General features: G+C 61.2%; 51 protein-coding genes and 3 pseudogenes (2 of these 54 running past the window's edge). 29 read left to right on the forward strand and 25 right to left on the reverse strand.

Annotated features, from left to right (window positions below; genetic code table 11):
* The 15 genes from IG616_RS13525 to IG616_RS13595 form a co-directional block, all read right to left on the reverse strand.
* Positions 1–1,756: the 5' portion of a glycoside hydrolase family 2 protein gene (locus IG616_RS13525; RefSeq protein ID WP_192148696.1), read on the reverse strand. 476 nt of this gene lie to the left of the window's left edge; 1,756 of the gene's 2,232 nt are visible here — the first part of the coding sequence; the start codon lies at positions 1,754–1,756; the stop codon falls past the left edge of the window.
* Positions 1,757–1,764: 8 nt separating this feature from the next.
* Positions 1,765–2,583, reverse strand: coding sequence for a carbohydrate ABC transporter permease (locus IG616_RS13530; RefSeq protein ID WP_192148697.1), 819 nt, complete (start codon positions 2,581–2,583; stop codon positions 1,765–1,767).
* A complete protein-coding gene (locus tag IG616_RS13535) occupies positions 2,583–3,488 on the reverse strand; it encodes a carbohydrate ABC transporter permease (protein ID WP_192148698.1) in 906 nt (301 codons plus the stop codon). Before IG616_RS13535 ends, IG616_RS13530 begins: the two co-directional genes overlap by 1 nt.
* 106 nt (positions 3,489–3,594) lie before the next feature.
* Positions 3,595–4,863, reverse strand: coding sequence for an ABC transporter substrate-binding protein (locus tag IG616_RS13540; protein ID WP_192148699.1), 1,269 nt, complete (start codon positions 4,861–4,863; stop codon positions 3,595–3,597).
* Between the two features lie 94 nt (positions 4,864–4,957).
* Positions 4,958–6,076, reverse strand: coding sequence for a LacI family DNA-binding transcriptional regulator (locus tag IG616_RS13545; protein ID WP_192148700.1), 1,119 nt, complete (start codon positions 6,074–6,076; stop codon positions 4,958–4,960).
* Positions 6,077–6,301: 225 nt separating this feature from the next.
* Positions 6,302–7,138: a phosphodiesterase gene (locus IG616_RS13550; protein ID WP_192148701.1), complete on the reverse strand. Its 837-nt coding sequence runs from the start codon at positions 7,136–7,138 to the stop codon at positions 6,302–6,304.
* Positions 7,139–8,176 (reverse strand): ABC transporter ATP-binding protein, encoded by a 1,038-nt coding sequence (locus IG616_RS13555; RefSeq protein ID WP_192148702.1) that lies wholly within the window; start codon positions 8,174–8,176, stop codon positions 7,139–7,141.
* A gap of 10 nt (positions 8,177–8,186) precedes the next feature.
* The gene (locus IG616_RS13560) at positions 8,187–8,990 is read right to left on the reverse strand and encodes an ABC transporter permease (protein WP_192148703.1); all 804 of its coding nucleotides are present in this window, start codon (positions 8,988–8,990) and stop codon (positions 8,187–8,189) included.
* Between the two features lies 1 nt (position 8,991).
* Positions 8,992–9,795, reverse strand: coding sequence for an ABC transporter permease subunit (locus tag IG616_RS13565; RefSeq protein ID WP_192148704.1), 804 nt, complete (start codon positions 9,793–9,795; stop codon positions 8,992–8,994).
* Between the two features lie 59 nt (positions 9,796–9,854).
* On the reverse strand, positions 9,855–10,850 hold the full coding sequence (locus tag IG616_RS13570; protein WP_192148705.1) for an ABC transporter substrate-binding protein: 996 nt from the start codon (positions 10,848–10,850) through the stop codon (positions 9,855–9,857).
* 4 nt (positions 10,851–10,854) lie between these two features.
* Entirely contained in the window at positions 10,855–11,943 is a 1,089-nt protein-coding gene (locus IG616_RS13575; RefSeq protein ID WP_192148706.1) for a LacI family DNA-binding transcriptional regulator, read from the reverse strand.
* 197 nt (positions 11,944–12,140) lie between these two features.
* Entirely contained in the window at positions 12,141–12,941 is an 801-nt protein-coding gene (locus IG616_RS13580) for an inositol monophosphatase family protein (RefSeq protein ID WP_192148707.1), read from the reverse strand.
* A complete protein-coding gene (locus IG616_RS13585; protein ID WP_192148708.1) occupies positions 12,941–13,999 on the reverse strand; it encodes an ABC transporter ATP-binding protein in 1,059 nt (352 codons plus the stop codon). The genes IG616_RS13580 and IG616_RS13585 overlap by 1 nt, the downstream gene beginning before the upstream one ends.
* On the reverse strand, positions 13,992–16,004 hold the full coding sequence (locus tag IG616_RS13590) for an ABC transporter permease (protein ID WP_192148709.1): 2,013 nt from the start codon (positions 16,002–16,004) through the stop codon (positions 13,992–13,994). The genes IG616_RS13585 and IG616_RS13590 overlap by 8 nt, the downstream gene beginning before the upstream one ends.
* The gene (locus IG616_RS13595; protein WP_192148710.1) at positions 16,001–16,957 is read right to left on the reverse strand and encodes an extracellular solute-binding protein; all 957 of its coding nucleotides are present in this window, start codon (positions 16,955–16,957) and stop codon (positions 16,001–16,003) included. Before IG616_RS13595 ends, IG616_RS13590 begins: the two co-directional genes overlap by 4 nt.
* 175 nt (positions 16,958–17,132) lie before the next feature.
* Between IG616_RS13595 and IG616_RS13600 the strand changes: the two genes are divergently transcribed.
* From IG616_RS13600 to IG616_RS13610, 3 genes are read left to right on the forward strand one after another with little or no spacing between them, the layout of a single operon-like run.
* A complete protein-coding gene (locus tag IG616_RS13600) occupies positions 17,133–18,356 on the forward strand; it encodes an ROK family protein (RefSeq protein WP_192148711.1) in 1,224 nt (407 codons plus the stop codon).
* Between the two features lie 48 nt (positions 18,357–18,404).
* A complete protein-coding gene (locus tag IG616_RS13605; RefSeq protein ID WP_192148712.1) occupies positions 18,405–19,565 on the forward strand; it encodes a Gfo/Idh/MocA family protein in 1,161 nt (386 codons plus the stop codon).
* 17 nt (positions 19,566–19,582) lie between these two features.
* A complete protein-coding gene (locus IG616_RS13610) occupies positions 19,583–20,179 on the forward strand; it encodes a GNAT family N-acetyltransferase (protein WP_192148713.1) in 597 nt (198 codons plus the stop codon).
* A gap of 227 nt (positions 20,180–20,406) precedes the next feature.
* Here IG616_RS13610 and IG616_RS13615 read toward each other — a convergent pair whose 3' ends face one another.
* Genes IG616_RS13615 through IG616_RS13635 form a run of 5 tightly spaced genes read right to left on the reverse strand, consistent with a single transcriptional unit; the run spans position 20,407 to position 25,211 of the window.
* Positions 20,407–21,177, reverse strand: coding sequence for an SDR family NAD(P)-dependent oxidoreductase (locus tag IG616_RS13615; RefSeq protein ID WP_192148714.1), 771 nt, complete (start codon positions 21,175–21,177; stop codon positions 20,407–20,409).
* Positions 21,174–22,169, reverse strand: a complete 996-nt coding sequence (locus tag IG616_RS13620) for an ABC transporter permease (RefSeq protein WP_192148715.1) — start codon at positions 22,167–22,169, stop codon at positions 21,174–21,176. The genes IG616_RS13615 and IG616_RS13620 overlap by 4 nt, the downstream gene beginning before the upstream one ends.
* 59 nt (positions 22,170–22,228) lie before the next feature.
* A complete protein-coding gene (locus IG616_RS13625; RefSeq protein ID WP_192148716.1) occupies positions 22,229–23,269 on the reverse strand; it encodes a sugar ABC transporter substrate-binding protein in 1,041 nt (346 codons plus the stop codon).
* A 38-nt stretch (positions 23,270–23,307) separates the two neighbouring features.
* Positions 23,308–24,075, reverse strand: coding sequence for an ATP-binding cassette domain-containing protein (locus tag IG616_RS13630; RefSeq protein WP_192148717.1), 768 nt, complete (start codon positions 24,073–24,075; stop codon positions 23,308–23,310).
* Positions 24,075–25,211: an ROK family transcriptional regulator gene (locus tag IG616_RS13635; RefSeq protein ID WP_192148718.1), complete on the reverse strand. Its 1,137-nt coding sequence runs from the start codon at positions 25,209–25,211 to the stop codon at positions 24,075–24,077. Before IG616_RS13635 ends, IG616_RS13630 begins: the two co-directional genes overlap by 1 nt.
* A 230-nt stretch (positions 25,212–25,441) precedes the next feature.
* On the opposite strand from IG616_RS13635, the gene IG616_RS13640 reads away from it, so the two are divergent.
* The 15 genes from IG616_RS13640 (at position 25,442) to kce (ending at position 41,597) form a co-directional block, all read left to right on the forward strand.
* Entirely contained in the window at positions 25,442–26,515 is a 1,074-nt protein-coding gene (locus IG616_RS13640; protein ID WP_192148719.1) for a LacI family DNA-binding transcriptional regulator, read from the forward strand.
* Positions 26,512–27,537: a polyamine ABC transporter substrate-binding protein gene (locus IG616_RS13645; protein ID WP_192148720.1), complete on the forward strand. Its 1,026-nt coding sequence runs from the start codon at positions 26,512–26,514 to the stop codon at positions 27,535–27,537. The genes IG616_RS13640 and IG616_RS13645 overlap by 4 nt, the downstream gene beginning before the upstream one ends.
* 220 nt (positions 27,538–27,757) lie before the next feature.
* Positions 27,758–28,585 carry an ABC transporter permease gene (locus tag IG616_RS13650; RefSeq protein WP_192148721.1) on the forward strand — a complete coding sequence of 276 codons (828 nt, stop codon included), beginning with the start codon at positions 27,758–27,760 and terminating at the stop codon, positions 28,583–28,585.
* A complete protein-coding gene (locus tag IG616_RS13655; RefSeq protein WP_192148722.1) occupies positions 28,582–29,361 on the forward strand; it encodes an ABC transporter permease in 780 nt (259 codons plus the stop codon). Before IG616_RS13650 ends, IG616_RS13655 begins: the two co-directional genes overlap by 4 nt.
* The gene (locus IG616_RS13660) at positions 29,354–30,379 is read left to right on the forward strand and encodes an ABC transporter ATP-binding protein (protein WP_192148723.1); all 1,026 of its coding nucleotides are present in this window, start codon (positions 29,354–29,356) and stop codon (positions 30,377–30,379) included. The genes IG616_RS13655 and IG616_RS13660 overlap by 8 nt, the downstream gene beginning before the upstream one ends.
* Before the next feature lie 6 nt (positions 30,380–30,385).
* Positions 30,386–31,324: a nucleoside hydrolase gene (locus tag IG616_RS13665; protein ID WP_192148724.1), complete on the forward strand. Its 939-nt coding sequence runs from the start codon at positions 30,386–30,388 to the stop codon at positions 31,322–31,324.
* A complete protein-coding gene (locus tag IG616_RS13670) occupies positions 31,321–33,108 on the forward strand; it encodes an adenine deaminase (RefSeq protein ID WP_192148725.1) in 1,788 nt (595 codons plus the stop codon). The genes IG616_RS13665 and IG616_RS13670 overlap by 4 nt, the downstream gene beginning before the upstream one ends.
* Before the next feature lie 255 nt (positions 33,109–33,363).
* Positions 33,364–34,527 carry a M20 aminoacylase family protein gene (locus IG616_RS13675; RefSeq protein ID WP_192148726.1) on the forward strand — a complete coding sequence of 388 codons (1,164 nt, stop codon included), beginning with the start codon at positions 33,364–33,366 and terminating at the stop codon, positions 34,525–34,527.
* The gene (locus tag IG616_RS13680; protein WP_192148727.1) at positions 34,524–35,213 is read left to right on the forward strand and encodes a phosphoribosyltransferase; all 690 of its coding nucleotides are present in this window, start codon (positions 34,524–34,526) and stop codon (positions 35,211–35,213) included. Before IG616_RS13675 ends, IG616_RS13680 begins: the two co-directional genes overlap by 4 nt.
* 162 nt (positions 35,214–35,375) lie before the next feature.
* Complete coding sequence (locus IG616_RS23360; RefSeq protein WP_192148728.1) at positions 35,376–36,311, forward strand: helix-turn-helix domain-containing protein; 936 nt, start codon at positions 35,376–35,378, stop codon at positions 36,309–36,311.
* 298 nt (positions 36,312–36,609) lie between these two features.
* The gene (locus tag IG616_RS13690; RefSeq protein WP_192148729.1) at positions 36,610–37,716 is read left to right on the forward strand and encodes a C4-dicarboxylate TRAP transporter substrate-binding protein; all 1,107 of its coding nucleotides are present in this window, start codon (positions 36,610–36,612) and stop codon (positions 37,714–37,716) included.
* Positions 37,717–37,802: 86 nt separating this feature from the next.
* Positions 37,803–38,300 (forward strand): TRAP transporter small permease, encoded by a 498-nt coding sequence (locus tag IG616_RS13695; protein ID WP_192148730.1) that lies wholly within the window; start codon positions 37,803–37,805, stop codon positions 38,298–38,300.
* Between the two features lie 3 nt (positions 38,301–38,303).
* Positions 38,304–39,599 (forward strand): TRAP transporter large permease, encoded by a 1,296-nt coding sequence (locus tag IG616_RS13700; protein WP_192148731.1) that lies wholly within the window; start codon positions 38,304–38,306, stop codon positions 39,597–39,599.
* Positions 39,600–39,616: 17 nt separating this feature from the next.
* Positions 39,617–40,567, forward strand: a complete 951-nt coding sequence (locus IG616_RS13705) for a 3-hydroxyacyl-CoA dehydrogenase NAD-binding domain-containing protein (protein WP_192148732.1) — start codon at positions 39,617–39,619, stop codon at positions 40,565–40,567.
* Positions 40,568–40,667: 100 nt separating this feature from the next.
* Entirely contained in the window at positions 40,668–41,597 is a 930-nt protein-coding gene (kce, locus tag IG616_RS13710) for a 3,5-dioxohexanoate:acetyl-CoA acetone transferase (protein ID WP_192148733.1), read from the forward strand.
* A 108-nt stretch (positions 41,598–41,705) separates the two neighbouring features.
* Here the strand turns inward: kce and IG616_RS13715 are convergent, their stop codons facing one another.
* The 5 genes from IG616_RS13715 to IG616_RS13735 all read right to left on the reverse strand — a co-directional run bounded on the left by IG616_RS13715 (position 41,706) and on the right by IG616_RS13735 (position 47,435).
* On the reverse strand, positions 41,706–42,989 hold the full coding sequence (locus tag IG616_RS13715) for a type II toxin-antitoxin system HipA family toxin (protein ID WP_192148734.1): 1,284 nt from the start codon (positions 42,987–42,989) through the stop codon (positions 41,706–41,708).
* The gene (locus IG616_RS13720; protein WP_192148735.1) at positions 42,979–43,314 is read right to left on the reverse strand and encodes a helix-turn-helix domain-containing protein; all 336 of its coding nucleotides are present in this window, start codon (positions 43,312–43,314) and stop codon (positions 42,979–42,981) included. Before IG616_RS13720 ends, IG616_RS13715 begins: the two co-directional genes overlap by 11 nt.
* Before the next feature lie 436 nt (positions 43,315–43,750).
* A complete protein-coding gene (locus tag IG616_RS13725) occupies positions 43,751–44,776 on the reverse strand; it encodes a substrate-binding domain-containing protein (protein ID WP_425504189.1) in 1,026 nt (341 codons plus the stop codon).
* A 56-nt stretch (positions 44,777–44,832) separates the two neighbouring features.
* Positions 44,833–45,846 carry an ABC transporter permease gene (locus IG616_RS13730; protein ID WP_192148737.1) on the reverse strand — a complete coding sequence of 338 codons (1,014 nt, stop codon included), beginning with the start codon at positions 45,844–45,846 and terminating at the stop codon, positions 44,833–44,835.
* 11 nt (positions 45,847–45,857) lie between these two features.
* Complete coding sequence (locus tag IG616_RS13735) at positions 45,858–47,435, reverse strand: sugar ABC transporter ATP-binding protein (RefSeq protein ID WP_192148738.1); 1,578 nt, start codon at positions 47,433–47,435, stop codon at positions 45,858–45,860.
* Between the two features lie 120 nt (positions 47,436–47,555).
* On the opposite strand from IG616_RS13735, the gene mtnK reads away from it, so the two are divergent.
* From mtnK to IG616_RS13790, 11 genes and pseudogenes are all read left to right on the forward strand, one after another.
* Positions 47,556–48,830 (forward strand): S-methyl-5-thioribose kinase, encoded by a 1,275-nt coding sequence (mtnK, locus tag IG616_RS13740; protein ID WP_192148739.1) that lies wholly within the window; start codon positions 47,556–47,558, stop codon positions 48,828–48,830.
* Positions 48,827–49,936 carry an S-methyl-5-thioribose-1-phosphate isomerase gene (gene mtnA, locus IG616_RS13745; protein ID WP_192148740.1) on the forward strand — a complete coding sequence of 370 codons (1,110 nt, stop codon included), beginning with the start codon at positions 48,827–48,829 and terminating at the stop codon, positions 49,934–49,936. The genes mtnK and mtnA overlap by 4 nt, the downstream gene beginning before the upstream one ends.
* Entirely contained in the window at positions 49,933–50,937 is a 1,005-nt protein-coding gene (locus IG616_RS13750) for a sugar-binding transcriptional regulator (RefSeq protein ID WP_192148741.1), read from the forward strand. The genes mtnA and IG616_RS13750 overlap by 4 nt, the downstream gene beginning before the upstream one ends.
* Positions 50,931–51,596: a class II aldolase/adducin family protein gene (locus IG616_RS13755; RefSeq protein WP_192148742.1), complete on the forward strand. Its 666-nt coding sequence runs from the start codon at positions 50,931–50,933 to the stop codon at positions 51,594–51,596. Before IG616_RS13750 ends, IG616_RS13755 begins: the two co-directional genes overlap by 7 nt.
* Positions 51,597–51,705: 109 nt before the next feature.
* Positions 51,706–52,520: pseudogene (locus IG616_RS13760) on the forward strand (IS3 family transposase); the annotation flags it as partial.
* Positions 52,521–52,823: 303 nt separating this feature from the next.
* A pseudogene (locus IG616_RS13765) lies at positions 52,824–53,531 on the forward strand (IS110 family transposase); the annotation flags it as partial.
* A gap of 186 nt (positions 53,532–53,717) precedes the next feature.
* A complete protein-coding gene (locus IG616_RS13770; protein WP_192148743.1) occupies positions 53,718–55,334 on the forward strand; it encodes a Mu transposase C-terminal domain-containing protein in 1,617 nt (538 codons plus the stop codon).
* A gap of 12 nt (positions 55,335–55,346) precedes the next feature.
* Positions 55,347–56,229, forward strand: a pseudogene (locus IG616_RS13775) (TniB family NTP-binding protein).
* On the forward strand, positions 56,226–57,089 hold the full coding sequence (locus IG616_RS13780) for a TniQ family protein (protein WP_192148744.1): 864 nt from the start codon (positions 56,226–56,228) through the stop codon (positions 57,087–57,089). The pseudogene IG616_RS13775 and the gene IG616_RS13780 overlap by 4 nt, the downstream one beginning before the upstream one ends.
* Positions 57,090–57,199: 110 nt before the next feature.
* Positions 57,200–57,520, forward strand: coding sequence for a hypothetical protein (locus IG616_RS13785; protein ID WP_246476228.1), 321 nt, complete (start codon positions 57,200–57,202; stop codon positions 57,518–57,520).
* A 50-nt stretch (positions 57,521–57,570) separates the two neighbouring features.
* Positions 57,571–57,671 carry the beginning of a MalY/PatB family protein gene (locus tag IG616_RS13790; protein WP_192148745.1) on the forward strand. 1,072 nt of this gene lie beyond the right edge of the window, so the window shows 101 of its 1,173 coding nt (coding positions 1–101); its start codon is at positions 57,571–57,573; the stop codon falls past the right edge of the window.

Genomic DNA, 57,671 nt, shown 5'->3' on the forward strand with positions numbered 1-57,671 from the left:
TGACGACATTGTCTCCGTAGGCGATCTCCACCTCGTCGCAGTTTGTCAGCACGATTAGAGGTAGAATGCCGCCGATGTTGCGCTCACCTCGCGCCCAGAAGGTCACAGGCTTCAGGATGAGCTCGTCTGACGGATCGCACTGGCTGGCGTAGACATGCGCTGCAAATTTCGGCTCACGGAACACATCCAGCACGCCATGATGGCAAATCCTGTCGCCGGAGCCGAAGTCCTTGTGGGTGTTGTAGTCGAACATGCACCAGCCGATGGAGCCGGAAATCGACGGGTCGCCATAGCTGGCGTTCAACACCTGCAGGTGGCGCGTCACATGCTCGGCCTGACGCTGCTCCTGATCATGACGCTTAGTCGGATACATATGCCCGCCATATTCGGTGATCATGTAGGGTACCTTGCGCGGCAGGCCGGTGCATTCCTGCTGATCCCGAAGCGCGATACGGCCCCGGTTGCGGCCAGGCAACTCCTCGTCGCCGAGGATGAAGTCGTTCATCGTGTAGACGTCTTCGAGGAATTCGCTGTCGGTGATATAGCGCACACCGCCGGTCTGGCGGGTCGGGTCGAGCGCGCGGGCGACCCGGTTGGTTTCCAGATAGAAGTCGTGATTGTCCTGGGACTCGTTGATACGAACACCCCAGAGAATGATGGAAGGATGGTTCCAGTCCCGCTCGATCATGCGCTCCACATTAAGCACCGACTCGGTCTGCCATTCCTCGCCGCCGATATGCTGCCAGCCAGGGATCTCCTCAAACACCAGCAGTCCGATCCGGTCGCAATGATCCAGGAACCAGGGCGACTGCGGATAATGCGAGGTGCGCACCAGATTGCACTTGAGATCGTCTTTCAGGATCTCCGCATCCCGCTCCTGCGCCCGCTTGCCCATGGCATAGCCGGAATAGGGCCAGGCCTGATGCCGGTTCAGGCCGCGGATCTTCAAAGGCTTGCCATTGAGCAGGAAGCCTTCCGGTGTGAACTCGGCGGTTCGGAAGCCGAACGTGGAGGACAGATCATCCGTTCCAGTGGACGATGTCAGCACAGCCTCGGCGGTATAAAGGACCGGATTGCCCGGCTCCCAGAGCGAAAGACCGGTCAGGCCGGTGAAGGAAAGCGTTTCGCTGTCCGCCTTAACCTGCTTTTCTGCACTGGCCAGCACCTTGCCCGAGGCATCCTTGAGCTGAACATTCAGCAGACCTTCGGCCTCAGCCATATCAACGCGCACAGTCACCGTCTTCTCATGAGACAGCGCATCGGGCGTTTCGATCTTGAGCCGGCGGATATGGGCGGGCTCGGTCACCTTCAGCCAGGCGTCGCGATAGATGCCTGCATAGGTGAGATAATCGATCCGGCCGCCGAAGGGCGGGATTTCGGGATTTTCCGATCCGTCGATCTTCACGGTGATCAGGTTTCCGCCGGGCTTCAGGTGCTTGCTGAGCCGCGCCTCGAAGGGGGTATAGCCATCCTTGTGGGCCGCCACTTCCACGCCGTTCACCCAGACAACCGAATTGGCCATGGCGCCATCGAACCGGATCGAGACTTCCTTGCCTTCGAATTCCGGCAGCCAGTCCAGCTGCTTCTGATAGGTGAAGACGCACTGATAGCTGGTCTCATCGAAGTAGTTCAGCGGCAGATCCACGGCATTGTGCGGCAGGCGCACCTTGCCCCCCGCCTGCATTTGTGTCTTCATCTCCTCGGAAAAGCCGTCGTGGAACGTCCAGCCATCGTTGAAAAGGGTGGTCTTGCGCATGGAAAGTCCTATTTGACGGAGCCGAGCATGCCCTGCACGAACTGCCGCTGCATGAGAAAGAAAACGATAAGGGTTGGGAGCGTGGCGAGAATGGCACTCACCATCACCGCCCCATAGTCGGGGTAGTAGGCGGAGGCGATCGAGGAGACGACGAGCGTGATCGTCTTCGTGTCGTTGGACTGAAGCACGATCAGCGGCCAGAGATAATTGTTCCAGGCTGTCATGAAGACGATGACGAAAGCCGCCGCATAGGTGGACCGCATCACCGGCACATAGATCAGCAGGAAGATTTGCCATTCCTTCAGTCCGTCCACCCGGGCCGCGTCACGCAGCTCAAACGGGAAGGCTTTGGTCGATTGGCGGAAATAGAAGATGATGAACGCCGAGCCGATGCTGGGCAGGATCACTGCCCAATGCGTGTTGATGAGATGCAGCTTGCCCATCATGATGAAGAGCGGGATCATCAACGCTGCGAAGGGGATCATCAGGGTCAGCAGCAGGAACCGGTAGATCCGATCGCGCAGGCGGGAGCGGAAGATTTCGAAGCCATATCCGGCGATCGATGCGACGGCCAGCGTGAACAACGTCGTCAGAAGTGCGATCTTCAGCGAGTTCCACAGGATCAGCGGTACATCGGCAAATTCCAGGAAGCTGGCGATATTCGCGATCAAGGCACCACCAAGACCGATCTTGCCGCGGCTGATGTCGGCGCTGGTATTCGTCGCCCCGAGCACCATCCAGAGAAAGGGGAAGATCGACAGGAAAGCCGCTGTGATCAGAAAGAGATAGACGAGACCGACGCGCAGCCGTTGCACCAAAAGATCCATCAGTTCCGCTCCCGCAAGGCATAGAACTGGAGCAGCGACAGCAATGCGACGGCAATCACGATGACATAGGAAACCGTGGCGGCATAGCCGAAGTTCGGCATGAACTTGAAGGTCAGGTTGTAGATATAGACCGACAGGGTCAGTGCTGAATTCGAGGGTCCGGCTGCGCCACCTGCATCGCTGGTCATGATGTTCCGCACCTCATCGAAGAGCTGCAAGGTGCCGATGGTCGAGGTGACGGTGGTGAACAGGATGACCGGCTTCAGCATCGGAACGGTCAGGAAGAAGAACCGCCCATAAGCAGGCACCCCGTCGATGCGGGCTGCCTCGTGGATTGACTTGTCGATGTTTTGCAAGGCCGCCAGATAGAAGATCATGTTGTAGCCGGTCCAGCGCCAGGTGATGGCGATGATGATCAGGACACGGGCCCAGAACGGATCGGTCATCCAGAGAATGGGCGAAGAGATCAGCCCCAGATCCAGCAGTGTTGTGTTGACCAGCCCGTCCTGCACGAACATGCTTTTGAACAGCACCGAATAGGCAACCAGAGAGGACACGCAGGGCAGAAAGATCGCCGTGCGGATCAGGCCGCGGAACCGGATCCTCCTGTCGTCAAGCATCGTGGCAAGAAGCAAGGCCAGGATCAGCATCACCGGTACCTGCACGATGAAGAAGATCATGGTGTTGTAGAGCGCCAGCTTCAGCATCGGATCGGAAAAGAGCCGGACGATATTCGCGGTCAGGTCGAAATGCATCATCATCCCGCGCCCGGTCTGAAACGACATCCAGAGCGAATAGAGGATGGGATAGACCATGAAAACCGCGATCAGCAGCACGGCGGGCGCAACGAACAGCCAGCCGTTCACATCGAAGTAGCGGTTCAATCTTGGCGATGCTTTGTCCATGGAATGCCTTGTCCGCATGGCAAGCTCCGCCCAGGGGTTGCCGGTTGGTGCAGGGGAAAAAACCAGGAGGGAACAGGGGAGAAAAGTCTCCCCTGCCCTGTTGCGGTCACTGGATCGCCGAGCGGGCCTGTTCCTCGATCGCAGCCAGTGCGTCATCCACAGATCCGCCCTTGCCGAGGCCCGGCAATTGGGAGGCGACCGCGGCATCAACCTCATTGGTGAAGATGCCGTAGTTGAGGGACGGAACCTTGGCGAGCCAGTCGGCGAACTTCTGCCAGATCTTCTCGCCGCCGAAGAAGGGATCGGCGACGGCATAGGCCGGGCCATCGCGGGCCTCCAGCAACGAGCCGACGGCGCCCTGACCGGTGAGGATCTTCTGGTAGAAATCCACGTCCTTGCCGTAGATCTCATTAAGGAAGTCAACCGCTTCAGATTTTACCCCGGAGCTGGCCAGAACGTACCAGCTCGATCCGCCGAGATTGGACGCGTCGACGGCACCGGGAATGTCCAGCGTCGGGATCGGGGCGACGCCCCACTTGTTTTCCTGGTCTGGAGTGGCCTTCACCGTGCCGGTGATCCATACGCCGGTGATAACCGAGGCAACATCGCCGGAGGTGAAGGTTCCGACCCAGTTCGACCAGCCGGCCGCCGGCTTGGCGATGCCCGATTGCAGGATCTTGGCTTCGGTTTCAAGCGCCGCCTTCAACGCGGCATTGCCGGAAATGTTGAGATCGCCCTCCTCGGTGAAATACCATTCACCACCCGACTGCATCATGATGCGGATCAGGCCTGCATCATTCGGATCCAGCCCCATCATCGGATGGCCGGTCTTCTCCAGAACGGTCTTGCCGATCTTGATATACCGGTCCCAGGTGAGGTTCTGCATGTCCGCCGGGGTGAAGCCAGCCGCCTCGATATAGTCCTTGCGGTAATAGAGGCCGGTCACACCGGAATCGAAGGGCATGGAATAGGTCTGGCCATCGACGGTAGCGAGCTTGACCTTGTAGGGCGCGAATTTGGAATAATCGACCGTGCCGCTCATCGGCTCGAAAGCGCCTGGGAAGGATTGCAGATATTTCTGCGCGCCATAATCCTCGATCAGAACGATATCCGGCAGGCTGTCAGTGACCCCGGAAACCAGCCCGGTCTGAAGCTTGGCTTCCACATCGGCCTTGGCGAAGTCGACCACATTGAAGGTCACATCCGGGTGGGTCTTCGAATAGATCGCCCCGGCTTCCTTCATGATCGCGACGTTAAAATTGGGGTCCCAGCACCAGATGGTGATTTCCTTGGCCGAAGCCGCCGAAATGGCAAAGAGACTGGCCGAACCCAGCGCGAGCGCAGCAAGCGCACGCGGCAAAATCGCTTTCTTCATTCGTTCCTCCCACGGAGTGGATGCGGAGCTCCCTCTCCGCAACGAGGAGTTAAGCTGAAAGCGCAGCGCTCTGCAAGTAAAGTTTACTAAAAATTTATTCCGCTGATGTGGGGACTTGGCCTTCCGGCGCGCGGCTGCTTTGCCGCCAGATCATCCGGGTCGGAATGATGACCTTCTTGTTGAAGTCCCGGCCTGCGATCTGCTCCAGCAGAAGGTCGACCGCGGCCTCTCCGACATGCTCGCCGCCGATGCGCACGGTCGAGAGCGGCGGGTTCATAAACTGCGCCACGGGGATATCGTTGAAGGACACAACGGCAATGTCCTCTGGAATCGACAGGCCAGCTTCCTGAATGGCCCGGTAGGCGCCGATGGCCATGTTGTCATTGGCGGTCACGATCGCATCGGGCAAAGGTGCCACCGCAAGCAGCTTTTGCGCCAACATATAGCCGGTTTCGAGCCGCAGGTTCTGGCCACTATCACAGATGTTCCCAAGGACCAGAAGGTCCTCATCAAACCGGCCCTTTTCCCGGCACCAGTCGATATAGGAGCGGCAGCGCTGCTCGCCGTAGGGCTCCGCATGGCCATCAATATTCTCGAAGCTGCCAATGAAGCCGATACGCTGGTAGCCAGTGGCATCCAGATTATCGAGCAGACCCCGGGTCGCAGCCCCAAGGTCGCAGAAGACACAATCGATGTCGTCGCGCCGGGGATTGAAATCGGCAAAGACCAGATGACGGCTGTTCGGCTTCAGCCAATCAATTTCGCGCGCGGAATGCTTGCCGACAACGATGACGCCGGTGGCCCCTTGCAGAAGGGCTGGAGAGGGCAGATCGTCGGAATGATAGACCTTGATGATTTCCGTCTTCAGGTCCTTGCAGCGGTTCTCAATACCGAGCCGGACACCGATGTAATAGGGATCGCTCAGCTCCTCCGATGGTTCCAGAAAATGCACCAGCGCAAGCCGTGGCAACCGGTTATCGTCCGGATGGCTGCCAGGGGCTTGACCGCCTCTTGCACCGGAAGCACGCGCGCCTCCGTTTTTTGCTCCCCGGTTCCGGTTGCGCGGTGTCTCGTAATTCAGAGCTTCAGCCGTCTCGATCACCGCCTGCCGCTTCGCGGGCGAAATCGACAGTGCCGGATCGTAATTCAGAACACGGGAAACGGTCGCCGAGGATACGCCGACAGCCTTGGCGATTTGCTTGATGGTGACCATGTATCGTCATTTCCCGCGAGCAACGCCCGGATCGTGCCCCATTGCGCGCCATAATTTAGTAAATTTTAGCAGCGATTTTCGCTTAAGGAATAGCCCAATTCCCCGAAGAGTCAAAACAGGTGCTTTTGGGCAGGGTCGCTGGACAGGGTACACGCCTTTCCCCGGCCGGCCAGAACCTCCCCTTCCAAAAGCGCCCCCGGAATGAGTCAGACCTATCCGCCCCGGCTAGGTGCTGGGCTCATCCAGCATGCCCGCAAAAGGCCAGGGGCCTGCGAAGGAGCCGATGGGCAGTTGGTTGGAGACAAGGGCGGGCTGCGGGGTCTCGTGCCAGGTGTAGAGCGTTGCACCGCCAGGCTCCATGATCAGCGAGTTGACCGCATTCACCCGCTGGTCGAGATGCACCGCATGGCAGGGCGCAGGCGCGATCTGGCAGGTCACCTTGCCGAGTTGGGCGGTCAGCGCCCTATGGACATGACCGGAGATCATCCGCACTGGACCGCTGTAAGCTTCCAGCCGCTCCATCAGCGCCGCGCCGTTGCGCAGATTGTCGGCGTCCATGGCGGCGATGCCTGAATGCATCCAAGGGTGATGGGTGGCGATAACAACGGGCTTGCCGCCAGCTTCCGTCAGGGCCTGGTCGAGAAACGCAAACCCCTCCTCTGACAGATGGCCATAATGGGCGGTCTCCAGAAGCGTATCGAGACCGATCACCGTGAAGGGACCAAAGTCGCGGGCCCACTGCACGGGACCGGTCTTTGGCATCCAGTCTTCACTGGCAAAGGCCGCCCGCATTGCCTCCCGGCCATCATGATTACCGGGGATGGCGAGATAGGGCAGCTTAAGCCGCGCTATGATCGCCTTGAAGCGCTCATATTCCTGCGCTGTGCCGTAATCGGTGAGGTCACCTGTGACGATGGCGCAGTCGACGGGGCCGATCAGCGCCAGTTTTTCGTTGAGGGACGTGACCGCGGCCTCCAGGGCGGCGGCTGTGTCGGAGCGGCCATAGGCCAGTTCGCCCTCGGGCAAGATGTGGGTATCAGTGATCTGGATAAAGGCTGGCATTTAGGCTGCTTTTTCGTCTTCTGCTGAAAGTGTGAGGATGGCTTCGGGGGCAATGGAGACCTTGACGGTCTCACCCGTCTTGGGGGCGCTCAGCCCGCTGTGGAGGGCGTGGAGCGGGTCCTTGGTTATGCCGGAAAGCACGATGCGGTAATGGGTGCCGAGAAAGGTGACGGTTTCCACTCTGGCTGTCAGCGGCCCTTCCGGGTCGATGCGCACGTCTTCGGCCCGGACGAAGGCCTGTTTGCCATCGGCGGGAGCGGCAAGGGCCAGAACCCCGCCTGGAAGATAAAGCCGGTCTTTCCCGATCCGGCCACCGAGCGGCATGGCGTTGCCGACGAACCGGGCGACAAAGGCTGTTTCCGGTTTGCGGTAGAGCGCCTCGGGCGTGCCGATCTGTGCGACCCGGCCATGGGACATCACTGCCACCCGGTCAGCGATGGCCATCGCCTCGTCCTGATCATGGGTGACGAAAATCGCGGTGATGCCGAACTGCCGCAACAGCGCGGCCAGTTCGCCGCGCAGTTCGGTTCTGAGTGCGGCATCCAGCGCGGACAGCGGCTCGTCGAGCAGCAGGATGCGCGGGCGCGGGGCAAAGGCCCGGGCGAGTGCAACACGCTGGCGCTGGCCGCCCGAAAGCGCCCCGATGGGCCGGTCCGCATAGGCCTCCAGGCGGCACAGAGCGATGACTTCGTCCACCCGCGCGGCAATTTCCGCCTTCGGCAGACGCTGCATCTTCAGCCCGTAGCCAATGTTGCCGCGCACCGGCATGTTGGGAAACAGCGCGTAGGACTGGAAGACCATACCCACCTTGCGCTTTTCCACTGGCAAGGCGGCAACGTCCTCGCCATCGAAGCGGATTTCGGCGCCGGGGTCGGGCGTCTGCAATCCGGCAATGATCCTGAGCAATGTTGTCTTGCCGCAACCCGAGGGGCCGAGCAGGGAGACGATCTCGCCCCCGGCAATCTCCAGGCTGGTGGGTAGCAAGGCGCGGGTGCCGCCGGGAAAGGTCTTGGCGATGTTCTTGAGAATAAGCGTCATGATGTTGATCTCATTGGGCGGCTTTGCTGGCCTTTGCACTTGCTCGGGCGCTGGCCCATTGCATGGCCATCAGCAGCGGCACGATCATGAGGAAGAAGACCAGCGTATAGGCCGAGGCGATCTCCAGCCGCATGGAGGCATAGGAATCGGCAAGGCCGACCGGCAGGGTCTTGGTCAGCGGCGTGTGCAGCATCCAGGTCAGGTTGAATTCGCCGATGGACAGGGTGACGACGGTGAGCGCCCCGGCCAGAATGCCCGGCATGGCATTGGGCACGACAATGTCGATAAAGCGGCGCACGGGACCGGCCCCCAGGGTGGCTGCCCCCTCCTCCAGCGTCTTGAGGTCCATGGCCATCAGCACCGACAGAACCGAGCGGACCATGAAGGGCAGCGTGTAGAGAACGTGTCCCGTCAGTATGAAGGCAGGGCTGGCGCGGAAACCCTTGAAGGAGCCGTAAAGCTGCAGCAGGGCCAGAGCCAGGGCGAGACCGGGAATGGCAAGCGGCAGGGAGATGAACTCTTCCAGGATGCGCGACACCCGTCCCGGATTGCGTGCCAGCCCATAGGCCGCCGGAACCCCGATGACGAGCGTAACGGCAAGACAGGCCAGCGCCAGCCAGACCGACAGGAAGATGCTGTCCGCATAAAGCTCCCAGACCTCGGTGATCCATTTGAGCGTCAACCCGGAGGACAGGCCGCGGAAATAGTTGGCGGTCACGCCCGCCAGAACGGATTGCAGTGTCGGCACGAACAGAAAGGCGCAGGTCACGAGCGTCACGAACAGCTGCAGGAGCTTTGCAGGGGATCTGAGCATGTCAGCCTCCCGCCGCAACGGTGGTGCCGGAGAAGGACCGGGCAATCAGCAGCATTGCCCAGGTGACCAGACCAAGAAGAACCGACAGGGCCGAAGCCATGGCGAAATTCGCCGAGAGAGTAAACTCGGTGTAGATGACCATCGGCAGCACATCGATGTCGGTCGCCAGCGTGAAGGCCGTGCCGAAGGCGCCCATGGCGGTGGCGAAGGCAATGGCACCTGCTGCGATCAGCGACGGGGCAAGCGCGGGCAGCAGCACGTCGAGAATGATCCGGTGGGCCGGTGCGCCAAGGGTCCGCGCGGCTTCCTCAAGCGAGGGGTCAATCTTTTCCGCAGCCGCCATCACGGTCAAAAGCACGCGCGGGATCGAGAAATAGAGATAGCCGAGAAACAGCCCGAACATGGAATAGGCAAAGACCAGATGGCCAGGCAGCAGCTGGTTGAACAGGCCCTGACGCCCGCCGAGCAGAATGATCATGAAACCGACGACAACCCCCGGAAAAGCCAGCGGCAATGTCAGCATGGACAGGATCACATTGCGTCCGGGAAAGCGGTTGCGCACCAGAAATAGCCCTGCGGTGGTCGAAACCGCCAGAGCCGCGGCGGTGACCGCCAGGGAGACGAGCACGGTCTGCCCCAGCGCAGAGAGATAGCGCGGGGTCTTAAGGATTTGCAGATAGATGCCCCAGCCTGCATCTCCCTCCGCCGATCCCAGGATCAGCCGGACCAGCGGCAGCGCCAGAAAGGCGAATGTGAAAACCGCCAGCGGCACAAGGCACAGGCCGGCGAATTGACGGGATGTCACGGTGGCACTCCGTTGGAGGGGAAAGACCGGACGGGGCATTCGCCCCGCCCGGCTTTGCGTTACTTGACTTCCGAGAGATAGCGCTCGCCGAAGGGGCCTTGCGCCTTTTCCATTTCGGCATAGTCAACCGCCTTGGCGCGGGCGTAGTCGCTGGCCGGCAGGAACTTGGCCGCGATTTCCTCCGGCAGTTCCACCGGGCGGGACGGCTGCAGATAGGCGTTGGTCCAGATTGCCTGGCCTTCATCGGAGAGGATGAAGTCGAGCGCCTTCTTTGCCGCTTCCGGATGCGGGTCGTTCGCAACCATGCTCATGACGTAAGGCACGCGCACGGAGCCTTCGCAGGGCAGCACGAATTCGAAATTGCCGTCTTCCTCATACTTGGCGCGGTAGGCGTTGAAATCGTAATCGAACAGGATCGGAATTTCGCCGGAGACGACGCGGGCGAAGGAGGTCTGCTTGGGGACGATCGGATCGTTCTTGGCCAGATCCTTGAAATAGGAGATGGCCGGGTCGAAGTTGGTGAGGTCGCCGCCCTTGGCCAGGTTCACCGCCACGGCGCCGGCATAGCCGACAAAGGCGGAAGACGGATCGAGATAGCCAACCATGCCCTTGTAGTCAGGCTTGGTCAGGTCGGCAAAGCACTGCGGCACCGGCTTGCCGTCCAGCGCGTCGACATTCACGAAAAAGCCGATGGTGCCGTAGTGAACCGCGAACCACTTGCCTTCCGGATCCTTCAGGCCTTCGGGGATCTCGTCAAAGCCCTTGGGCTTATAGGCCTGAACGAGGCCTTCCTTGGCCGCCTTGATGCCGGTGGTCACGCCATAATAGGCAACGTCAGCGACCGGGTTGTCCTTCTCGGCAACGAGCTGGGCATAGGTCTGGCCGGAATTCTTGTTGTCCTGCGGCATCTTCACGCCGGTCTTGTCCTCGATGGCCTTCAGCATCGAGCCCCAGTCCGCCCATTGCGGCGGGCAGTTGTAGCAAATGGCGTCTTCGGCTGTGGCCGGAGTGACGATGGCGGTTGCGGCAAGCGCAGCCAAAACGATATGTTTCATCGGTTCATCCTTGTTTGAGAGCATACTTGAGCGAGGGAACGGACGGTGGCTGGGGCGCAATCCCGGCCGCCGTCGGGCTTTCCGGACGCGGAGCGGCGAGCGTCGCTCCGGCGCGGAACTGGAAGGGCAGCGCTGGCCGCTGCTCGAATGGGCCGCCCTGAAGGGCGCAAAGCAGGGTTTCCGCGGCCTGACGGCCCATTGCCGCAGGCCGGGTCTCAATCGTCGCAAGCGGAATGTCCAGCATCCTGCCGATTTCAATGCCGTCGAACCCGGCAACGGACAGATCCTCCGGCACGCGCCAGCCCGAAAGGCGCGCCGCCTTCTGCACCGCAATGGCAAGAAAGTCGTTGGACGCAAAGACCGCGGTCAGCCCGCTGTGCTCCCGCAGAATATCCGCCAGCTTTTCGGGGGTCTTGGCCTCGGCTTCGCTGATTTCGATCAAGGCAGGATCCGGCAGGCCCCGCGCCCGGCACTCGGCCAGAAACCCGGCATAGCGGTTGCGGGACCGGTCGGACGTTGCAAAGCGCAGCGCCAGAAAGCCCGTGCGCCGGTGGCCGAGGGCGGCAAACTGCCGGGCAATTTCGCGCGCAGCCTCGAAATTATCCACATAGGCCGAGCAGAAGCCGTCGAGCGGATCGTGAAACATCAGCGAAACGGGGATGTTGCGCTCCCGGGCCTGCTTCAGCTCGCGGCTTTTCTCCGGCGCGGTCATCGTGACGATCAGGCCATCGACATCATTGGACAGCAGCGTGGCGATGGCCTCGTTGTCGATGGCGCCATCATAGTTCGAGCTGGAGATCAGCAGCTGGTATCCGGACCCCAGCAGCACCTCCTGCGCGCCCTGCACTGCCTCGGCGAAAACCGGATTGGCCAGCGAGGGCACCAGGCAGCCGATGGTCATGGAGCGCTTGCTTTGGAGCGCGCGCCCGGTGGCGCTGAAAGAAAAGCCCAGGCTCCGGGCCGCCTTTTCCACCCTCTTGCGGACATCGGCGCTGGCCGGTCCCGAATTGTTCAGAACCCGGCTCGCCGTCGCAACCCCGCAGCCCGCCTCACGGGCGACATCCTTGATGGTGATCCTGGTTTTCGAAGGCATTGCCGCCGCCGTCTGATGGTCAAAGTGGAAACGTTTCCATCATCAGATATCCCGGCTTCATTGCAGGCATGTGACAGGTTGGCTGGCCTATGGCGTATCGAGCCCGCAGCGGGGCGGAGCAGTGAGATTGAAAGCCTGGTTTTCTACCGTTCCACGCCCGCTCGATTGTTGCCGGGCTGCCCCCGTTCCAGAAGCCTTCACACCCCAAAACGCTCCATCAGCCAGCGGTGCATGTCGGGATGGCCGGCAAAGACGGAGCCTTCGCGGGCGGGCACACCGTTGATATCTGTCACCAGGGCGCCAGCCTCCTGTGCGATTAGTTTCCCGGCGGCCAGGTCATAATAGCTGAGGCCGTCCTCGAAATAGCCGTCCAGCCGCCCGCATCCCACATAGGCAAGATCCAGCGCCGCGGAGCCGAGCCGGCGGATGCCGGCGGTCTGGTCCATCGCGGCCTGCAGGCCGCTGAAGAAGCGGTCCTTGCCGATCACCTTCAACTGGCCCGGAACCGGCATGGAGACGGAGACCATGGCTTCCGAGGCGGGCTTGGCCGCAAGCTGCGGCAAGGGGGTGCCGTTCAGCCAGACGCCCTGCCCGCGGATCGCGCTGAACATCTCGCCGCGCACCGGATCATAGACCACGCCGAGAATTTCCCCTTCCCCGTCGCAGAGCGCGATGCTGACGGCGAAATAGGGAATGCCCCAGACGAAATTGCTGGTGCCGTCGAGCGGATCCACGACCCACATTTCCGGACGGGTTCCGGCGCTGAAACCGGTCTCCTCGCCCAGAAAGCCGAAGCTGGCGCCATCTGCCCTCAAAACTTCGGCAATCGCGGCTTCCGCAGCAGTATCGGCCTCGGAGACATAGTCCGCCTGCCCCTTCTTGCTGACCTCGCCTTCCTTGAGCGCATGAAAGCGGGACATCAGCGCCTCGCCCCCGGCGCGGGCTGCGGCTTCGGCAAGGGTGAGAAGGGAGGCCGTGTTCAGGTCCATGGTCGTCATCAAGCAGCTCTGAGAAGGGTTGCGGCTTCAAATCCGAGCCCGAAGGTCTCGCCGATGTTCAGTTTGACCGGCGCTTCGGCCCAGACATGAAGGGCTTCGCCCAATGCAAGCTTGTGCACCCACGACCGGCCGACATAGCGGATGTCGGAGACCGTGGCGTCAAGCTGGCCCTGGCCCGCCTCGACCAGCCGGAGCCGCTCGGGGCGGATGAAGAGGGTTGCGGGACCGGCTTCGCCCGGTTCGGCAAGCTGCAGGGACCTGCCATCTTCCAGATGGAACCGGCCCTCGGCAACCCGGCCTTCCAGGAAATTCGCGTCCCCCACGAATTCGGCGACGAAGCGGGTTTGCGGACGGGCGTAGATGTCTTCCGGCCGGGACAGCTGTTCCACCACACCGCCATGCATGACGGCGATCCGGTCTGACAGTTCCAGAGCCTCTTCCTGATCATGGGTGACATAGATCGCCGTCACCCCGATGCGCTGCTGCAGGTCGCGCAGCTCCTGACGCAGCGAAACGCGCAGGCGGGCGTCCAGATTGGACATGGGTTCATCGAGAAGCAGCAGGGGCGGATCGATGACCAGCGCCCGGGCCATGGCAATGCGCTGCTGCATGCCGCCGCTCATCTCGGAAGGATAGCGGTCCTCGACATTCTTGAGCTGCACCTGCTGCAGGACATTGCGCACGCGCTTGGCGATATCTGCCTTCGGCACTTTGCGGAGCTTCAGGCCATAGGCGACATTGTCGAAGATCGTCTTGTTCGGCCAGAGCGCATAGTTCTGGAAAACGAAGCCGATGTTGCGGTCCCAGGGGGCGAGCCTGGACACGTCCTTGCCGTCGAAGGCGATCTTGCCGCTGTTGATCGGATGAAAGCCTGCGATGGCACGCAGCAAGGTGGTCTTGCCGCAGCCCGAGGGCCCGAGCAGCGTGAAGAACTCACCCGGCTGGATGGTCATGGTCACGTCGCGCAGGACCGTGAGCGGACCATAGGCTTTCGACACCGATTCAATGGCCACTTCACATCCTTGCGGGCGGCCGGGGTTTGTCAGGATGTCAGGCATTCTCGATCCTTCTCGACTGGCCATAACGCACGACCAGGTAAAGCGGCACATAGATGATCATCATCAAGAGGATGGTCTGGGCGGCCGAGACGCCGAAATCGGCATCGACGAGCGTGTTCTCGAAGATCACGGCGGTCATCGGCTTCCAGGGCGGACGGTACAGGACGATGGTCGAGGACAGTTCCGTCACGATGTGCAGGAAGGTCAGGGTCGCGCCCGTGACGGCGCCGGCAAGCATCAGGGGCGCGGTCACAGTCAGGAACACGCGCAAGGGGCGTGCGCCGAGACTGATGGCGGCCTCGTCAAGGGCCGGGTGCACCTGCCGCAGGGCCGCTTCCGAAGCCTTCACCGTGAAGGGCAGGTTCCGGATCACATAGGCAAGGGCCAGGATGAACCAGGTTCCCGTCAGCTGCAGCGGCGCCTCGTTGAACATCATGATCAGGCCGATGCCGAGCACGGTGCCGGGGATGACATAGGGCATCATCACCGTGACGCTGAGGACCGGCGCAAGCACCGCATAGCGCTTTCTGACCAGCACGAAGGCGATGCCGAGGCCGAGGGCAAAGGCGACCGCCGTTCCGGCGACACCGAGGGACAGGGTCACCCAGGCCGGCGTCAGGCCGCTTTCCAGCATGTTGGTGTAGTTGGACAGGGTGAAGGCAAAGCGGGGCAGGCCGACACGCCATTCCATGAAGCTCGTGACCAGAACGGTCATGTGGGGCACGAAGGCGAAGAACAGCACCAGGCCCGCAAAGCCAAGGGCGCAGATCTGGCCGGTCGTGCTGAGCGGCCGGCGGTCGATCGCCCGCGAGGAGACGACGGAAAAGCCGCGCTTTGCGAGATAGATCTGCTGCGCCATCAGGAAGAGGCTGGAGATCGCCACGAGAACGACGGAGCCGGTTGCCGCCAGCGCCGGGTTGCGGCCTGCCTCGCTCAGGAACGAGGTGTAGATCAGTACCGGCAGGACATTCAGGTCCAGCCCGATGATCCGCGGGGTTCCGAAGTCGGACAGGGCCGCCATGGTCGCCAGATAGAGGCCCGTGATGATGCCGGGCATGGCAAGGGGGATCTCGACGGAGAACCGGGCCTTGGCCGGATTGGCGCCGAGGCTTTCGGCCGCTTCCACGTGAGAGGCGTCAAGGCCGCGGAAGGCGCTGTAGCTGAGCAGGAAGATGACCGGGAACACCAGCCAGGCGATGACCCAGATGACGCCGTGAATGCCGACGATGGAAAAATCGACGCCGAGCCCGTTGGTGATGACCCCGTTGCGGCCAAGCAGAAGGCGCCAGGAATAGGCGCCCAGGAAGGGCGGCGAAACCGAAGCCATGGTGGCGAAGAACACGATGCCATTCGTGCCCATGACATCAAACCGGGCGACCACATAGGCCAGCGACACCCCGATCAATGCCGCAATCAGCGTGGCGGACAGGGAGATGAACAGGCTGTTGAGCGTGGCCTGCACCGTCTCATTGCCGGTGACGAAATCGACGTAGTTCGAAATCGTCAGGCGGCGGCCCGCGTCGTTGAAGGTCAGATAGGCGTTGGCCGCATGTTTCAGGACGACGCTGCCATCCGGCTCTTGCGCCGCGGTCAGAGGATCCGGGGCAGTGCGGTTGAAAAGCCCGCGTGGGGCCTGCTGGGAAACGGCAAGGCTGTTGCCGCCAAGTTCGAGCGACAGGTTGCCGCTCTCATCCATGGTGGTCCCGATCTTCTGTTCTGCCGCCAGCCGGAGCGTTTGCCGGTCCATGCGGGAGATATCGAGCGCAAACCCGCTGCCTCTGGTGACCTTCAGGGCGTTGCCCTTGCCGGCCGTTTCGGTCTGGAACTGGTCGGACATTTCCGGAACCGGTTCCAGGCCGGAGCCTCGATGCACCACGGAGAAACTTCCGCCATCGCCGATGACGGAAGCACTCAGAAGGCGCAGCTGCGGCAGAAGGATTGTCGCAGCGCAAAGGATCAGCGCGACAATCGTGAACAACAGCCAATTATCGCGCCAGACCCTCATTTGTTCAGGAATTCCTGGAAGCGGGCGACCACGACCGGGCGCGGATCAACCGGAGACACGATGTTCAGGCTGCCAAGTGCCGGCAGAACCGCCGGCGGCGTCACATCCGTGCGGGCAGAGCGGCGGATGGTGGCATCGCGCACGACTTCATGAGACGCCTTGGAGCCGAGGAAATCGATGAACGCCTTGGCTTCGTCCAGGTGCGGGGCACCGGCAACGATGGCCTGGGCGTCGACCTGGCCGGTCACGGCGTCAGACGGATAGATGACTTCGATCGGCAGGCCCTCGGCCTTCCACTTTGCGCCCAGATCCTCGTTGATCCAGCCCACAGCCGCCTCGCCGTCACGCACGGCGTTGAAGGCATCGTCGGAGCCAGGAGCGATCCGGGCGTCCTTGGCAAGGCTGCCGACAAAATCCCAGCCCTTGTCGCCGGAAAGCGCGGACAGGATCGTATAGCCGGTGCCGGACTTTGCAGGATCCGGAATGATCAGCGAGCCGAGCTCTTTCCACTTCGGGGAAACCAGGTCGTCCTGGGTCTTCGGCATGTCTTCAGCGCTGACACGCTTGGTGCTGACGATGATCGGCTGCAGTAGCACGGTGTAAGGATGCCAGATGTGGTTCGGGTCAGCCGTCACCATGTCAGCGTCGGTCGCGCTTTCATAAGCCTGGAAGAGAGCGGCGTTCTCTTCGAAGGTCTGGGTCGGGCCACCCCACAGAACGTCTGCGGTCGGATTGCCCGCTTCGGCGCGCAGGCGCTCGACCACTTCACCGGTTCCGCCGCGCACAATCGTCACGTTGATGTCAGGATGGGCCTGCTTGAAGGCGTCCAGGATCGGGCTGGAAGTGGTTTCGCCATGCGACGTGTAGACGACGAGATCGGCGGCCGAGGCGGTTGCCGGGACAAGCATGGCTGCCCCCATTGCTGTGGCTGCTAGTGCTAGATATCTGCTCATTGACTGCTCCCCTTTGTCGGGTGGAAGGACAATAAATCTATTAAATGGGAAAAATGACAGTTTCGCAACAGAGCATTTTTCAGCCAAAAATTGACACCCGCGCGCAAGCTGAGAGACTGGACAGGATTCGTATGCCTCTATATAGTCCACTAAATAGAATAAATAGGAAACAACCGTGTCGGTAACCGGGAACAACCACGCCTATTCCGGCCGTTACAATCGCCGGCTGGTCTTCGATCTCGTGCGCTCGAAAGGCGCAACGAGCCGGGGCGAGCTCGTGGCGGCGACCGGTCTTCAGACCCAGACCATCTCCAACATCACGCGGGATCTTCTCGACCGCGGGCTCTTGCGCGAAGAAAGCCGCCCCGACGGCAGCCGCGGCGCACCGCAGAAGATCCTGACCCTGGAAAGCAATGCCGGCTGCTCTATTGGCCTGCATGCCGACCGGGACATCGTGGTGGGTGTGGCCTGCGACCTCTCCGCCCGGGAAATCACCCGCAGCACCAAACAGCTCAACTGGCGCGACCCGCAGGCCAGCGTGGAAAGCATGGCCTCCATCGTCTCCGAGCTTGCCGCCGCCGGGAAAGGCGCGCCAGCCTGGGGCGTTGGCATTGCGATGCCGACCCTGCAGGAAGCGGATTATGAGCAATATGTCGGCGCTCCCGGATGGCAGGAATGGAGCGGCATCGATGTGGCGGATGCGCTTGAGGACGCGTGCGGATTGCCGGTCATTGTTGAAAATGACGCGACCGCTGCTGCCATCGCGGAACTGCAGGCGGGCGAGGCCACCGGCCTCTCGCATTTTGTCTATATCTTCGTTGGCCACGGCCTTGGCGCGGGCATCATCATCGACGGTCTTCCCTTCCAGGGAGCTTTCAACAATGCCGGGGAAATCGGTCTCCTGAGCTGGCCGGCAGAGCTGAAGCCAGACGAAACCGGCGCGGCGACGCCTTTCTCGCTGGAAGAAGTCGCGATCATGATCGGTTGCGATCCCCTGCAGCTTGAAGAGCCGGCGGCGCTGGAAAAGCTCTACCAGGCGCGCAATGCAGGCTTGATGCGCTGGCTGGAACTGAGCAGTGCCCGGCTCCGCCAGCTCGTTGCCATGATCGAGAACATGTTTGATCCGCAGGCGGTTTTCGTCGGCGGCACCTTCCCGGCCGCCATCCTGTCGTCGCTGGTTGACCGGGCCTATCCGCTGCTTCCCTCCGTTGCAGCCCGCAAGGACCGGGACGGCCCCCGCCTGCGCCTGGCGCACCTGGGGTCCAGCGCCTCCGCGATCGGTGCGGCCATGTTGCCGATCATCGCCCATGGCAGTCCGGATTTCCGCCGCCTGTCGCTCATGCGCGGACGGAAAGGACCAGTGGATCCTGAAACGAGATTTGACCGGGTGGCAGGATAGTCCGGCGCCTGAAAGCCAGTTCAACGAAGTTCGAAAGTGTCGCTTCCCATGAAAGTTGCAGTCGCCGGCCTGGGCTACAGGATGGCCAACGTGTTGAAGTCCTTCCACAAGGCCAACCCGGATCTTGCCGTGACCGGCCTTGCCGATCCCGCGCCGGCGGGCCTTGAAGACCTTCAGAAAGCCGGACTTGATGTGGGCCCGCGGTTCGACGACGTGGACGAGATGGTGCAGACGGTCCGCCCGGACCTGCTGATGGTCGGCTCTCCCAACGCCTTTCATCTGGAGCATGTGCGAAGCGGGCTGCGCAACGGGGTGAAGGTCTTCACCGAAAAGCCGGTGGTAATCGACGAGCAGCAGTCCATGGAAATGGCGCAGCTCCTTGGAGAATACGGCGCAGACCAGGTGCTGGTGGGTCTGGTGCTGCGCTATTCCGATCTCTACCAGGATCTCAGGAAGGCCCAGGCCGACGGCCAGATCGGCGACGTGGTCTCCATCGAGGCGTGTGAGCATATCGCGCCCTATCACGGCGCCTTCTTCATGCGGGACTGGCGCCGGTACCAGCAATATGCCGGCCCCTATATCCTGGAAAAATGCTGCCACGACATCGACCTCTACGCGAGCGTCGTGGGCGCGCGGGCAAGCGCCGTTTCCAGCTTCGGCGGCCGCAAGTCCTTCGTCCCGGACAATGCGCCTGAGGTTCTCTCGAACGCCGAGCGCGAGCAGTATTACTGCAAGCCGAGCGGCTGGAACGCCACGGACAAGGTCTTCGACAGCGACGCGGATATCATCGATTATCAGACGGCCCTGATCGAATATGAGAACGGGGCAACCATGGCCTTTCACGCCAATCTGAACGTGCCCAACCAGTTCCGCCGCTTCTGCGTGATCGGCTCCAAGGGCATGGCGGAAGGGGATTTCGTCCGCAACAATTTCTCCGTCCACGCCGCCTCTTCCGGCGAGAAGCTGGTCGAGAAGCGTTATGAGGGTGTCGAAACCGACCACTATGGCGCCGATGACCAGATGGCCGCCGATATCACGCGCAATCTTCTGGAAGGCGAGCCCCTCCCCGTCGGCATCATCGACGCGCTTGAGGCCGGACTGACGGCGATCAAGATCGATGAGGCCCGGCGCGAGCGCCGCCTGATCGACATGGGCAGCACGTGGGCGCGTTTCGATGAAGCGCTCCGCACAGCGCCGCGCCAGTCATGAGGACAGATCTTGCAACCATGACCGGATATGCCATCCGGCCCGCCCGCGCCGGTGACCGGGATGCTGTCGCCGCCATTTGCCTGCGGACCGCCAACAACGGCCAGGATGCCAGCACCTGCTACAGCGATCCGGACTATCCCGGGTTTGTCTGGGCCCTGCCCTATCTTGCGCTGGACGGCGGGATTGCCTTTGTCCTGACCCGGGACGAGGAGGTCATGGGTTATGCGGCCGGAACGGCGGACACTCGCGCCTTCGAGCAGGAGCAGGAAAAGAGCTGGTGGCCGGAGCTGCGGTCGCGTCTCGCAAGGGCAAAGGCCGCAACGGACGACGACCGCTATGTCCTGGACTATGTCCGCACACCGGAATCCCTGCCTGACAGCATCGTGCAGCCCTACCCGGCTCATCTGCACATCAATCTCCTGCCGGAGGCGCAAGGCGGTGGCAACGGACGGCGTCTTCTCAGCCAGTTGCTCGAGGCTCTGAAGGCGGCAGGAGCGCCGGGCGTTCATCTCGGCGTCAACCACCTGAACGAGCCGGTCACCGCCTTCTACGGCAAGCTCGGATTCACCGAGATCGCCCGCCTGCCCTCGATCATCATGGCAAGGCCGCTGTGAATCCGGACAGAGCGGCGGTACCTCAATCGGGCGCCGCCACTTGAATGCACTGAGCGGCAGACTGCCGCCGGGCGGTGGAAATCTGGCCCCAGGTCACACCGTTGCGGGGACCTTCCGCGCCCAGGCTGGATCACACGAGTACGACATTGGCCCTACGGGCGTCCACATCCACATTTGGGGGGAGACGCCCGCTGGGAAATGAGATGCAGGTTCAGGAGAGGGTGCCCTCAGGGTGGGAGCAGCTTGAAGTCGGCGCCTTCCGGCAGAAGTTGACCACCGTCCACGATGATGGTGGTCCCGGTGACGTAGTTGGCATCTTCAGAGGCGAGAAACAGGAAGGCATTGGCAACATCCCTGGGGGACCCAAGGCGGTTCAGGGGAATTGCCGCTTCCATGTTCTTGATAAAGGCTTCGCTGCGATGGAGCTGGATTGCCTCTGTCAGAATGTTGCCCGGCTCGACACCATTGACGTTGATACCATAGGAAGAAAACTCCAGCGCTGCCGAACGGATAAAGCCGTTGATCCCGGCTTTGCTCGCCGCATAGTGACCATGACCGGGGCTGGTGACATGCGGCCCGGTAATGGAGGACGTGAAGAGAATCCGTCCCGAGCCCTGCTTCTTCATAGGGGGCAGAGCTGCGCGGGCGGCATTAAAGCAACCACGCAGATTGACAGCCATTACACGGTCCCAGTTTTCCGGGCTGGTGTTTTCGATCAGCTGCCAGGGATAAATGCCTGCGTTCTGCACAATGATGTCGAGGCGCCCGTGGCGTTCTAAGGTGAAGGCGACGGCGGCTTCCGCATCTGTCATGCTGGATATGTCGGTGGCGATAAAGCCCGCACCAAGTTCATCTGCCGTTGCCTTGCCCTCACCGGCATCAAAATCGGCAAGCACCAGATCAGCGCCCTCCTCCTTGAACCGGAGAGCTATTGCCTTGCCTATTCCGCGGGAGGCGCCGACAATCAGTGCCACCTTGTCTTTCAGTCTTCCGGTCATGCAAGCCTCGCTCGGAGCCGTTGTTTGAACATGTCGAGGAGAACTGCCGCGAGCACAAGGAGGCCATGAATGACCTGGGTGTAGTTCGCGGGCAGCCCCATCAGGTTGATGGCTGTATTGATTGAGGAAAGTAGAAGTACCCCCGCATAGACGCCCGGGAGCCCACCTACACCGCCCTTCAGGCTGATCCCTCCGATCACAACAGCAGCAAAGGCATTGAACAGGAGCCCGACACCCAGATTTGCGGTTGCCCCGGACGTCCGGATTGCAAGCAGCCAGCCAGCAAGACCGGCAATAGCTCCCGCCATCACAAATGCCAGGATGAGATTGCGGTTGACCGGGATACCAGCACGGAAAGTGGCCGTTTCGTTGCCCCCAATCATGACCAGATGCCGTCCAAAAGGGGTTTTCGCCATCATGACCGAAAAGAGCAGAAAGCAGGCGATTGCGATCCAGGCCGATAGCGGAATGCCGAGGAGCCGTTCGATGGCAAACCAGCGGATGGCGGGGGCAAGGTCCTGAGCTGAGCGGCCACCGGAGATGGCAAGCACGATGCCGCGCACCCAGATAAAGGAGGCGAGTGTGATGATGAAGGCGCTCATCTTCAGCTTCACAACAAGGAATCCGTTGAAAAAGCCGATCAGCGCGCCAATTGCGCAGGCTACCAGCAGGGAAACGGGAACCATCAGCCATTCGGGAGAAAGTTTGATCCCAATTCCAATGCCTGCCGAGCAGAACAGGATGCCCACCGCCATGGCCGACAAGGCGGCCACGGATTCGACCGAAAGGTCCATGTGACCTGTGATGATCACCAGAGCAAGGCCGATTGACATGACACCGAGCACGCTCGATGCCTCGATAATGTTGGTGAAGATGCCGGTCTGAAAATAGTTCGGAATGAGGGCTGAGAAGACTGCGAGCACAAAGGCGAGCATGAACCAGACGAGATTGTCTAGAACGAATTCAAGAATTTTGCGGGTTTGGGACGTCATGCGGCAAATCCGGATTGGAGAGGGGGAACCCGGGGCCTTCCAGCCCCGGGAGGGCCAATTCACTCGACAGACTTAACCGCCACCGCAGGCGGCTTCAGATTGCCCCAGAAGGACGGGTCGTCGACGTTCTCCTTGGTGATTGCCGCACCAGGGATCTTGATGTTCGGACCCCATGGCTCGATCGTCAAAACGCTCTTGAGGCCAAGCACGTCATATTCTCCAGGCTTGATTTCCTGCTTGCCGACGATCTTGTCCATGAACATCGCAACCGCTGCCGCCTGGGCATATAGCGGCTGCTCGACTTCCACATTGAGCCAGCCCTTGCGGATCAGATCCAGGCCAACGGGTGCGCCGTTCGAGCTCATCATCATCACTTCGCCCGGCTTCTTGCCCGCGGATTCAAGAGATGCGGCCGCCGCGACGGAGAGGTGAGCAGCATGCAAGAAGATCAAGTCAATGTCAGGATTCGCGAGCATCTGATCGGAGACAATCGTCCCGGCATTGCTCGCCTCCCACTGCATGGCAGGCACAGAGATGATCTTGACGTCCGGGAATGCCTTCATTCTTTCCTCGAACCCTTTCTGGATATCGAGGGTGTAAGGGTCACCCGGATCTCCGAGAACCTGAAGGATTTTGCCTTTCACCTCGCCGTATTTGTTCTTGAGCAAGGCAATCGCGTGGTCGCTTGCGATGTGACCAATCTCAACCGTTCCGGCAACGGAGGTAAAATCCGATGGTGTTGAGGTAATCTGCCGGTCGAACTCGGCAACGGGGATGCCTGCCGCCCGGGCGGCCTCGATGGAGGGCTTGAGCGCGTTGAAGTCCACTGCTGCGAGAATGATTGCCGATGGCTTGAGCGCAATCACGTCGTTCATCTGTGATTGCTGAACTTCCGTTTTGTTGTCGGCGTTGAGGGTTTTCATTTCGTAGCCGGTCTGCTTCAAAAACATTTCCAGAGCGCTGACCGAGCCGGTTTGGAATTCATCGAGTAACGTCGGCACGAGATAATAGACGGTGCCTTTTGTCTCTGCGGTAGCAGGGCTGAACATAGCAAGGCTGACTGCCATGATGCCCAGTAAGATCTGCAATAGTCGCTTCATGATCGTTCACTCCTGTTTTGCCGGACCCCTCTTTCGTTTTAGCCGCTTGCCGGTCCAGCTCCGGCAAGGGTTTGCCCTGTGATCATCTCAATCACTGCATCCGGGCTCGTTTTGCTTCGCTCGACATCTCCCGCAACGACACCGTGACGGATGACGACGATCCGGTCAGCAACCTGAAAGGCCTGCTGCATGATGTGAGTGATGATGACGACACCAATTCCCTGATTTGCGACGTGCCGGATCATGTCCAGCCCGCGCCGCGTCTGTTCGACGCCAAGTGCGGCAAAGGGCTCATCCAGAAGAACCAGCTTGCCGCCCCAATGCACAAAGCGGTTGAGTTCGATGGCTTGCCGCTGACCGCCAGAAAGATGCTCGACCTTGGTGCGAAGGGAGGGAATGCGGGTACCCGCATCGGTCAGCGCCTTCCTGGTGATTGTTTCCATGGCCCGCTCATCGAGAATGGGTATGCCTGCCACCTTGCGGGTGATCTCGCGGCCCATGAAGAAATTGCCAACCACATCAACGTTCGTGCAAAGCGACAAGTCCTGATAGACGGTCTCAATGCCGGCGTCTTTGGCTTGGGCTGGTGACTTTGCCTGATACTCCTCACCTTCAAAAAGCATGCGGCCTGAGGTCGGCTGAAGGCCGCCGGAGATGATCTTCACCAAGGTCGATTTGCCCGCTCCGTTGTCTCCCAGCAAAGCGACAACCTCCCCCTTCCCAATTGAGAAGCTGATACCTTTAAGAGCTTCAATCGCGCCAAAGTTCTTGCGGATATTGTCCAGGACGAGCAGTTTTCCGGTCATTAGGCTGTTCCTTTCTCTGACGTCTCAAACATTTGACCGAAGCGCGGCGAGAGAACGCCAAATACGGCGAGCGCGGCTGCGCCGCGCAGGGCCGAACGCTGGCAATCGCTTGCCACCATGACGCGAGGCGCAGTACGGTCGTTACGGGCGGAAATCGAGTTGTTGAGACCATCGGCAAGGGTCGCGAGCTGTTCGATCAAAGACTGAGGGGCCAGGCCGCCGAGCACGATTGTTTCAGGATCAAAAAGGTTCTCGATTGTACGCACCGCGTTCCTGAAGATTGGTGCAATCCTTGTTACCCAGTCGGCCTCGGACAGACCGCACCGCTTGAAGGCATCAAGAGACAGGTAGCGTTCCAGACAGCCGCGGTTTCCGCAGTGGCACGGCTCGCCATCTGGTACGGCAGCGATATGCCCAATTTCTCCCGCGTTGCCCCAGGCTCCGCGCATCACAACGCCTTCATGCATCATGGCGCCGCCGAGACCGACGCTAAAGAACAGGTAATAGTAGTCGGAGAACCGCTGCCCGAGACCATAAAGCTGCTCGCCTAAGGCCGCTGCGGCCATGTCGTTTTCGATGAAGGCGGGCAAGCCAGTCGAGTCCGCAAGACGCTGGCGTATGTCGACATTCTTCCAGCCGGTCATGGTTGTCGGTCCCACGAAGCTCATGGAAGCCACATCGAAGGGTCCTGGCAGTGCCATGCCTGCGCCAAGCAGCCGCCCCTTTAAGGGGCTTGCCTTGAGGTCCCTGACCATTTCCCCAATGAGAGCGAAGGCTTCGTCCGGGGTCGCATTCAAGGCTGGATGCTGGCGGCTCTCGACCACATCGCCGCGAAGATTGATCAGCGCAGCCTCGATACCGATCGGAGTGAGGTGAATCCCGACGGAAAGCCCTCCCTCGGGATTGATGGTCAGTGCTGAGGGAGGGATTCCGCGCCCTTTCGGTTTCGCGCGGACGGACAGAACAAGACCATGATCCTCAAGCTCCCGGACGATTGTGGACACCGTTTGGACGGTGAGGCCAACGCGGTCCGCGATCTCCCCGCGTGTTGTCGGGCCGTGCAGGCGTATCGACTCCAGGACGATACGTCTGTTGAACGGCCTGCCGGATTCCTGATTGGTGCCGCGCAAAGTCATGCCAAAGATCTCCAACTGCACAAAGATTGGCACTGCCTAATTATTTAGTCAAACCATTTTCAAAAAACATTTTGCGGCGGCCGGACTAGCGGATTTGCCTTTTCTGTCTGCCTCAGTCCGGAAGGTCAGGGTGGCTCAACGCTCCGGCCACACAGAGAAAGGAGAGTCGACAGACGCGCTTTTTTGCTTTATCGCTTAGATTAATCGTTTAATCAGCGCTTGCGAGCCTCATGACCACAAGCCGGACCAGACCCAACCTGAGCCAGATCGCGACGCTGCTGGATGTTTCCGCGGCGACGGTCTCCAATGCTCTGTCGGGAAAAGGGCGCGTGTCGGAAGAACTGGCCGAACGCATCCGCGCCAAGGCGGCGGAACTCGGCTACATGCCGAGCCAGGCCGGGCGGGCGCTGAGAACAGGCCGAAGCCAGGTGCTTGGACTGGTCCTGCCGGATATCGCCAATCCGCTCTTTCCCCAGATCGCCCAGGCCATCGAGCATGCCGCCTCGAATGCGGGCTATGGTGTGCTGATTGCCGACTCCCGCGGCGATGTGGCCATGCAGACAAAAGCCATTCAGCAGTTGCAGGACCGGGGCGTGGACGGCATCGTCATCATTCCCCGGCGGGGAACCCGCGTCGCGGATATCGGCAGTCCCGTGGCCGTCATCGACAGCCCGTCTACGCCGGGCAACACCGTCTCTGCCGATCACTGGCAGGGCGGCCAGCTCGTCGCCCGGCATCTTCTGGACCTCGGCCACCGCGACTTTCTCCTGATCGGCAACAATCCGGCCTCCAACGTTCAGAACGACCGCATCGGCGGCATCAAGTCCTGCCTGCCGGCTTCCATCAGCGCCCAGATCTTGTGGGTCGAAACGCACGAAAGCCGTCACGGCAATGGCTGCCATCTCGGCTTGGCGGAAAAGGTTCGTGACGGCGTCACCGCCTTTGCTGCCGTTTCGGACCTGCAAGCCCTGAGAGCCCTCACCGAATTGCAGGGCGCAGGCGTGCGCGTCCCGGATGACGCCAGCGTAACCGGGTTCGATGACCTGATCTGGTCCTCCGCCATTACCCCCGCGCTGACCACCGTGCGCATGGATATGGCGGCCATCGCCGAGCAAGCCATTTCCGCCCTTTCGGCGGTCATCGAAGCCCAGAACCCGGCGGATCAGGTTGGCTCCGTCATGCGGGCCAGCATGGTTGCCAAGGCAGAACAACCAAGCGTGCCGATGGATCTGGTCATCCGCCAAACCACCGGCCCGGCCCCATCCCAAGCGTCAAAAACACCACCAGCAGGAGACATGGAATGACCCTCAAGACCCTTCTTTGCGCGGCAACCGCGCTGACGCTGAGCGCAGGCTTTGCCCAGGCTCAGGACAAGACCCTGACCATCTCTGCTTACGCCTTCGCCCAGGACGAATTCAGCGAGATCCTCTACAAGCCGTTTGAAGCAAAATGCGGCTGCAAGGTTGTCGTGGAGACCGGCAACAGCGTCGAACGCCTCGCCAAGATGGAAGCCAACAAAGACAATCCGGTGATCGACATGGCCGTCATGTCCATGGCCGACGCTCTGGCAGCCTCCCGCAGCGGCCTGACCGACAAGATCGACACGTCCAAGCTGACCAACTACGGCAAGCTCTACGACATCGCCAAGGACCCGAACGGCGACGGCATGAGCGTTGGCTATACGTTCTATGCAACCTCGATCGTCTACCGCACCGACAAGATGAAGATCGAGTCCTGGGCGGATCTGCTCAAGGATGACATTGCGCCCCATATCGCTTTCCCGAACATCACCACCAACCAGGGCGCGCCCGCGCTTTATATGGTCGGCAAGGCGCTCGGCTCGGACAGCGCGGATCTTCAGGTGCCGATCGAGGCCGTCGGTAAAAAGGCCAGCGAGATTGTGACCTTCTACGTGAAGTCGTCCCAGCTCGTGCAGCTGATGCAGCAGGAAGAAATCTGGGCAGCTCCCATTGGCCGTTTTTCCTGGGCCCCCTTCACCAAGCTTGACCTGCCGCTGGCATGGGCAACGCCGAAGGAAGGCCAGACCGGCGGCATGAACGTCATGGTCGTCACCAAGGGCTCCAAGAACCGTGACCTTGCGCTTGAGTTCATGGACTATTGGCTCTCCACCGAAGTCCAGACCAAGCTGGCCAACGCCCTGGTCGACAGCCCGGCCAACTCCGAGGTTGAGGTCTCCGAAGAGGTTGCCAACAACATCACCTACGGTGCCGAAACCGCCAAGACCCTGACGCTGCTGCCTTCCGCCGTCTCTCTCGACAACCGCGACACGTGGCTGGCGGAGTGGAACGCAAAGGTCAGCCAGTAAGATCCTGCCGGAAAAGCCCGTCAACAAGGCCTGTCAGCAAGCTTTGGCGGGCAATCCGGGTGACCGTTTGCCCGCCGGAAAGGACAGGTTCCAGTCCGGCGTGCCAGGTGCTGCGGAAGGGGTGAGACCCACCTTTTGACCCTTCCGCAGCAAGCCTTGCCTCATCAGCGGCTGCCTTCTGGCCTTGCCGCTAAAAAGAACCTCTTAAAGGCAGAACGACATGTTCCAGAACCGGACAGAAGCCCTTGCGCTGGCGTTGCCCGCAGCGGTGTTCGCCGCCGTCGTCTTTCTCGTGCCGGTCGTCCTGCTGCTGTCGGAAGGCTTCAAGAGCGCCGACGGCTGGTCGCTTCAGGCCTATCTCGACTTCTTCTCCATGCCGCTGAACCAGACGGTTTTCCTGCGGACGCTGAAGCTCGGCCTGACCGTGACCCTTGCGGCCGCCGTCATCGGCTATGCGGCAGCCTATGCCATCGTCACGCTTCCAGCTGGCAGCAAGGGCAAGATGATTGGCCTTGTCGTGCTGCCCCTGATGATTTCCCCTGTGGCCCGGACCTATGCGTGGATCGTCATTCTCGGGCGCACCGGTATCGTCAATCAGGCCCTGACCGCTGTCGGCCTGACGGACGGGCCGGTCCGCATCCTCTTTACCGAGACTGCCGTCTTCATTGGCCTCTTGCAGCTGTTCCTGCCGCTGATGATCATTTCGCTCATCAGCGCCCTTGAGAACCTGCCGCGCGATGCGGTTCCCGCCGCGCGGGTTCTGGGGGCGAACTGGTTCCAGGTGTTCTGGAAGGTGATCCTGCCGCTGACCCGTGAAGGTCTCATCGTCGGCGGCACACTGGTCTTCACCGGCTCGCTGACCGCGTATATCACCCCGGCCATTCTCGGCGGCTCTAAGGTCCTGATGCTGGAAACCTTGCTTTACCAGCAGGTGACCGTGGCAAATAACTTCGTCTCTGCCAGCATCATCGCCCTGATCCTGATCGCCATGAGTTTCGCTGCCAATATTCTGTTGCGCCGCATCGCCAGCGCAAGGAGCGCGAAATGACCCAGAAGCTCTACACCTGGTCCATCCTGTCGCTGGTGCTGGTCTTCCTGATCGGCCCCTTCTTCATCATTGTTGCCGCATCCTTTTCCGCTGGCGACACCCTGGCCTTTCCGCCGCAGGGCTTCTCGGTCAAGTGGATCCTGAAGGTCTTCACGGTTGAGAGCTTCCAGCAGAGCTTCGTGACCTCAATGATCCTGGCCATCGGCGGCACGCTGACGGCGCTCATCCTCGGCATCCCGGCGGCCTATGCCATGTCCCGCTACAAGCTGCCGGGCGCGGAAGCTGTGCGGTTCATGGTCTCCATGCCGATCATCGTTCCCGGCATCATTGTCGGTCTGGCCCTGCTGCGCTATTTCGTCATTCCGCTTGGTATTTCCATCAGCCTGGCGCTGTTCACCGCGCACACGGCGCTGGTGCTGCCCTATGCGGTGCGGGTCGTCTCGGCGAGCCTTAACAACCTGCGCTCGGATATGGAGGAGGCTGCTGTCCTGCTCGGCTCGTCCCGCGCCGGGGCCTTTTTCCGTGTGGTCCTGCCCAACATCCGCGGCGGTATCCTCGCGGCCTTCATTCTGGGCTTCGTGACCAGCTTCAACCAGGTGCCGGTGTCCCTGTTCCTGTCCGGCCCGGGCGTGCGCACCTTGCCCATTGATATGCTGGGCTACATGGAGATTGTCTTCGATCCCTCCATCGCCGCCCTGTCGTCGCTTCTCGCCTTCCTGTCCATCGGCATCGTCTTTGCCGCCGAACGTTTCCTGGGGTTCTCCCGCTATGTCTGATGCCACTTATCTCACGCTGGAAAAGCTGACCCTCGCCTATGGCAAGACGGTTGCGGTTGGAAACCTCGACCTTTCCATCCGCCGGGGCGAACTTCTGGCCCTGCTCGGCCCGTCTGGCTGCGGCAAGACCACGACCATGCGCTCCATTGCCGGCTTAATGCCCGTACGCAGCGGCAAGATCGTGTTGGACGGACGCGACATCACCCGTGTTTCCGCCAACAAGCGCGAGATCGGCCTGGTGTTCCAGTCCTATGCGCTGTTCCCGCATCTGACCGTCTTCGAAAACGTCGCCTTCGGCCTGCGCCTTCAGGGCATGTCCGGCGCGGCCCTGACTGAAAAGGTCGAAGCCGGTCTCAAGACCGTCGGCCTGTCCGACTTTGCCGCGCGCAAGACGCCGGATCTTTCCGGCGGACAGCAGCAGCGTGTCGCCCTGGCGCGCTCGCTGGTCATGCAGCCCAAGGTCCTGATGCTGGACGAGCCGCTCTCCAATCTGGACGCCCGGCTGCGGCTGGAAATGCGCACGGAACTGCAGCGGGTGCAGAAGGAAAGCGGCGTGACGATGATCTTCGTCACCCACGACCAGGTGGAAGCGCTTGCGCTCGCCGATCGCATCGTCGTCATGCGCGATGGCGCGATTGAGCAGATCGGTACGCCGGAAGAAATCTACAACCAGCCCGCCTCCAGTTTTGTGGCGGATTTCGTTGGCTTCGAGAACATCACCGCCGTGAAGGACGGCATGCTCGTTGGCACCGCCGGTGAGGTGAGAGCGTCCGGCCCCTTGCCCAAAGCTGCCGGTCTCGCCTGGCGCCCGCGCTCTATTCCGCTTGGTTCGGGCCCTTACAAGGGCACCGTCCGTGGTGTCTCCTATGCGGGCAGCAGCCGGGAGTATGTGCTGGAAACCGCCCTCGGACCGGTCAAGGCCGAAGTGGACGCCGCCTTGCCCGCCTATGCGCTCGGCACGGAACTGGCCTTCGATTTGCCGCCGGAAGCAGCGGCTCCCTTGCAGAAGATGGACTGAGCCGCGATGGGTGTCTGGATCGATACGGACCTGGGGTTCGACGACATCGCGGCCATCTTGACGGTCCTCGATGCCGGATTGACCGTGGATGGACTCTCGCTTGTCTTTGGCAACACACCTCTGGAACAAGTGCGCCGGAACGCGGCGGGCGCGGCCTCCGTCTTTGGCTGGCAGATGCCAATTCACGCAGGCCGCGCGCGGCCAGTCATGGGCGTGCTGGAAACAGCGGAACGGATTCTTGGGCAGACGGGCATACCGACCATCGGCCTGACCGTGCCCCAGGACAAGCTGGCCGACCTGCCGGGACCGGAAGGCGACGCCTTCCTCGCGCTCTGTGCCTGGCTGGAAAGTGCCCCAGAACCACGCCGGATCCTCGCGCTTGGCCCCTTGACCAACATTGCGGCCCTGGCCCTGGCACGGCCAGATCTTACAGAAAATATTGGTGAGATTGTCTGGATGGGCGGGGGGCTGACCAAGGGCAACCACACGGCCTCTGCCGAATTCAACGCCTTTGCCGACCCGGAAGCCGCGGCCATCGTCTTCGCGCAGAACCTGCCGGTGAAGATGATCGACCTCGACTTCTGCCGTCAGATCCTCGCGTCGCCGGAAGATACCGTACCCATTCGAGAAGCGGGAGGCCGGAACGCTGCCCTGATCGCCGACATGCTGGACGGATTTATCGGGATAGCGACCAGCCGGGGCCGCCCGGCCATGGCTCTTTACGATCCTGCCGCCGCAGTGGCCTTTGTGCGTCCGGACCTCGTCCGGTTTGAACCTGCGCATATCGCCGTTGAAACTGCGGGTTCCTTGACCCGTGGCCGGACCGTGGTGGAAACCCGCGCCACCCATGCCAGATTCAATGCCGCCTATGCAGCCTCCTGTGACACAGACGCGGTGAAGGCCCTCATTCTGGGCGCCCTTGAACGGGAGGCAGCCAAGCCATGACTCATTCTGTCCAGGAACCTTTCGATCTTGCCGATCGCACCCTGCGCCTGAGGGCCGCTGCCGCCGCGCGCGGAGATGCGCCGTTTGACCGGCTGATCGTCAACGGCACCATCGTGGACATGGTAACCGGGGAACGGCGCCCGGCGGACATCGGGCTCACCGGGCCGCTGATCGCGTCCGTACACACAACCGGTAGCCGGACCGATGCCACTGAGATCATTGACGCCACCGGAAGCTTCGTCACGCCTGGCCTGATCGACACACACATGCATGTGGAAAGCTCGATGGTCACCCCGGCAACCTATGCAGATGCTGTCGTACCGCGCGGTGTCACCACCATCGTCTGGGACCCGCATGAGTTCGGCAATGTTCACGGAGTTGCCGGGGTCGATTACGCCCTTGCGGCGACGCGGAACCTGAAGCTGCGCGTCATCACGCTGGCACCCTCCTGCGTGCCATCGGCGCCCGGTCTGGAACAGGCCGGAGCGGATTTCGATGCCCCGGTAATCGCAGATCTGCTGGCAAAGCCGGAAATCGGCGGGATTGCCGAAGTCATGAACATGCGCGGCGTCATTTCCGGCGATCCGCGCATGAGCGCCATCGTGCAGGCCGGTCTTGCCGCCGGAAAACCTGTCTGCGGCCATGCCCGCAGCCTCAAGGGACCGGACCTTGCCGCCTTCATGGCCGCTGGCGTCACCTCCGACCATGAGCTGACCTCGGGCGAAGACCTGATGGACAAGCTGCGGGCGGGCCTGACCATCGAGTTGCGCGGATCTCACGACCATCTGCTGCCGGAATTCGTTGAGGCGCTCAATCAGCTCGGCCATCTGCCCCAGACCGTCACCCTTTGCACCGACGACGTATTTCCTGATGACCTCGCCCGCGATGGCGGTCTGGACGATGTTGTCCGCCGTCTGGTGCGCTATGGCTTGAAGCCGGAATGGGCACTGCAGGCCGCCACGTTGAACGGTGCCCGCCGCCTTGGCCGCGAAGACCTTGGCCTTGTTGCCGCGGGACGGCGGGCGGATCTGGTCATCTTCCGCGACCTTGTGGCCTTTCAGGCCCGCGCCGTGATCGTCAACGGCATGCCCGTTGCCAGGAATGGCGTTTTGGCTGAGCCTTCGCATAAGACCGATCCGGGCGATTTCCGGGCTTCGGTCAAGCTCCAGCCGCTCCAGCCAGACGACTTCCGCATTCGCAGCACTGGCCAGCGGCTGCGCGTTGCCACCATCGACCGGCCCCGTTTCACCCGCTGGGGCGAGGCGGAAACAACGGCGGAAAACGGCTTTGTCCTGCCGCCCGAAGGCGCAACGCTGATTGCCGTCTGCAACCGTCATGGGTTTGGTGATGGCAAGCCCAAGGTCGGGTACCTGCGCGAATGGGGCAGCTGGAACGGCGCTTTTGCGACGACCGTTTCCCATGACAGCCACAACCTGACCGTCTTCGGCGGGTCGCCGGAAGACCTAGCCCTGGCTGCCAATACGGTGATCGAGGCAGGCGGCGGCATGGCCGTCGTCTCTGAAGGCAAGGTGCTGGCAAAGCTGCCGCTGGTGGTGTCGGGCATCGTCTCCGATGAACCGCTCGATGTGGTCGCCGGGCAATTCACCGCCCTGCGGGATGCGATGGATCAGGTTGTCGGTTGGCAACCGCCCTATCTGGTGTTCAAGGCCTGTTTCGGCGCCACACTCGCCTGCAACGCTGGCCCGCACCAGACGGATCTTGGCATTGCCGATGTGGCAACCGGCCAAGTCCTCACTTCACCTATTCTGGAAATTCTGAGCTGATGCGATCTTTGAAGACTGTCCCCCCTCGACTGTCACCCCGGACGCAGGCGAAGCCGGAGATCCGGGGCCTACTCATTCGCAGAGCGCATATGTTCTGCAAGGATACGGACGGTTGTCAGGGTCGAACAGGACCAAGCCCATCCTTCTCTTGCAAAGGATTTGCGAGTAGGCCCCGGGTCTCACGATGTTCGCCCGGGGTGACCGCGACGGAAATTGGTATCAGCCCATTAGAAGCTCTTTTCTAAGGATCTACGCATGAGCAAGATCGACGACGACCTGCCGTTCCTGCGCGACTTGCGCCACGACCTGCATGCCCATCCGGAGCTCGGTTTCGAGGAAGAGCGCACCAGCGCGATCGTCGCAAGACTGCTGGAGGAGGCAGGGCTGAAGGTCTACCGGGGGCTTGGCGGCACTGGCGTTGTGGGCACGCTTCAGGTCGGCAATGGCACGCGCACCATCGGGCTCAGAGCTGACATGGATGCACTCGCCATGCCCGAAACCGCAGAGCGGCCATACAAGTCGACGGTGCCCGGAAAGATGCATGCCTGCGGCCATGATGGCCACACGGTCATGCTGCTGGGCGCAGCCCGGGCACTTGCCCGGAGCCGGGATTTTTCCGGCACGGTGCATTTCATCTTTCAGCCAGCGGAAGAGGGCCGGGGCGGCGCCAAGCGCATGGTGGAAGACGGTCTGTTCGACCTCTTCCCCTGCGATGCGGTCTATGGTCTTCACAACATGCCGGGCATGGACCCGGACGAAATGGCTGTTGTCGCCGGACCCCAGCTTGCCTCCTCCGACGGCTGGACCGTCACCTTCCGCGGCACGGGCACCCATGGCGCAAAACCGCATCTTGGCCGGGACCCGGTGACCGCCGCAGGTGTGTTCCTCGCTTCGCTTCAGACCATTCCGGGCCGGGTTGTTGATCCGCTGCAGCCTTCCGTGGTCAGCGCCTGCTCGGTTCAGGCTGGCGATCCGAAGGCGCTCAACGTCATTCCGGATTTCGTCGAGATTGGCGGCACCGCCCGGGCCTATTCACCCCATGTGCGCGACCAGCTCGAAACGGAAATCCGCCGCCTTGCCGAAGGCACAGCCGCCATGTTCGGCATCAAGGCCGAGTATCACTTCAAGCGCCGCATTCCGCCCGTGGTCAATGATCCGGATACAACGGCCCGCGCCCTTGGCGCCGCTAAGGATGTCTTCGGCAGCAAGGTGCGCACGGAGTTTCCGCCGTCCACTGCCGGGGATGACTTCGCCTTTTTCGGCGCTGAAGCTCCGGGATGCTACGTCTGGCTCGGCAACGGCCCAGCCGTTGACGGCGCGCTTCATCACAACACCGCCTATGACTTCTGCGATGAGGCCATCGGCTCGGGTGTCCGGTTCTGGACCCGGCTCGTGGAACGGGAGCTGAGCTGCCAATGACCGGAACTCAACCTCCCTCCGCCCCGCATGAATTCTGGCAGGCACTTTATCCTCCCGAGACGTTCGGCACGGATGCCGGGCATGACCGTTTCTTTCCAGTCACTCTGGAGGATGGACGCCAGATCTGCCTGCCAATCCGCCCCCTCTCCGACGGCCAGCATGCTCTGGCTTCGATCATCATCAATCAGGCCAGCTTCGAAGTCCTGGACACGCTTGCGGAAAATCTGGCGCAGAAGCTGAAACCGTCTGAGCCGGAGGTGGTGGTCGGGCTGCCGACCCTTGGCCTGACGCTGGCTGCGGAAGTTGCCCGCAAGCTGGGCCACAGCCGCTATGTGCCCCTCGGCACCTCGCGCAAGTTCTGGTATGAGGAGGAACTGTCGGTTCCCCTGTCGTCCGTCACCACGCCGGACCAGATCAAGCGGCTCTATGTGGACCCGCGCATGCTGCCGCTGCTGGAAGGGCGCCGGATTGCCCTGGTGGATGACGTGATTTCCAGCGGCACGTCCATCGCCGCTGGCCTGCAGCTGCTCACGGCGCAGAGCTTTGAGCCAACCGTTATCGGCACCGTGATGCTGCAATCGGACCGCTGGCGCACCCATCCGGCCCTCATTCCCCACCTGGAACGCATCCGCAGCTGTTTTTCCACGCCGCTGCTTATCAAAGACAGCGCCGGACTTTGGACATGAAGCTAGTCCGTCCGGCGTTGCCCGCTCAGGGCTGGACAGGCAGGTGGATTTCCGCAATCCTTGTTTGCGGAACAAAAAGAATTGCCGCTGCAGCGCTCAAGCATCAAGCCGGTACAAAATACCGTTCCAAATTTGATAGCTCGCTGATCTGGGAGGGGCAGGGTGAGTTTCGTCATAGACGGCAATCCGGATGGAGCAAGGCTCACCTGCTCCAGCAGCATTGAGCCAAGCCTGCGCAAGAGCCGGTTCTGGGACGAGAAGATAACCCCCGGCCTGATGCTGCGGCTTGTCGACCTGACCATCGAGGCGCCCGGCTGGATGAAAGTCGAGCAGTCGGGTATCAACATTTCCTGCATGCATCACGGCAATTTCGCCAGTTCCTATTTCCGGCGCGGGGACGCGGATGCACGCGGTGAAAGCCTCCGCATCTTCTCGCTGGAGGGCCGTCATCACCAGCTTGTCACCTTCACCCGGCCTACCCGCCACCGGGTGATTCAAATCTGGCTGGAGCCAGAAAAGCTGTCGGACCTTGCCTCGGATCTGGACGAAAGCCCGGACGAGCTTTTGCAGACGTTCCACCGCTCCTGCCATGTGCAGCACCGGTTTTCAGTCGCAAACCACCCGCTGCCGATGGCTGTCGGACGGCTCACCGCCTCGCTGCTGGAAGGACGCCAATCCGGCTTTCTCCGGCGGCTCAGTCTTTATGGTCAGTCGCTGGAAATCCTTGCCCAGACCTATGACCTGCTGGCGGGCAGAGCACCGCAACAGGCCGTGACAAGCAATGATGTGAGTGTAGCACTAACTGCCGCAGAAATGATGAGGATGGAGTATGCGGGCCAGGTCAAGCTGCCGGACATCGCACGGCGCAACGGTATCAGCGAAGACAGCCTGCTCAAGGCCTTCCGTCACCATTACGGCGTCACTCCATCTGAGTACCTGACCTCCATACGCATGGCCGCCGCCGAAGACCTGCTGCAGAGCATGGATCTTCCGGTCAGCGAAATCGGACGCCGGGCGGGCTATTCCAACCCCACCGCCTTCAGCCGCGCCTTCCGCCGTCATTTCGGGCACAGCCCGTCGGAACACGGCAGAGTCTGATCTTCCGCCGGCGCCGGAATTTCCGCATGCCGGCACATCATTGCGGTTTGCGCTTCTCGCCTGAGGCCGGGTATTCGCACAGATACGGCCAGTTCCGGCGCTGCAAAGGCCTATACCCGCCGTGTCAGGCGCCTTTTTGCGCAGGCACAATCCTAAGCAGAAGTACGGTTGTTTGCGCGGGCGGCACGGAAACCGGCACAGCCCGCGTGAAACGGCACATCAGCTGCGCTTGCTGGCCCGGTAGAGGTTTGCAATCGTCACCGCATCGTCCAGACAGAACTTCGGGAGGAGGTTTCTGATGCGTAAATCGCTGATCGGCGCGCTCATACTTGCAGGGCTCACCGCAATGCCGGCCTTAGCGGCCACAGAACTTCGCACAAGCAGCGGCTTCGGCCCCAATCACGTGAATGCAGAAGGCTACAAGGTCTTCCTGAACAAACTCGAGGAACTGTCGGGTGGTAACTTCACCGGCAAGGACTTTCCTTCCGGCCTTGTCAGCCCGGCGGAAATGGTCTCTGGTCTGCAGTCGGGTATGGTGGATCTGGGCTCGGTGCTGATGCCCTATTTCCCTGCGGAGTTCGTGGAGGCCAACCTGCCTTCGGAACTCGCCCTGATCGGCACCAATGGCCGCGCTTCTTCGGCGGCCTCGCTGGAATACATCCTCACCTGCCAGGAATGCCTTGCCGAATTCGAGCGCTCGGGTGAGGTATATCTGGCAGGCTCCGCCACCCCCGCCTATCAGCTTCTGACGCTGAAGCCGGTCCGGGACACCGCAGACCTGACGGGCCTCAGGGTACGCACCGGCGGGGCCGCCTTCACCCGCTGGGCCGAGGCGATGGGTGCCATTCCGGTGCAGTTGCCCGCGCCGGAAATCTTCGAGGCCATGAGCCAGGGCGTGGTGCAGGCGCATTACAACACGCCGCAGGATCTGAAGTCCTACAACCTGTTCGAGATCGTGAAGTCCATCACCCTGATCAATCAGGGCACCTTCAACGGCGTCAGTCCCTTCAGCATCCGCGCTGACCTATGGGCCAGCCTTTCGCCTGAGGAACGCAAGCAGTTCATAGAAGCCGCTCAATATGGTTCGGCAGCCATCCTCTACCGCTTCGAGGACTCGGTGAAAACTTCGCTGGAAAAGGCGAAAGCGGATGGCATCGAGATCATCGAACCATCGGACAAACTGGTGGAGGCCAACAAGGCCTTTGTTGAAAAGGACCTGAAGGAACTGCCCAAACGGCTAGCAGACAAGGGCATCAAGGATGCGGAAGCCAAGATCGCCCGCTACCGTGCCCTCGTTCAAAAGTGGAAGGGCCTCATCCAGGACGGCACCACGGAAGAAGCCTATGTCGCGCTGCTGAAAAGCGAGATCTGGGACAAGATCGATCTCGCCAAATATCCCAACTGAGCCGCGGCAAATCCTGCAGCTAGCCCTTTAAAACCAGACAGTGCGCCGCTCCCGGTGGGAGCGGCGCGGCCTGACACGAGGCATTCATGCGCCAGATCGACAAACTCCTGTCATCAGTGACGATAGGCGTGGGCGTCACGATGATCGCCCTGATGATCCTGCAGATCTGCCTGGATGCAGCCCTGCGGACAACCGCTGGCCTGCCGCTGCCTGGCACGGTCGAAATCGTCTCGAACTACTACATGGTTGCCCTCAGCTTTCTGCCTGCGGCGCTGGTGCAGCGGCAAGGCCGGAATATCGAGGCAACCTTTCTTTACACTTTTCTGCCCCGCGTCCTGAAGCGCATGGCCGATATTTTCGCCCGCCTTCTGGCGATCGTCGTCTACGGCCTGATCACATGGCAGTCCTTCCTGGATGCCATGACCAAGACGCGGATCAAGGCCTATGCACTGGCCGGAACCATCGAGATCCCGATCTGGCCCTGCTACTGGCTGGTACCGCTGTCCTTCGGCCTGCTCGTCATTGCCCTCGCCCTTCCCCCCGCGCCTCAGGATGCGGATGCCGGAATTCCGGAAGTGAGATAGAAGATGGACCCGCTCCTCATTGGTACCGGCGGCATCGCTCTGGTGCTGTTCCTCATTGCGATCCGCGTTCCCATTGCCGTGGCCCTGTTCTCCGTCTCCTTCGGCGGACTATGGCTGGCCTTTGGCAGCCGCATGGCCTTCGGCATTTTCTCGACAGTGCCCTATGGCTTCGCTGCCAGCTGGACGCTCAGCTCCGTGCCGCTGTTCCTGTTCATGGGCTTCGTGGCCTATCACGCAGGGCTGACGAGCGGCCTCTTTGCAGCCGCAAGAGCCTGGCTGGGTGCCTTGCCCGGCGGCCTTGCCGTGGCCTCGATTTTCGGTGCCAGCGGCTTTGCTGCCGTCACCGGTTCCAGCATCGCCTGCGCGGCGGCCATGGGCCGCATCGCCATACCGGAAATGCTGAAGAGCAACTATGACCCGCGCATCGCCAGTGGCTCGGTGGCGGCGGCAGGCACCATCGGCGCATTGATCCCGCCGAGCATCATCCTCATTCTTTTCGGCATTCAGGCGCAGGTGTCCATCATCTCCCTGTTCTTTGGCGGCCTGCTGATCGGCCTGGCCACCCTTGTCATTTATTCTCTTTTGGTAATCGGCATTGCCCTTGTCCGCCCGGGAATGCTGCCGCGCGGCAGCATTCCGCCGCGCGCGGAACGCTTTGCAGCGCTGCTGGAAGTGTGGCCGGTGCTTGCCCTGATCCTCGGCATTTTCGGCGGCATGTTTGCCGGCTGGTTCACCACCACCGAAGCGGGCGCGGTTGGTGCCCTGCTCACCGTCGTCATCGGCTTTGCCCGGCGCGCCCTGACCCGGAAGGCGCTTGTCTCCAGCGCGGTTGACACACTCATAGGCATGGCCAGCCTGTCGCTGGTGGCAGCAGGCGCCAATGCCTTCACCCGCTTCATCGCTCTCACCGGCGTGACCACCGCCATCGGCGATTGGGTCGCCGCGATGGAGCTGAGCCAGCTTGCGCTGCTGCTGATGATATCGGGCATCTATCTTATGCTCGGCATGTTCCTGGAGCCTATCGGCGCCATGCTGCTGACGCTGCCCATCCTGCTGCCGCTGACGGCCGCGGCGGGCGTCCCCACCATCTGGTTCGGCATTCTCGTCGCCAAGCTGCTGGAAATCGGCATGATCACGCCGCCGGTCGGGCTCAACGTCTTCGTCATCAACAGCGTGACAGGCAGATCCATTTCCCTTGAGCAGATCTTCCGCGGCACGCTCTGGTTCCTCGCGGCCGATGCGGTCATCGTTCTTCTGATGATTGCAACGCGTAACGTCTTCATACCGCTGCTCGGTTGAGGAAGGGAGACGGACAGATGCCGGACGAGACAAGACAGACCATTGCCATCATAGGTGCGGGACTGATTGGCACCTCATGGGCCGCACTCTTCGCCTTCGCCGGGCACCGGGTGCTCGTCCATGATCAGGATGGCGCGGCCTGTTTGGCAGCCCCGGCGCGGATCAATACGGCTCTGGCAGAGCTTGCCGCCCTATACGGCCACAAGGACAGGACCGGAGACGTGGAGGTCACGGAGACCCTGGCAGAAGCCGCCATCAGCGCTGCCATCATTCAGGAGTGCATCCGCGAGGATCTTGGAGCCAAGCAAGCGCTATACCGGCAACTCCGCCCGCTGGCGCCTGCGGCAATCATTGCCAGTTCGACCTCAACCTTCCTGCCTTCGGCCCTGTTTGATGGCCTTCAAAACGCGCAAGCCTGCCTGACCGCTCATCCCCTGCTGCCGCCGCACCTGATCCCGGTGAGCGAACTGGTTCCCGCCCCTTTCACCGCCCCGGACACCTTGCAGACGATGGGCCGGGTTCTGAAAGGCGCGGGCCACAAGGTCATTCACCTGGCTCAGGAAGTGCCCGGCTTCGTCCTGAACCGGCTGCAGTTCGCTGTGCTGGGCGAGGCCATGCATCTGGTGGATACGGGCATTTGCGAACCTGACGCCATCGACCTTGCAATCCGCCACGGGCTGGGGCTGCGATGGGCGTCGATCGGCCTCTTCGCCAACAGTCATCTGAATGCAGCCGGTGGCATCGAGGGCTCCTTCACCAGCTACCGTGCGGCGCTGGAACCTGTGCTGCAGGATCTCAAGCCCGCTCACCCCTGGTCTGACGATCTCATCAGCCGGATTGGCACGGCGATGCGCCGCGATGTGCCAGAAGACCGGATTCCCACTGAGCGCCAGGAGCGGGACGCCCGTATCGCCGCCCTGCGCAGGCTGCTGATCCAGCTTGAGGCCAGCCCGCCTGCCGGGCCCTGAGCCTCAAACGATCCCTGCCTATCACTCTCCCATCCGCCAGAACCGGACATGCCTCGTGCATGGCACCGGAAGGGCGGTGCATTCCCGGAAAGGTACATGCATGTCCAAAAGCGTCATCATCACCTGCGCCGTTACAGGCTCGCTGCATACCCCGTCCATGTCGCCCTATCTGCCCATAACCCCCAGCCAGATCGCGGAGGAATCCGTTGCGGCAGCGGAGGCAGGAGCTTCAATCATCCACCTTCACGCCCGTGATCCGGAAGACGGACGTCCGACGGCAGACCCCGCCGTATTTGCCCAGTTCCTGCCCCGCATCAAGCAGCAGACGGCGGCGGTCGTGAACATCTCCACCGGCGGCGGACCGGGTATGAGCCTCGATGACCGGCTGGCGGCTGCGGAAGCGGCGAGCCCGGAAATGACCTCGCTCAACATGGGCTCGATCAACAATGGCCTGTTCGCGGGTGCAGGCCGCATCAAGGACTACAAACACGACTGGGAAAAGCCCTTCCTGGAGAGTGGCCGCAATACCGTCTTCAAGAATACGTTCGAAGACATTGAGGCGATCATGAACCGGCTCGGCAAGGGGCACGGCTGCCGCTTCGAATTCGAGTGCTACGACATCGGGCATCTCTACAATCTGGCCTATTTCATCGACCGGAAGATCTATGAGCCGCCGCTGTTCCTGCAGTTCATTCTCGGTGTTCTTGGCGGTGTCGGCGCAGAGGCAGATCATTTGCTGCACATGATCCGGACCGCCCAACGCCTGTTCGGACAGGATATCGAATGGTCGGTGCTGGGCGCCGGCCGGGCGCAGATGCCCCTGTGCACCCACAATGCCCTGCTTGGCGGCAATGTGCGCGTCGGGCTTGAAGACAGCCTCAACATCGGGCCGCGCCAGCTTGCGACCTCCAATGCGCAGCAGGTCATGAAGATCCGCCGCATTCTGGAGGAACTGTCGTTCACGGTTGCCACCCCGGACGAAGCCCGCTCACGCCTCGCCCTCAAGGGCGGAAGCAATGTGAGCTTCTGATCCTCGCAGCGGCAGCCCCCGCGCCTTCCGGCCCCATCCCGGAAGGAGCGGGACTGGTTTCACTCCCCGCTCATCATCCAGATGAGAGCAGCTGAAACCGGCTGGCAGTTACCGGAGCTCTGGCACCTTGCCGTAGCCGTCGAAGGCATAGGGGTTCAGGAACTGGCGGCCTTCGAAGAACCGGCGCTCCACATCCGTCATTCCCGCTTCCCCGCAAACCTCCGGCCAGTGCGTCAGGATCGTTTCAATCTGACCATCGATGATCCGGCGGGCGTCCTCAGGCGTCAGCAGGAAGGCAGGGGCGGCCCGGAGCGCCAGAGCTAACTGAGAACTGCGGGAATTGTCCGCGATGACCATGGCCTGATTGGCCCGCTCTCCGCCCCGCGTTTGAGGTGCCACGTCATAAACCGGCGTCAGGGACAGGGCCTTGCCGTCCCAGAACGCTGCATGATTGCGGGCGTGATCATCGGTGTTGCCGACGAGGATGTTGAAGGTCATGCGGGAGAACAGCTCCACCAGATCGCGCGTGGGATCGGCAAAGTCCTTGCGGATGATCTGAGCCAGCATCTGATAGGAGATGTGATGCGCGGACATTTCATGTTCCTGCGTCCAGGTGAGCGCTGAGACCATCGCACGGCGCTGCCAGGCGCTTTCTCCCGCAGGCGTCCGGTCGAACCGCTCGACCAGAAGCACGTCGCGGTCAAGAACCCTTGCGATCTCCACCGGCGCCGTGTCCAGTCCGGCGGCCTTTGCCAGCTTCATGGCCGCAAACTCGCCCTTCACCATGGCAAAGACATCATTGGAGGCAGAGAATTTTGCGATCATCTTCCGCGGGCGCCCGCCGGACGTGCCGGTGAGCAGCGCTTTCGGACGGGCGCCGCCAATCGAGCTGCCATGCAGGATGGTCCGGTCGAGCGCGGGGGGAACCGGCTCCCCGGCCGCAATCCGGTCGGCAAACTCCTGAAGATCCTGAAGCGATGCGTTCTCCCCTTCACGGGGCACGAACCGGGCCGACGAGCTCTGGAAGTCCAGTGCGCCAATGCGGTCAGACCCGGAGTGCATCATGAATGTCATCTCACCGAAGCTGTCCTCGTTGATCGCCTCTCTGCGATGCCCCAGGAGATCGTGAATGATGACCCTGCGCCCCCACCGGTCAGGCAGTGCATCCCGCAGGCTTGGCGCAAGACCGTGACCGGCAGGCGGATCGATCACGCCAGCCCCCAGAGGCAAATCCAGATTGAAGACAGGAATGGCATCCGGACGGGCCAGATAACTGCGGCCATAGTTGAAATAGATGATCCTGTCCCGCGCGGCCACGCGGCCAGCGACGACAGGCTCCACTTGCCCCGGCAGCCAGATCCAGACGAACAGCTCTTCCGGCTCAGAAATCATCGTTCAGCTCCGGCCTGCGGGAGTGGACCCGCTGGGGCAGCAGATTAAGCTTGATCCGGGTCTCCGCCAGCCGCGCGTCAATTGCCTGCGCCCCGCCGAAAAGATCGAGGCCGACGAGTTGGGCAGCCTCAAAAACAAAGCCGATGGCAACGGTCGGCTGCCCGGCCTCGATTGCCCTGACGGTCTTGCGGGCACAGCCAAGACGCCGCGCAAGCTCATCCTCGCTCCAGCCCCGCATCTTGCGCCCTGCCTGGATCTCAGCCGCCAGCAGCCGCAAGCCGCTGCGGGCCGCAAGAGAGAGGCTCCCGAACTTGTCTGACACCATAAAATTGTACCTCAAAAGATACGAAAATCAGGATTTTGTACCCTGAAGGAATCATAAGTCAAAAGCGCGAGAGAAACAAGGAAATGGTCTGCTTTTGTATCCTTCAAGGTTCAAAATAAGATACAATGATCTTTTTAGGATACAAAATAGGGAAAATGCCCCGAGTCTGTGGCCTAAAATAACAAGCCCGGCAGGCGCCGGTTGAGGTTGATGATACACCCGAAGCTTCGCGGGTTTTCTCCGCGCTGTCCCGGCCTTGAGCCGGGACCTGTCTAGAAACATATTGTTTTTAATAGAGAAAATAGACGAGAGATCCCGGATCTCCGCTTCGCTGCGTGCGGGACGGCGCGGGGAAAACTCCCGCAGCCCTGGGTTTGCCAGCAGTCTGAGCCCGGCAGTGGCCGGGCTCATCCATTCGCAATTTCCCTTGGCGATCCTAGCGCTTGGGCAGCGGGATCCATTCGGCGACGGAGACATCCGCGTGCTGGAACTGGGGCATCTTCATGCCCAGGTCTTCCATGTTCTTCACGTCATTATCGTTCAGGAACTTCTGGGTGATCAGCGTCGGCGGTACGACGACCTGCTTGTCCGTCGTCTCGCCGGCCAGCATCAGAGCCAGGGTGCGGACGCTGACTTCACCAACAACCGCCGGATTGGTGGCAACGGTTGCGACCCAGGCAGAGTCCGGTTCCCGCATGGCGGAAATGTCCGCGGTCGAGACATCTGCGGAGTAGATCTTGATGTCCTGGTTGAGACCGGCCTCATCCACCGCGATCTTCACGCCCTTGGCGAACTCATCGAAGGGGGCGAACATGACGGAGATATTGGGGTTGGCCTGCAGCACCGACCGGGCCTGGTTGGCAACGGAGTTGGCAATCGGATTGTCCAGCGTGCCGAACATGGCCGCTTCCTGAATGCCGGGATTGGCTGCCTTGATTTCCTTCCAGGCAACGTCGCGGCGGTCCAGCGGGGCAATGCCCGGAACATAGACATAGCCCGCGGTGAAGCTGTTGCCATTGTCCTCGATCGCCTGGTCCAGAGCCATCTTGCCGAGGAGATAGTCCGACTGCTCGATCTGCGGCACGGCATCATTTTCGACGTTCACATCAAAAGCGACGACCTTGATGCCTGCGTCCACAGCGCGCTGCGCGGCTGCCTTCATGGATTCCGTCAGGCCGTGCTGGATGATAATGCCATTGACCCCGAGCGCGATGGCCTGATCGACCATATCCGCCTGAAGGGCCGCATCCTGGCGGCTGTCGAGCACGCGCAGGTCCACGCCCAGGGCTTCGGCCTGCTTCTCCACACCCGAAAGATAGGACTGGAAGAAGTCACCGGTCGACAAGTAGCGCACCAGCGCAATCTTGACCTCGCCCGGCTTGTCGAAGGGAGCCGGCATGTCCGCCGCCTGGACGGATCCGAGGGCCGCGAGCGTCATTCCCGCAGCTGCCGTGAGCTTCATGAATTCACGTCTGATCATTTTGTTTCCTCCCAAGTATTCCGTGACGCTTGTAAGCGTCAGGCATTTCTCCTGCCGCCGCGGCGCGAGGACAGGTAGAATGTGAAGACAAGGGCAGCGACCAGCACGGCGCCCTTGACGAAATCCTGCATGTAGTAAGGGGCATTCATCATCGTCAGGCCCTGAAGCAGAATGCCGACGAAGAGGGCGCCTGCCGCCGTGCCGAAGGCATTGGGACGGGCCGCGCCCAAAACCGCAAAGCCGATCAGGGCAGCAGCGACACTGTCGAGAAGAAGATTGTTGCCCGATGCGATATCCCCGCGGCCCAGGCGCGCCGCCAGAAGGATGCCGCCGACCGACGCCAGCACGCCGGAAATCATGTAGGCGGCGATCTTGTAACGCTGGACATTGGTGCCAACGAGGCTGGCCGCCCGCTCGTTCGAGCCGATGGCATACATCAGCCGGCCATGGCGGGTGAAGCCGAGGAACAACCAGATGATCACGGCAATCGCCAGGAAAATCACCACCGGAACCGGCAGAAGACGGTCGAGAAAGAGATCAAAGCGGTGACGGCCCAGCCACAGGAAGGCCTCGGAAAAGACCCCTTCGGCGACGCGGCCATCGGCGAGGCTCATACCGGTCGCGACCGAATTGCCCTGGGTCGGGATGCGCTGCAGACCGATCAAAAGGAACATCATGCCGAGTGTCGCCAGAAGATCGGGCACCTTCATCTTCACGATCAGGAGGCCGTTGATCAGCCCGACGACTGCCCCCATCACCAGGCACAGCGCGACGGCAACGAATGCGGATTGTTCCAGCACCACCATGGAATAGGCAGACAGCATCAGCGACGAGGTCGCGACCGACCCGATGGAGAGATCGAAGCCGCCAACCACGAGCGTGCAGGTGACGCCAAGGGCCAGAATGCCGGTGATGGCGACGGACTGGAAGATGAAGACTGCCGACCTTGGGCTGGCAAAACCGTTTGCATAAAGGCTGAAGAACAGAGCCAGGCCGCCCAGCAGCACGATGAAGCCATAGCGAATAGCATATTCGAGAGCATTTTTGTTCATGTGAGTGGTCTTCATCCTGCCTCGGCCTGTCTTCCGGCCCCCTGTCCAGATGACGCTCCGGCCTCTTCGGGGAGCGGCTCGCGGACCCGTCCGGACACATCCGCGACAAGCCCGTTCAGATCGATGTTCTTGTTCCGGTATTCACCGGCAATCGCGGCTTCGTTGAGGACGATGATGCGGTCGGCAATTTCCAGCGCCTCATCGATCTCCGCAACGAACACCAGCGTGGTCCGGCCTGCCGAGGTCTCGCGGATGTAACGGCCAATGTCGCGCCGGGCGCCGATGTCGACGCCCTGAAACGGCTCATCCAGAAGCAGGACACGGGAAGCCTGCAGCAGCCAGCGGCTGATCATGACCTTCTGCTGGTTGCCGCCGGACAGGGTGCCGATGCCGTCCCGGTCGCTTTCGCATTTCACGCCGATCTTGCCGATCATTTCGTTTGCCGCGCGGCGCTGCGCACGCTCGCTCAAGAAAGAGAACGTGCTGAAGGCCTTGAGGAACGGCAAGGTCATGTTGTTGGCAATGTCGAAGTCCCCAATCACCGCATTGGAGCCGCGGTCCTTCGGCGACATGAAGACACCCATCCCGACAGCCTGCGAGGCATTTCCCGGATGATAGGGCTTGCCGTCGAGGAACAGCTCTCCGCCTGCGGCTTCGGACAGGCCGAACACGATTTCGGCCAGTTCCGTCGTGCCGCTGCCCAAAAGCCCGGTGAAAGCGATGACCTCCCCTTCCCGCGCCGAGAAGCTGATCGGGGCGCTGTCTTGAAAGAGCTTCACATTCCGGGCTTCGAGAATAGTCTCACCGCCAGTCACCGGCTCAATGTCCACTTCGGTCATCTGGTGGCCGAGCATGGCATTCACCGCGCCGACATAATCCAGCTCCTCTCCTTCGAAGATGCCGGAAATGGCGCCGTCACGCATAGAGACAATCCTGTCGGCAACCCTTCTCAGGTCCGACATGCGGTGGGAGATATAGAGGATCGCAACCCCATCGGCCCGCAACCGGTCGATGAGCGAGAACAGGCGTTCCGCCTCGGACGCGGACAGCGATGAGGTTGGCTCATCAAGAATGAGCAACTGGGGCGAGCGGGCCATCGCCCGGGCAATCGCGATCATCTGCCGGTCGGCAACATCAAGATCCGCGACGCGGGCGCGCACATCCATGTCGAGCCCCATGCTCGCGGCAACCTCCTCCGCCCGCTGGCGCAGCTTCCGGTCATTCACGAACAGGCCCGCGCCCGGTTCCGTCAACCGGTCCAGCGTCAGATTGGTGGCCACATCGAGATCCGGAATGACACCGTCATCAATGGACTGGTGAACAGTCACCACGCCCTTGGATATGGCATCTGCTGCATCGATTGGCGCGAAGGGCTGACCCGCAAGCTCGAGCTCTCCTGCATCCGCATGATGATAGCCGCACAGCACCTTCACCAGCGTTGATTTGCCGGCGCCATTGGCCCCCATGAGAGCCGTCACCTCGCCCGCATGCAGCTCCAGATCAATCCCCCTGAGGACGTGATTTCGTCCGAAGGATTTCTCCAAACCATTAATCTTACAGGTGATTTTAGCCACCTTACCTCCCAGCATGTAACGAGCTCCTCTCTCGTGGGACAAGATACAGCACGCAATTTAGTCATTTGTCAACAAGCTTGACTTTTGAATATTTCTGCATTTTAGTCCGGCTAGACCGGGAGGAAAGATCATCAAATGGACACGCCAAACCCGCAGGATACGCGCTATTCGCCGCTCACCGCCGAGACATTGGCCCCAAAGCTGTCTCAGGTCGCAGCCGTTGCTGAAAGGGTCGGAGGGGACCCCGCCACATGGGATGTCGTGGAGGTCGGCGACGGCAACCTGAACCTGGTTTTCATCGTGAAAGGCCCGGAAGGCAGCGTCATCGTCAAACAGGCGCTGCCCTATGTCCGGCTGGTGGGAGACCGCTGGCCCCTGCCGCTCTACCGGGCCTTCTTCGAGTATCATGCGCTGATCCGGGAGGCGGAACGGGATCCCGGCGCCGTTCCGGAAGTCTTCCACTTTGACGAAGCGCAGGCGCTCATCGTCATGGAATTCCTCAGCCCGCACAAGATCCTGCGCCGCAAGCTGATTGATGGCGAAAAGGTCGAAGGCCTGGGCACGTTCCTTGGCCGCTTCTGCGCACGCACGGCCTTCCGCGGATCTGAGCTGTCCATGAAAAGCGCCGGCAAGAAGCAGGACGTTGCGCTCTTTGCCGGCAATGTCGCCATTCCCGCCATCACCGAAGCGCTGGTGTTCACAGATCCCTATTACGATGCGGAGATGAACCACCACACGGGTGAGCTGGATCCGGTCGTCGCGAACCTGCGCAAGAATGTAAAGCTGAAGGCGCGTGTCCAGCGCATGCTGATGAAATTCGCCTCCAACACCGAGACCATGGTGCATGGCGATCTGCACAGCGGCTCGATCATGTCCACGGCGGCCGAAAGCCGCGTGATCGATCCGGAGTTCGTGCAATACGGCCCCATGGGCTTTGACATCGGCATGCTGACGGCCAATTTCCTGATGGCTTATTTCAGCCAGCCAGCACACCGCAGCAGCCAGGATCTTCAGGACTATCAGGAGTGGATCCTGTCGGTCATCGGGGCAACCCTGACAACCTTCGACGAAGAGTTCCTGCACCTCTGGAAAACCGAACGGACCGGGATGCTTTATCCGGCCAGCCTGTTCGAGGACCAGGGCCAGTCGTCCGAGGAAACATGTGCCGCACTGCTTGCTGAGATCCGGCAGGACGCGGTCGCGTTCTGTGGCATCGAAATGCACCGGCGCACCCTGTCCCTCGCGCATAACGCAGACTTCGAGACCATCGAGAACACTGCTATCAGGGCACCGCTGGAAGCCCGCAACCTTGCCCTGGGCACGGAACTCATACTGAACACCGGGGCGATCCGCACGCCCCGGGCTCTTCTGGAAATCGCACGTCAATTCAATGCAAAGGACATCCTATGAAGGTCAACGGCACCCACTACCGCTCCCTTTGGTGGGATGAAGACAAGGCCGCGCTTCAGATCATCGATCAGCGCTGGCTGCCCCATGACTTCCGCATTCAGCAAGTCGATGACCTGCAGGCCTATGCAGATGCGATCGTGGAAATGCGGGTGCGCGGCGCGCCGCTGATCGGCGCAACCGCCGCCTATGGCATGGCGCTTGCCGCCCGCATCGATCCATCCAACGCGCATCTGGACAAGGTCTGGGCGTTTCTCGACAAGACCCGCCCGACCGCGATCAATCTGCGGTGGGCGCTGAACCGGTGCCGGGCGCATCTGACCGTTCTGCCGGAAGACCAGCGTGCTGAGGCTGCCCTCAAACTGGCGCACGAAATCGCCGACGAGGACGTCTGGATCAATCGCAACATCGGCCTCAACGGTCTTGAGATCATCCAGAAAATTGCCGCCAGCAAGAAGGATGGCGAACCGGTCCGCATTCTGACCCATTGCAATGCCGGCTGGCTGGCCACCGTTGACTGGGGCACGGCCACCAGCCCGATGTATCACGCCCATGACGCCGGCATCCCGATCCATGTCTGGGTGGACGAAACCCGCCCGCGCAACCAGGGCGCCCTCACCGCTTGGGAATTGGGCAGCCACGGCGTGCCGCACACCTACATCACCGACAATGCCGGCGGCCATCTGATGCAGCACGGCCTGGTGGATATGGTCATCGTCGGCACGGACCGCACCACGCGGCGGGGCGATGTCTGCAACAAGATCGGCACCTATCTGAAGGCGCTGGCCGCCCATGCGAACGACGTTCCCTTCTATGTGGCCTTGCCCTCGCCGACCATTGACTGGACCGTCAGCGACGGCGTCAAGGAGATCCCGATCGAAGAGCGCGGGCAGCGGGAGATCACCCATGTTCAGGGTCTGACGGAGACGGAAGAAATCTCCCAGGTCCAGGTTACCCCGCACGGCACCCCCGGCGGCAACCCGGCTTTCGACGTGACGCCGAACCATCTGGTCACCGGTCTGATCACCGAGCGCGGCGTTTGCGCTGCGACGCCGGAAGGTCTGGAGGGCTTGTTCCCTGATCTTTCACGGATTGCCGAGAGCGCATGACATCCGGCCAGAAGAAACCCGGCCCCACCGAAACCAAGTCCATCCTGCGGGCCCGCCCGCAGGACGAAGGGATCATTGAGGTTGCCTGGTGCTATTACCAGGAAGGCATGAACCAGAACGAGATCGCCGAGCGCCTCGGCCTCTCGCGGGCAACTGTCGTCAACTATCTGTCGGAGGCCCGCCGCCGGGACTATGTGCGCATCACCCTTGACCACACGATCTTCCGGAACCAGGAACTGGCCCGGAAGCTGGTGGACACCTTCGGGCTGAAGGATGCCATCGTGGTGCCCTCGTCTTCCGACGGGCCAGAACGGTCTCTGGACCGGGTCACCCGAGTCGTCGCCGACTGGCTGCCAAGCCTTCTGGAGCCGGGCGACCGGCTGGGCGTTGCCTGGGGCGAGACGATTTACCGGGTGGCGGAAGCAGCACCCCGCCTCTCTTTGAGCGAGCTGACGGTCGTGCAGCTGGTCGGCTCCCGCCCGGCTGCCATGGGCTTTGCGGCGGAGACCAGCTCGGCCACCCTCGCCCGGCGCTATGGCGCCCATTGCATCAACCTGCATGTGCCGCTGCTTCTGTCCGATCCTGATCTCGCCGACCGTCTCAAGCAGGAGCCCGTCATCCGGGAGCAGCTGGAGGCGGTTGCCAATTGCAACAAGACGGTCTTTGCCTGCGGCACCTGCGGCGAGAACAGCCACGTCGTTCACACCGGCCTTCTCGATCATGCGGACATCGCCGCCTGCGCGCAGCAAGGCGCTGTCGGGGTGATCTGCGGACGCCTGATCGACGGCGAAGGCAAGGGTCTCGACCGGGAAATCGAAAGCCGCATGATCGGCGTCACCCTCGACCAGATGCGCAACAAGGACATGGGCCTGCTTGTCGGCTCAGGCCCCGAGCGGGCCAGGCCCATGCTTGCCGCCATCCGCGGCGGCTATGCCACCCATGTCGCCACAAGCTCAGACACTGCCCAAGACATCCTGAAACTCGCGTTGGACCCATGCTGAAAACACCCTACACCGACACACCCGAACTGCGCCAGGCCATCATCGACACCTGTATCGACATGAACCGGCGCGGCATCAACCAGGGCACTTCCGGCAATATCTCCGTGCGCGCATGCGACCGCATGGTGATCACCCCGTCCGGGATCCCTTATGACCGCATGACACCGGACATGCTGGCCTCGATGCCGCTGGAAGGGACCGGCGAATGGGAGGGCCCTTGCAAGCCCTCGACCGAATGGCAGTTTCACATGGCGCTCCTGAAGGCCAAACCGGACATGCATGCCGTCGTCCACGCCCATCCGGTCAATTGCACGGCACTTGCGATGAACCGCGAGGAAATCCCGGCCTGCCACTACATGATCGCCATTTTCGGCGGCAACCGCGTGCCGCTGGCCAATTACTCGCTGTTCGGCAGCAACAGCCTCGCCGATGACGTGACCTCCACCATGAAAGGCTACAGCGGCTGCCTGATGGCCAATCACGGCGCGGTGGTGGTCGGCGAAACCCTCGAAAAAGGCCTGTGGCGGCTGGAAGAACTGGAAGTGCTGGCCAAGGCCTATATTCTCAGCCGGACCATCGGCACGCCGCATATCCTGAGCGATGCCGAAATGAGTGAAGTGATGGGCGCCGTGCAGAACTACGGGATGAAATCGACCTGAGACGCACGGTCCAGACGGACGCAGAAGAGCTGGCTCGGGAAATTTGCACAGCTGGGATAAGTGGAATTTCTGCCTGACTTTGGCTTAGATGCCGGAAACAGGAGAGACGATGACGAGACGACCGCGCCGGAACCATAGCCCGGCTTTCAAGGCAAAGGTGGCACTTGCCGCGATCAGAGGCGAGCAAACGCTGGTGGAGTTGTCCCAGCAGTTCGACGTGCATTCCAATCAGATCAAGCAGTGGAAAGACCAGCTCCTTGAGGGAGCGACGGGCGTTTTCGGTGATGAAGCGAAGGCGGAACCGGCCGGACCGAGCGTCGATGTGAAAACGCTTCACGCCAAGATCGGCGAACTGACGCTGGAGAATGATTTTTTATCCGGTGCGCTCGGCAAGGCGGGATTGCTGGGCGGAAAGAAATGATTGACCGCGAGCACAAGCTGCCGATCGTGAGGCAGGCCAGGCTCCTCGGCTTCAGCCGTAGCAGCGTCTACTATTCGCCGCGTCCTGTTCCGGACGTCGATCTTGCCCTGATGCGCCGGATCGATGAGCTGCATCTCGAGTATCCGTTCGCGGGAAGTCGAATGTTGCAGGGGCTTTTGAAGGGTGAAGGGATCGGGGTCGGGCGGCTGCACGTCGCTACGCTGATGAAGAAGATGGGCATTGAGGCGATTTATCGCCGTCCAAACACCTCAAAACCAGCGCCAGGTCACAAGATTTATCCCTATCTCCTGCGCAAGCTGGCGGTCACCCGTCCCAATCAAGTCTGGGCCATGGACCTGACCTACATCCCCATGGCGCGTGGTTTTGTCTACCTCTGCGCCGTCGTGGACTGGTTCAGCCGAAGGGTTCTGTCGTGGCGATTGTCGATCACGATGGAGGCGGACTTCTGTATCGAAGCGGTCGGGGAAAACCAGACGCGCTACTTCATCATTCCGATAGTCATACGATTGGTGCCAGTTCTCGGGTGGTTTGACTCAAACACTGATCGACCATTCGCTGGGTTTGTGCCGCGTGGCTTTCCGGCGTGATCTGACCCTCACTCCGATCGACCCGACGTGTGTCTTTCCCTGGACCTGTCGATCATCCGGGAACGCCTTGCGGCGAGGCTTTATCTCAAAGGTGCTGCCGTGACCCAAGAAGGGCCTGACCATCCGGTCTCAGGACTGTCCTGTCCCTGCCTCCTTCTGAGTGAAGCTTGTTTACATGCCGCAGGAAAGGAACTTCGGATGGCCGAACACCCAGAAGCGTCTCAGATCGTTGGTGGCGTCGACACCCACAAGGATTTGCATGTAGCGGCTGTCGTTGACCTCCGTGACCAAGTTCTCGGCACCGAGAGCTTTACCACGACACGACACGACACGGATATCGTTTGATGCTGACCTGGATGCGGTCATTCGGCGATTTGCAGCGTATCGGTGTTGAATGCTCTGGCAGCTATGGCGCGGGTTTGTTGCGCTACATGCAAGCGGCCGGCGTCGAAGTGTTGGAAGTGACGGCACCCGACAAACAGGACCGTCGCCGTCGAGGAAAAAATGATGACTTCGATGCACAAAGTGCGGCCCACGCAGCTTTTGCAAAACGACACACCGTGACACCAGGAAGCCGGGATGGAATGGTCGAAAGCCTCCGTGTTCTAAGAGTTTGCAGGAAGACTGCCGTTCAAGCCCGCCGCATTGCCCTGCAAATGATCCAGACGACAATTGTCTGTGCGCCTGACAAATTACGAGACCCACTGCGTCAAATGACGCGTATGCAGTTGATCCGCACGTTGGCAGCTTGGCGGCCTGATCTCACGGCTTATCGCCAGATTGAGGAAGCCTATCGCATCTCTCTCAAATCGCTGGCACGACGTTACCTTGAACTTCATGATGAGATTGCCGATCTGGACGACATGATCGAAGCCATCGTCAAAGACCTGGCTCCAGAGCTGCTGGAACAGCCCGTGATCGGCCTGAACAGTGCTGTGGCTTTCCATTTAATTCTAAGAATAGGGCACCAACGATTTCAGTCGTTTGAGCCAGCACTTAATTTGAGAATGGGCAGTTAATTTGATAACACGGCTTGGCTTTTGTCACTTAATGTGAGAATGACGTTCGCGATGTTTTCCTCGCGAGCCTGCCATGAATGATCGGTTCCCTGACGAGATTGACGAAGCGCTCTGGGATGAAGCTTGCCGACGGGCAGATGCGATCCGTAGCTTCCTGAAGCGCAATCCTGACGGTGCGACCGCCGCAGACGTTTCCCGGCTCGCTGTCGAGATGGATGTCAGCCAGGCGACGGCCTACCGGCTGGTAAAGCTGTTCCGCGCCGGCGGGACCGTTCTGTCTCTGGCCGATCGTAAGCGCGGACGGCCGGAGGGCCATCGTACGCTGGACGAAAAGCGGGAGGAGATCGTTGGCACGACTATCAAAAAGTTCTACCTGAAGCGAACACGACCGACGATCTCGCAGTTGGTGCGGGACGTGCAGACGAACTGCATCTCGGCCGGATTGAAACCACCGCATCGGCGAACGGTCGTCGCTCGCCTTAAGGACATCGACCTGCAGAAGCGCGCAAAGCGGCGCGGCGAACAGACGATCGTCAAGGCGACAACGGCCGTTCCCGGATTGTTCAAAGCCCCTCGTCCCCTGGCAGTGGTCCAGATCGACCATACAAAAGCTGACATCTTCGTCGTTGACGAGGAGACGCGGGAACCTCTCGGCCGACCATGGCTAACTTTAGCGATGGACGTCTGCAGCCGGATGGTGACCGGCTTCTATCTCACGATGGAAGCGCCATCCCGCCTGTCGACCAGCCTGTGTCTGTTACACTCCGTTTTCGACAAATCCGCATGGCTCCGGGAACGCGAGATCACGGAGCCATGGCCCGTCGCTGGTCTGCGGGACATAGTGCATGTTGACAATGGTCCCGACTTCCGCAGCCGGGCCTTCAAGCGAGGATGCGAAGACGCCGGCATTGCGATCGAGTGGCGGCCACCGGGGGAGCCGCATTTCGGCGGTCATATCGAACGCCTGATCGGCACGCAGATGGGGAGGCTGCATCTCTTGCCTGGAACGACCTTCAGCAACCCGCAGGAGCTTGGCGAATACAATTCCAAGCGGCATGCGGCGCTAACGCTTCGGGAACTCGAGCGGTACATCGCTCTCGACATCGTGGGCGCCTATCATCAGTCGATCCACAGCAGCCTTGGCCGGCCGCCCAACGCGGTGTGGCGGGAGCACGAGGGCGAGATTCCTCTTAGGCTGCCACAAGACAGGCTTCGTTTCTGGCTCACCTTTCTGCCCGAGCAGGAGCGAACCTTGCGCCCGACAGGCATTCACCTGTTCGGCTTGCGTTATTGGTCGGCAGCACTCAATACCGACGTCGGTCGTTCGGACCGGCGACTGCTTGTCAAATTTGATCCGCGCGATATGGCGCGCATCTTCGTTCGACGGCCATCCGGGAACTTCGTGGAAGCCCGCTATGCCGATGTGACCCTACCTTCAGTCACTTTGCATGAAGCGATTACGGCACGACGCAGCCTGCTTGCAAAGGGGCGCCGTGAAGCAGATACCCGCGCCATCGTCCGTACTGCGATCGCACAACGTGAGCTCGTCGAGGCGGCAACCAAAAAAACGGCAGCAGCACGACGCAGTAAGGCCTCCTCTTCGAAATCGAAGGTGGATGATGGCGGATGGGGCTCGCTCCGCGGTGTCGACTCCAGCAAACCTGTACCCTTTGTTGAGGATACGGATTGAGCTGGAGTGAAAATGAACGATGAAGTCTCCCACCTGACCGTCAGGGCTGCGGCGCTGCTTGCCGAAACGGACGAACGGCGCATTCGTGCGATACGATCACGCCGATGGGTGCTCTACCCACGCGCTAAACAGGCGTTGGGCCGGCTGAGTGCGCTCCTCGACCACCCACGCGGCACGCGCATGCCCTCTGTCGCGATTTACGGCGACAGCGGCATGGGCAAGACCATGATCATGAAGCGCTTCCGGGACGAGCATCCATCGATGCTTCAATCCGCTAACGGGCACGTTGAAGACACCAGTCCTGGCCATGGAAATGACCAGCCGTCCCGGTGAACGACGGTTCTACGCCAAACTCCTAACCCTGCTCGGCGCACCTCAGCGACCACGCGCCGATATCGCCCAAATGGAACAGGCTGCGTTGCGGATCATGGAGGCGATCGGCGTACAGGTGCTTGTCATCGACGAGGTACACAACATCCTCGCCGGATCCTATCGTGAGCAACGCATCGTCTTGAACACGCTCCGCTTCCTCAGCAATCGACTCCAGATCTCGCTGGTCTGCTTCGGCGTCAATGAGGCGCGCGAGGCCATCAGTGGCGACGTTCAGCTTGCACGCCGTTTCCAGCAGTTCACGTTGAGCCGATGGGCGGCCAACGACCAGTTCGAAACCCTGGTCGTATCCATCCTGCGTAATACGCCTCTGCGCAAACCCTCTGTGCTGACGGCGAAATCACTGCGACGGATTCTTCAGATCACCGAGGGTATCACCGCAAATATCTTTTACATGATCAACAGCCTCGCGATCGATGCCGTCGAGAATGGCCATGAGCGCATTACAGACGAAGCCATCGAAAGTTGGGAACCAGAGTTCGATACCGAAGCGGCCTACGCATGATGCACGTCGTAGCGACACGGCGGCTGCCGGTGATATTGCCATCCGTCACCGACGAGCTTCTGTCCTCCTGGACCGGCCGGCACGCCAGCTTCTATGAGGTCTCTCCGCTGATCACGCTGCGGCACTGCATTCCAGAAATCCGTTCCCTACGTAGCGCAGATCTCGATCTAACTAATGATCAGGAGATCCGCCTGGCCAACATGTTCGCCACGAAGCCGCCCGCGATACGTCAAATGACCTTTACAGATATTGCGCAAGCATCGCGTCGGCTCATCGCAGCACGACCAACGCAGGTTTGCGTGAACTGCAGCGCGGGTCTGGAACCGGTGCCCGTCCTGCGAGGCCAACTGCAGGGCTGGCGCATTACGTGCCCATTGTGCGGAAACCAATTCCGGGATGTTGATGATCACGAACGAGCCTCCCTTTTCCGGCAATATCTAGACACTGCTCTTCATGGAGAGAAGCTGCTCGATGATGAAGCCCGGCGTGGCGTCAAGACTTGGGCGTCGCCGGCTGGGATTGTGCATCTGCTGCTCATGCGCAGAATAGAGTTGCCTTTCCCGGCCGAGGAAGAACTGTGGCGATTTAGAGTGCTGGGAAAAATCATCCCGGAACTCGATCACGTACTTGCCGAAAGTTGCACCAGCTTCCCAACGCCCCAGAATCCAGTCTTGCCACTACATCTGCGAGCTGCCCTTCTGGCCGGTGTTGCAATGGTGCATTCCAGCGGAGTTGAAATGCTTCACATGCTGCCGCGGTCCACCTTGGGCTTGCACCGGCGACGCTTCGACCGGGAAGCTATGCCGTTCTTTGTCAGCGCCTCCCGAATGAAACACTCTACCCAAATGCAGTTAATCTGAGAATCAAAGCGCTGCGTTCTCATAATTAACTGCCCAAACATGCCAAAACTGCCGCATTCTTGCATTTAACTGCCAAACGACACTAGGGATTGCGGCCCTTCGATGGCCGCATGAGCCAGGGCACCGGCTCCACCGATGTCGGCGATGTCAGCTGGATCGTACCTACGGTCGAGTGCGCCACCGCGACCTGGGCTGCCGGCACCCCCAGCCATAGCTGGCAGGTCGTGGCCCAGGGGTGCAGTCCGGCCGCCCACAGGGCTATGCTGCGGGCCGCAGTCACCATGGCAGGGACAGCGCTGGAACTGATCGCGCATCCCGCGCTGCTGGAGAAGGCTCTTGAGGAGCATAGGCAGCGCCGCGACGGGAGGCCCTATATCTCGCTGATCGAAACTGCTGCGCCGGATCTTGGCCCGACGCCAAATGACATTTAGGGGATAAGCCTCAGTATGTCGGGATTTCCCCTCATCCAGCGGAGCAAATCATGAATTTTGACGAGATTATCGACCGCCGCGGCACCCATTGCTCCAAATGGGACATGATGGAGCCGCTCTACGGATTGTCCGCAAACGATGGCTTGCCGAT

It is taken from the genome of Roseibium litorale (assembly GCF_014842915.1).
In the GTDB taxonomy this organism is placed as follows: domain Bacteria; phylum Pseudomonadota; class Alphaproteobacteria; order Rhizobiales; family Stappiaceae; genus Roseibium; species Roseibium litorale.

Bases quoted from the DNA above. Each gene is read 5' to 3' on its own strand.
- IG616_RS13530 (WP_192148697.1), bottom strand. From the start codon at position 2,583: ATGGATCTTTTGGTGCAACGGCTGCGCGTCGGTCTCGTCTATCTCTTT.
- IG616_RS13535 (WP_192148698.1), bottom strand. From the start codon at position 3,488: ATGGACAAAGCATCGCCAAGATTGAACCGCTACTTCGATGTGAACGGC.
- IG616_RS13540 (WP_192148699.1), bottom strand. From the start codon at position 4,863: ATGAAGAAAGCGATTTTGCCGCGTGCGCTTGCTGCGCTCGCGCTGGGT.
- IG616_RS13545 (WP_192148700.1), bottom strand. From the start codon at position 6,076: ATGGTCACCATCAAGCAAATCGCCAAGGCTGTCGGCGTATCCTCGGCG.
- IG616_RS13550 (WP_192148701.1), bottom strand. From the start codon at position 7,138: ATGCCAGCCTTTATCCAGATCACTGATACCCACATCTTGCCCGAGGGC.
- IG616_RS13555 (WP_192148702.1), bottom strand. From the start codon at position 8,176: ATGACGCTTATTCTCAAGAACATCGCCAAGACCTTTCCCGGCGGCACC.
- IG616_RS13560 (WP_192148703.1), bottom strand. From the start codon at position 8,990: ATGCTCAGATCCCCTGCAAAGCTCCTGCAGCTGTTCGTGACGCTCGTG.
- IG616_RS13570 (WP_192148705.1), bottom strand. From the start codon at position 10,850: ATGAAACATATCGTTTTGGCTGCGCTTGCCGCAACCGCCATCGTCACT.
- IG616_RS13575 (WP_192148706.1), bottom strand. From the start codon at position 11,943: ATGCCTTCGAAAACCAGGATCACCATCAAGGATGTCGCCCGTGAGGCG.
- IG616_RS13580 (WP_192148707.1), bottom strand. From the start codon at position 12,941: ATGACGACCATGGACCTGAACACGGCCTCCCTTCTCACCCTTGCCGAA.
- IG616_RS13585 (WP_192148708.1), bottom strand. From the start codon at position 13,999: ATGCCTGACATCCTGACAAACCCCGGCCGCCCGCAAGGATGTGAAGTG.
- IG616_RS13590 (WP_192148709.1), bottom strand. From the start codon at position 16,004: ATGAGGGTCTGGCGCGATAATTGGCTGTTGTTCACGATTGTCGCGCTG.
- IG616_RS13595 (WP_192148710.1), bottom strand. From the start codon at position 16,957: ATGAGCAGATATCTAGCACTAGCAGCCACAGCAATGGGGGCAGCCATG.
- IG616_RS13605 (WP_192148712.1), top strand. From the start codon at position 18,405: ATGAAAGTTGCAGTCGCCGGCCTGGGCTACAGGATGGCCAACGTGTTG.
- IG616_RS13610 (WP_192148713.1), top strand. From the start codon at position 19,583: ATGACCGGATATGCCATCCGGCCCGCCCGCGCCGGTGACCGGGATGCT.
- IG616_RS13615 (WP_192148714.1), bottom strand. From the start codon at position 21,177: ATGACCGGAAGACTGAAAGACAAGGTGGCACTGATTGTCGGCGCCTCC.
- IG616_RS13620 (WP_192148715.1), bottom strand. From the start codon at position 22,169: ATGACGTCCCAAACCCGCAAAATTCTTGAATTCGTTCTAGACAATCTC.
- IG616_RS13625 (WP_192148716.1), bottom strand. From the start codon at position 23,269: ATGAAGCGACTATTGCAGATCTTACTGGGCATCATGGCAGTCAGCCTT.
- IG616_RS13630 (WP_192148717.1), bottom strand. From the start codon at position 24,075: ATGACCGGAAAACTGCTCGTCCTGGACAATATCCGCAAGAACTTTGGC.
- IG616_RS13635 (WP_192148718.1), bottom strand. From the start codon at position 25,211: ATGACTTTGCGCGGCACCAATCAGGAATCCGGCAGGCCGTTCAACAGA.
- IG616_RS13640 (WP_192148719.1), top strand. From the start codon at position 25,442: ATGACCACAAGCCGGACCAGACCCAACCTGAGCCAGATCGCGACGCTG.
- IG616_RS13645 (WP_192148720.1), top strand. From the start codon at position 26,512: ATGACCCTCAAGACCCTTCTTTGCGCGGCAACCGCGCTGACGCTGAGC.
- IG616_RS13650 (WP_192148721.1), top strand. From the start codon at position 27,758: ATGTTCCAGAACCGGACAGAAGCCCTTGCGCTGGCGTTGCCCGCAGCG.
- IG616_RS13655 (WP_192148722.1), top strand. From the start codon at position 28,582: ATGACCCAGAAGCTCTACACCTGGTCCATCCTGTCGCTGGTGCTGGTC.
- IG616_RS13660 (WP_192148723.1), top strand. From the start codon at position 29,354: ATGTCTGATGCCACTTATCTCACGCTGGAAAAGCTGACCCTCGCCTAT.
- IG616_RS13665 (WP_192148724.1), top strand. From the start codon at position 30,386: ATGGGTGTCTGGATCGATACGGACCTGGGGTTCGACGACATCGCGGCC.
- IG616_RS13670 (WP_192148725.1), top strand. From the start codon at position 31,321: ATGACTCATTCTGTCCAGGAACCTTTCGATCTTGCCGATCGCACCCTG.
- IG616_RS13675 (WP_192148726.1), top strand. From the start codon at position 33,364: ATGAGCAAGATCGACGACGACCTGCCGTTCCTGCGCGACTTGCGCCAC.
- IG616_RS13680 (WP_192148727.1), top strand. From the start codon at position 34,524: ATGACCGGAACTCAACCTCCCTCCGCCCCGCATGAATTCTGGCAGGCA.
- IG616_RS13690 (WP_192148729.1), top strand. From the start codon at position 36,610: ATGCGTAAATCGCTGATCGGCGCGCTCATACTTGCAGGGCTCACCGCA.
- IG616_RS13695 (WP_192148730.1), top strand. From the start codon at position 37,803: ATGCGCCAGATCGACAAACTCCTGTCATCAGTGACGATAGGCGTGGGC.
- IG616_RS13700 (WP_192148731.1), top strand. From the start codon at position 38,304: ATGGACCCGCTCCTCATTGGTACCGGCGGCATCGCTCTGGTGCTGTTC.
- IG616_RS13705 (WP_192148732.1), top strand. From the start codon at position 39,617: ATGCCGGACGAGACAAGACAGACCATTGCCATCATAGGTGCGGGACTG.
- kce (WP_192148733.1), top strand. From the start codon at position 40,668: ATGTCCAAAAGCGTCATCATCACCTGCGCCGTTACAGGCTCGCTGCAT.
- IG616_RS13715 (WP_192148734.1), bottom strand. From the start codon at position 42,989: ATGATTTCTGAGCCGGAAGAGCTGTTCGTCTGGATCTGGCTGCCGGGG.
- IG616_RS13720 (WP_192148735.1), bottom strand. From the start codon at position 43,314: ATGGTGTCAGACAAGTTCGGGAGCCTCTCTCTTGCGGCCCGCAGCGGC.
- IG616_RS13725 (WP_425504189.1), bottom strand. From the start codon at position 44,776: ATGAAGCTCACGGCAGCTGCGGGAATGACGCTCGCGGCCCTCGGATCC.
- IG616_RS13730 (WP_192148737.1), bottom strand. From the start codon at position 45,846: ATGAACAAAAATGCTCTCGAATATGCTATTCGCTATGGCTTCATCGTG.
- IG616_RS13735 (WP_192148738.1), bottom strand. From the start codon at position 47,435: ATGCTGGGAGGTAAGGTGGCTAAAATCACCTGTAAGATTAATGGTTTG.
- mtnK (WP_192148739.1), top strand. From the start codon at position 47,556: ATGGACACGCCAAACCCGCAGGATACGCGCTATTCGCCGCTCACCGCC.
- mtnA (WP_192148740.1), top strand. From the start codon at position 48,827: ATGAAGGTCAACGGCACCCACTACCGCTCCCTTTGGTGGGATGAAGAC.
- IG616_RS13750 (WP_192148741.1), top strand. From the start codon at position 49,933: ATGACATCCGGCCAGAAGAAACCCGGCCCCACCGAAACCAAGTCCATC.
- IG616_RS13755 (WP_192148742.1), top strand. From the start codon at position 50,931: ATGCTGAAAACACCCTACACCGACACACCCGAACTGCGCCAGGCCATC.
- IG616_RS13770 (WP_192148743.1), top strand. From the start codon at position 53,718: ATGAATGATCGGTTCCCTGACGAGATTGACGAAGCGCTCTGGGATGAA.
- IG616_RS13780 (WP_192148744.1), top strand. From the start codon at position 56,226: ATGATGCACGTCGTAGCGACACGGCGGCTGCCGGTGATATTGCCATCC.
- IG616_RS13785 (WP_246476228.1), top strand. From the start codon at position 57,200: ATGAGCCAGGGCACCGGCTCCACCGATGTCGGCGATGTCAGCTGGATC.